Source organism: Youngiibacter multivorans, from assembly GCF_017873395.1.
Taxonomy (GTDB): domain Bacteria; phylum Bacillota; class Clostridia; order Clostridiales; family Clostridiaceae; genus Youngiibacter; species Youngiibacter multivorans.
Genome location: NZ_JAGGKC010000023.1, coordinates 1 through 57,671, shown reverse-complemented (window position 1 = coordinate 57,671; position 57,671 = coordinate 1). Strand labels below are relative to the sequence as shown.

At 45.9% G+C, this 57,671-nt stretch carries 54 protein-coding genes, 1 pseudogene, 1 riboswitch and 1 other annotated feature (1 of these 57 running past the window's edge); of the genes and pseudogenes, 11 read left to right on the top strand and 44 right to left on the bottom strand.

What is annotated here, in order from left to right:
- Positions 1-551, top strand: the 3' portion of a protein-coding gene (ytvI, locus tag J2Z34_RS12770; protein WP_209460258.1) for a sporulation integral membrane protein YtvI. It extends 505 nt beyond the left edge of the window; only the last 551 of its 1,056 coding nucleotides appear in the window; its start codon lies beyond the left edge, outside the window; the stop codon is at positions 549-551.
- A gap of 59 nt (positions 552-610) precedes the next feature.
- Here the strand turns inward: ytvI and J2Z34_RS12765 are convergent, their stop codons facing one another.
- From J2Z34_RS12765 to J2Z34_RS17890, 3 genes are read right to left on the bottom strand one after another with little or no spacing between them, the layout of a single operon-like run.
- Entirely contained in the window at positions 611-961 is a 351-nt protein-coding gene (locus tag J2Z34_RS12765) for a Spx/MgsR family RNA polymerase-binding regulatory protein (protein WP_209460257.1), read from the bottom strand.
- Positions 962-968: 7 nt separating this feature from the next.
- The gene (locus J2Z34_RS12760) at positions 969-3,992 is read right to left on the bottom strand and encodes an AAA family ATPase (RefSeq protein WP_209460256.1); all 3,024 of its coding nucleotides are present in this window, start codon (positions 3,990-3,992) and stop codon (positions 969-971) included.
- Positions 3,973-5,136 (bottom strand): exonuclease SbcCD subunit D, encoded by a 1,164-nt coding sequence (locus J2Z34_RS17890; RefSeq protein ID WP_209460255.1) that lies wholly within the window; start codon positions 5,134-5,136, stop codon positions 3,973-3,975. Before J2Z34_RS17890 ends, J2Z34_RS12760 begins: the two co-directional genes overlap by 20 nt.
- A gap of 102 nt (positions 5,137-5,238) precedes the next feature.
- Here J2Z34_RS17890 and J2Z34_RS12750 point away from each other — a divergent pair, with 102 nt between their 5' ends.
- The 4 genes from J2Z34_RS12750 (at position 5,239) to J2Z34_RS12735 (ending at position 7,566) form a co-directional block, all read left to right on the top strand.
- Positions 5,239-5,742 (top strand): GNAT family N-acetyltransferase, encoded by a 504-nt coding sequence (locus tag J2Z34_RS12750; protein ID WP_209460254.1) that lies wholly within the window; start codon positions 5,239-5,241, stop codon positions 5,740-5,742.
- A 12-nt stretch (positions 5,743-5,754) separates the two neighbouring features.
- On the top strand, positions 5,755-6,201 hold the full coding sequence (locus J2Z34_RS12745) for a hypothetical protein (RefSeq protein ID WP_209460253.1): 447 nt from the start codon (positions 5,755-5,757) through the stop codon (positions 6,199-6,201).
- 74 nt (positions 6,202-6,275) lie between these two features.
- Positions 6,276-6,448: riboswitch (cobalamin riboswitch) on the top strand.
- 144 nt (positions 6,449-6,592) lie between these two features.
- On the top strand, positions 6,593-6,988 hold the full coding sequence (locus tag J2Z34_RS12740; RefSeq protein WP_209460252.1) for a hypothetical protein: 396 nt from the start codon (positions 6,593-6,595) through the stop codon (positions 6,986-6,988).
- 26 nt (positions 6,989-7,014) lie between these two features.
- A complete protein-coding gene (locus tag J2Z34_RS12735) occupies positions 7,015-7,566 on the top strand; it encodes a hypothetical protein (RefSeq protein ID WP_209460251.1) in 552 nt (183 codons plus the stop codon).
- Positions 7,567-7,586: 20 nt separating this feature from the next.
- On the opposite strand, the gene J2Z34_RS12730 is transcribed toward J2Z34_RS12735, so the two are convergent.
- Positions 7,587-8,075, bottom strand: coding sequence for a ferritin-like domain-containing protein (locus tag J2Z34_RS12730; RefSeq protein ID WP_209460250.1), 489 nt, complete (start codon positions 8,073-8,075; stop codon positions 7,587-7,589).
- 181 nt (positions 8,076-8,256) lie between these two features.
- Here J2Z34_RS12730 and J2Z34_RS12725 point away from each other — a divergent pair, with 181 nt between their 5' ends.
- Positions 8,257-8,829: a manganese efflux pump MntP gene (locus J2Z34_RS12725; protein WP_209460249.1), complete on the top strand. Its 573-nt coding sequence runs from the start codon at positions 8,257-8,259 to the stop codon at positions 8,827-8,829.
- Between the two features lie 79 nt (positions 8,830-8,908).
- Here J2Z34_RS12725 and J2Z34_RS12720 read toward each other — a convergent pair whose 3' ends face one another.
- The 18 genes from J2Z34_RS12720 to J2Z34_RS12635 all read right to left on the bottom strand — a co-directional run bounded on the left by J2Z34_RS12720 (position 8,909) and on the right by J2Z34_RS12635 (position 29,219).
- Entirely contained in the window at positions 8,909-9,778 is an 870-nt protein-coding gene (locus J2Z34_RS12720) for a fumarylacetoacetate hydrolase family protein (protein WP_209460248.1), read from the bottom strand.
- A 36-nt stretch (positions 9,779-9,814) separates the two neighbouring features.
- Entirely contained in the window at positions 9,815-10,630 is an 816-nt protein-coding gene (locus J2Z34_RS12715) for a TPM domain-containing protein (RefSeq protein ID WP_209460247.1), read from the bottom strand.
- Positions 10,624-11,667, bottom strand: coding sequence for a TFIIB-type zinc ribbon-containing protein (locus J2Z34_RS12710; protein ID WP_209460246.1), 1,044 nt, complete (start codon positions 11,665-11,667; stop codon positions 10,624-10,626). The genes J2Z34_RS12715 and J2Z34_RS12710 overlap by 7 nt, the downstream gene beginning before the upstream one ends.
- 24 nt (positions 11,668-11,691) lie before the next feature.
- Positions 11,692-12,936: an SPFH domain-containing protein gene (locus J2Z34_RS12705; protein WP_209460245.1), complete on the bottom strand. Its 1,245-nt coding sequence runs from the start codon at positions 12,934-12,936 to the stop codon at positions 11,692-11,694.
- A 181-nt stretch (positions 12,937-13,117) separates the two neighbouring features.
- Positions 13,118-15,049 (bottom strand): aconitate hydratase, encoded by a 1,932-nt coding sequence (locus J2Z34_RS12700; protein WP_209460244.1) that lies wholly within the window; start codon positions 15,047-15,049, stop codon positions 13,118-13,120.
- Between the two features lie 201 nt (positions 15,050-15,250).
- On the bottom strand, positions 15,251-16,531 hold the full coding sequence (locus J2Z34_RS12695; protein ID WP_209460243.1) for a DUF4139 domain-containing protein: 1,281 nt from the start codon (positions 16,529-16,531) through the stop codon (positions 15,251-15,253).
- 3 nt (positions 16,532-16,534) lie between these two features.
- A complete protein-coding gene (locus J2Z34_RS12690; protein ID WP_209460242.1) occupies positions 16,535-16,834 on the bottom strand; it encodes a hypothetical protein in 300 nt (99 codons plus the stop codon).
- Positions 16,831-17,718 carry a radical SAM/SPASM domain-containing protein gene (locus J2Z34_RS12685; RefSeq protein ID WP_209460241.1) on the bottom strand — a complete coding sequence of 296 codons (888 nt, stop codon included), beginning with the start codon at positions 17,716-17,718 and terminating at the stop codon, positions 16,831-16,833. Before J2Z34_RS12685 ends, J2Z34_RS12690 begins: the two co-directional genes overlap by 4 nt.
- 124 nt (positions 17,719-17,842) lie before the next feature.
- Entirely contained in the window at positions 17,843-19,144 is a 1,302-nt protein-coding gene (locus tag J2Z34_RS12680; RefSeq protein ID WP_209460240.1) for an SH3 domain-containing protein, read from the bottom strand.
- Positions 19,145-19,365: 221 nt separating this feature from the next.
- Complete coding sequence (locus J2Z34_RS12675) at positions 19,366-20,349, bottom strand: NAD(P)H-dependent glycerol-3-phosphate dehydrogenase (RefSeq protein WP_209460239.1); 984 nt, start codon at positions 20,347-20,349, stop codon at positions 19,366-19,368.
- Positions 20,349-21,662, bottom strand: coding sequence for a ribosome biogenesis GTPase Der (gene der / locus J2Z34_RS12670; protein WP_209460238.1), 1,314 nt, complete (start codon positions 21,660-21,662; stop codon positions 20,349-20,351). Before der ends, J2Z34_RS12675 begins: the two co-directional genes overlap by 1 nt.
- A 243-nt stretch (positions 21,663-21,905) precedes the next feature.
- Positions 21,906-22,562, bottom strand: coding sequence for a phosphate signaling complex protein PhoU (phoU, locus tag J2Z34_RS12665; RefSeq protein WP_209460237.1), 657 nt, complete (start codon positions 22,560-22,562; stop codon positions 21,906-21,908).
- 239 nt (positions 22,563-22,801) lie between these two features.
- Complete coding sequence (locus J2Z34_RS12660) at positions 22,802-24,481, bottom strand: sensor histidine kinase (RefSeq protein ID WP_209460236.1); 1,680 nt, start codon at positions 24,479-24,481, stop codon at positions 22,802-22,804.
- A complete protein-coding gene (locus J2Z34_RS12655) occupies positions 24,478-25,179 on the bottom strand; it encodes a winged helix-turn-helix domain-containing protein (protein WP_209460235.1) in 702 nt (233 codons plus the stop codon). The genes J2Z34_RS12660 and J2Z34_RS12655 overlap by 4 nt, the downstream gene beginning before the upstream one ends.
- A gap of 139 nt (positions 25,180-25,318) precedes the next feature.
- Positions 25,319-25,819 carry a transcriptional regulator NrdR gene (nrdR, locus tag J2Z34_RS12650; protein WP_209460234.1) on the bottom strand — a complete coding sequence of 167 codons (501 nt, stop codon included), beginning with the start codon at positions 25,817-25,819 and terminating at the stop codon, positions 25,319-25,321.
- Between the two features lie 15 nt (positions 25,820-25,834).
- Positions 25,835-26,923: a cell division protein FtsZ gene (ftsZ, locus tag J2Z34_RS12645; RefSeq protein ID WP_209460233.1), complete on the bottom strand. Its 1,089-nt coding sequence runs from the start codon at positions 26,921-26,923 to the stop codon at positions 25,835-25,837.
- A 15-nt stretch (positions 26,924-26,938) separates the two neighbouring features.
- Complete coding sequence (locus J2Z34_RS12640; protein WP_209460232.1) at positions 26,939-28,246, bottom strand: cell division FtsA domain-containing protein; 1,308 nt, start codon at positions 28,244-28,246, stop codon at positions 26,939-26,941.
- 109 nt (positions 28,247-28,355) lie between these two features.
- Positions 28,356-29,219: a YitT family protein gene (locus J2Z34_RS12635; RefSeq protein WP_209460231.1), complete on the bottom strand. Its 864-nt coding sequence runs from the start codon at positions 29,217-29,219 to the stop codon at positions 28,356-28,358.
- Between the two features lie 345 nt (positions 29,220-29,564).
- Here J2Z34_RS12635 and J2Z34_RS12630 point away from each other — a divergent pair, with 345 nt between their 5' ends.
- From J2Z34_RS12630 to J2Z34_RS12620, 4 genes and pseudogenes are all read left to right on the top strand, one after another.
- Entirely contained in the window at positions 29,565-29,843 is a 279-nt protein-coding gene (locus tag J2Z34_RS12630) for a type II toxin-antitoxin system RelB/DinJ family antitoxin (RefSeq protein ID WP_209460230.1), read from the top strand.
- Entirely contained in the window at positions 29,840-29,941 is a 102-nt protein-coding gene (locus J2Z34_RS17640) for a type II toxin-antitoxin system YafQ family toxin (RefSeq protein ID WP_245250726.1), read from the top strand. Before J2Z34_RS12630 ends, J2Z34_RS17640 begins: the two co-directional genes overlap by 4 nt.
- 390 nt (positions 29,942-30,331) lie before the next feature.
- Positions 30,332-31,480, top strand: coding sequence for an IS200/IS605 family element RNA-guided endonuclease TnpB (gene tnpB / locus J2Z34_RS12625; protein ID WP_209460229.1), 1,149 nt, complete (start codon positions 30,332-30,334; stop codon positions 31,478-31,480).
- A gap of 143 nt (positions 31,481-31,623) precedes the next feature.
- Positions 31,624-31,812 (top strand): annotated as a pseudogene (locus tag J2Z34_RS12620) (type II toxin-antitoxin system YafQ family toxin); the annotation flags it as partial.
- 51 nt (positions 31,813-31,863) lie between these two features.
- On the opposite strand, the gene J2Z34_RS12615 reads toward J2Z34_RS12620, so the two are convergent.
- The 17 genes from J2Z34_RS12615 to J2Z34_RS12535 all read right to left on the bottom strand — a co-directional run bounded on the left by J2Z34_RS12615 (position 31,864) and on the right by J2Z34_RS12535 (position 49,351).
- A complete protein-coding gene (locus tag J2Z34_RS12615) occupies positions 31,864-33,159 on the bottom strand; it encodes a glycosyltransferase family 2 protein (RefSeq protein ID WP_209460228.1) in 1,296 nt (431 codons plus the stop codon).
- An 85-nt stretch (positions 33,160-33,244) separates the two neighbouring features.
- Positions 33,245-34,198 carry a type IV pilus twitching motility protein PilT gene (locus J2Z34_RS12610; RefSeq protein WP_209460227.1) on the bottom strand — a complete coding sequence of 318 codons (954 nt, stop codon included), beginning with the start codon at positions 34,196-34,198 and terminating at the stop codon, positions 33,245-33,247.
- Positions 34,171-34,929 (bottom strand): shikimate dehydrogenase family protein, encoded by a 759-nt coding sequence (locus J2Z34_RS12605; RefSeq protein WP_209460226.1) that lies wholly within the window; start codon positions 34,927-34,929, stop codon positions 34,171-34,173. Before J2Z34_RS12605 ends, J2Z34_RS12610 begins: the two co-directional genes overlap by 28 nt.
- Before the next feature lie 116 nt (positions 34,930-35,045).
- Positions 35,046-35,663: a uridine kinase gene (udk, locus tag J2Z34_RS12600; RefSeq protein ID WP_209460225.1), complete on the bottom strand. Its 618-nt coding sequence runs from the start codon at positions 35,661-35,663 to the stop codon at positions 35,046-35,048.
- 20 nt (positions 35,664-35,683) lie between these two features.
- Positions 35,684-36,904, bottom strand: coding sequence for a peptidase U32 family protein (locus tag J2Z34_RS12595; protein ID WP_209460224.1), 1,221 nt, complete (start codon positions 36,902-36,904; stop codon positions 35,684-35,686).
- Positions 36,897-37,541 (bottom strand): O-methyltransferase, encoded by a 645-nt coding sequence (locus J2Z34_RS12590; protein WP_209460223.1) that lies wholly within the window; start codon positions 37,539-37,541, stop codon positions 36,897-36,899. The genes J2Z34_RS12595 and J2Z34_RS12590 overlap by 8 nt, the downstream gene beginning before the upstream one ends.
- Positions 37,542-37,556: 15 nt before the next feature.
- Positions 37,557-38,576 (bottom strand): endolytic transglycosylase MltG, encoded by a 1,020-nt coding sequence (mltG, locus tag J2Z34_RS12585; protein ID WP_209460222.1) that lies wholly within the window; start codon positions 38,574-38,576, stop codon positions 37,557-37,559.
- A gap of 10 nt (positions 38,577-38,586) precedes the next feature.
- Positions 38,587-40,398, bottom strand: coding sequence for a translational GTPase TypA (gene typA / locus J2Z34_RS12580; protein WP_245250724.1), 1,812 nt, complete (start codon positions 40,396-40,398; stop codon positions 38,587-38,589).
- A gap of 92 nt (positions 40,399-40,490) precedes the next feature.
- A complete protein-coding gene (locus tag J2Z34_RS12575; protein ID WP_209460221.1) occupies positions 40,491-40,841 on the bottom strand; it encodes a YlbF family regulator in 351 nt (116 codons plus the stop codon).
- A gap of 11 nt (positions 40,842-40,852) precedes the next feature.
- The gene (locus J2Z34_RS12570) at positions 40,853-42,520 is read right to left on the bottom strand and encodes a ribonuclease J (RefSeq protein ID WP_209460220.1); all 1,668 of its coding nucleotides are present in this window, start codon (positions 42,518-42,520) and stop codon (positions 40,853-40,855) included.
- Positions 42,520-43,002 carry a Fur family transcriptional regulator gene (locus J2Z34_RS12565; RefSeq protein WP_209460219.1) on the bottom strand — a complete coding sequence of 161 codons (483 nt, stop codon included), beginning with the start codon at positions 43,000-43,002 and terminating at the stop codon, positions 42,520-42,522. Before J2Z34_RS12565 ends, J2Z34_RS12570 begins: the two co-directional genes overlap by 1 nt.
- A 1-nt stretch (position 43,003) precedes the next feature.
- Entirely contained in the window at positions 43,004-43,270 is a 267-nt protein-coding gene (locus tag J2Z34_RS12560) for a DUF1292 domain-containing protein (RefSeq protein WP_209460218.1), read from the bottom strand.
- A 4-nt stretch (positions 43,271-43,274) separates the two neighbouring features.
- Positions 43,275-43,706 carry a Holliday junction resolvase RuvX gene (gene ruvX, locus J2Z34_RS12555; RefSeq protein WP_209460217.1) on the bottom strand — a complete coding sequence of 144 codons (432 nt, stop codon included), beginning with the start codon at positions 43,704-43,706 and terminating at the stop codon, positions 43,275-43,277.
- A 67-nt stretch (positions 43,707-43,773) separates the two neighbouring features.
- Positions 43,774-44,031: an IreB family regulatory phosphoprotein gene (locus J2Z34_RS12550; protein ID WP_023386421.1), complete on the bottom strand. Its 258-nt coding sequence runs from the start codon at positions 44,029-44,031 to the stop codon at positions 43,774-43,776.
- Between the two features lie 96 nt (positions 44,032-44,127).
- The gene (gene alaS, locus J2Z34_RS12545; protein WP_209460216.1) at positions 44,128-46,755 is read right to left on the bottom strand and encodes an alanine--tRNA ligase; all 2,628 of its coding nucleotides are present in this window, start codon (positions 46,753-46,755) and stop codon (positions 44,128-44,130) included.
- A 75-nt stretch (positions 46,756-46,830) separates the two neighbouring features.
- Positions 46,831-47,004: a binding site (T-box leader), on the bottom strand.
- A 59-nt stretch (positions 47,005-47,063) separates the two neighbouring features.
- Positions 47,064-47,423, bottom strand: a complete 360-nt coding sequence (locus tag J2Z34_RS12540; RefSeq protein WP_209460215.1) for a VOC family protein — start codon at positions 47,421-47,423, stop codon at positions 47,064-47,066.
- A gap of 119 nt (positions 47,424-47,542) precedes the next feature.
- Positions 47,543-49,351 (bottom strand): dockerin type I repeat-containing protein, encoded by a 1,809-nt coding sequence (locus J2Z34_RS12535; RefSeq protein ID WP_209460214.1) that lies wholly within the window; start codon positions 49,349-49,351, stop codon positions 47,543-47,545.
- 365 nt (positions 49,352-49,716) lie between these two features.
- On the opposite strand from J2Z34_RS12535, the gene J2Z34_RS12530 reads away from it, so the two are divergent.
- Positions 49,717-51,171 (top strand): ATP-binding protein, encoded by a 1,455-nt coding sequence (locus tag J2Z34_RS12530; protein ID WP_209460213.1) that lies wholly within the window; start codon positions 49,717-49,719, stop codon positions 51,169-51,171.
- Between the two features lie 155 nt (positions 51,172-51,326).
- Here the strand turns inward: J2Z34_RS12530 and mnmA are convergent, their stop codons facing one another.
- The 5 genes from mnmA to J2Z34_RS12505 form a co-directional block, all read right to left on the bottom strand.
- The gene (gene mnmA, locus J2Z34_RS12525; RefSeq protein WP_209460212.1) at positions 51,327-52,400 is read right to left on the bottom strand and encodes a tRNA 2-thiouridine(34) synthase MnmA; all 1,074 of its coding nucleotides are present in this window, start codon (positions 52,398-52,400) and stop codon (positions 51,327-51,329) included.
- A 43-nt stretch (positions 52,401-52,443) separates the two neighbouring features.
- The gene (locus tag J2Z34_RS12520) at positions 52,444-53,607 is read right to left on the bottom strand and encodes a cysteine desulfurase family protein (protein WP_209460211.1); all 1,164 of its coding nucleotides are present in this window, start codon (positions 53,605-53,607) and stop codon (positions 52,444-52,446) included.
- Positions 53,604-54,047 (bottom strand): RrF2 family transcriptional regulator, encoded by a 444-nt coding sequence (locus tag J2Z34_RS12515; protein ID WP_209460210.1) that lies wholly within the window; start codon positions 54,045-54,047, stop codon positions 53,604-53,606. The genes J2Z34_RS12520 and J2Z34_RS12515 overlap by 4 nt, the downstream gene beginning before the upstream one ends.
- Positions 54,048-54,108: 61 nt before the next feature.
- Positions 54,109-55,380: a replication-associated recombination protein A gene (locus J2Z34_RS12510; protein WP_209460209.1), complete on the bottom strand. Its 1,272-nt coding sequence runs from the start codon at positions 55,378-55,380 to the stop codon at positions 54,109-54,111.
- 276 nt (positions 55,381-55,656) lie between these two features.
- The coding region (locus J2Z34_RS12505; protein WP_209460208.1) for a COG1361 family protein at positions 55,657-57,671 on the bottom strand (2,015 nt) is incomplete at its 5' end.

The window sequence follows — 57,671 nt, the reverse complement described above, 5'->3', positions numbered from 1 at the left end:
TTATGATCATATCCAGCTTCTTCTTCATATTCGACAACGAGAAGATCTACTCTTTCATAATGAGGCAGATGTCGGAAAACATGAAGAACATAATCACAAGAGCCAAAGAGAATCTCAAGAAAGTACTTTCAAGCTATACTAAAGCCTACCTTATGCTGATCTCACTTACTTTCGTTGAGCTTTCAATAGGACTTTCGCTTCTAAGGATAAGAAATGCCATACCTCTCGCGTTCGTGATCGCCCTGATAGACATACTGCCTATCCTCGGAACAGGCGGTGTCCTTATCCCATGGGGTCTTATCGCCATAGTAATCGGCAGGACGGGACTTGGACTTGGAATACTTCTCACTTATCTGATAGTCACTGTAGTGAGGCAGTCCCTTGAACCGAAGATCGTAGGCGACCAGATCGGCCTTCACCCGATAGTCATTCTGCTGTGCATATTCATAGGTGGCAGACTGTTCGGAGTGCTTGGAATATTCCTTATCCCCATAACCATGACAATCATCAAGAAGCTCAATGACGAGAAGGTAATTCACGTTTTCAAATAGGTCCTGAACTAAACTAGCAATTGAAAATGCTGTCCTGCAATTAAGCAGGACAGCATTATTCATTTCAGGACCCTATTCCATTCTTCCTCATTGAACCCGACAAGAGTATTGCTGATGTCAGTCCTAAGTATAGGCCTCTTTACAAGCATCGGGGTTTTCGAAAGAAGTAGAAGCACCTCTTCTTGAGACATTCTCCCCAGCATTTCCTTCATGTTCAGCTCCCGATATGCCTGACCGCTGGTGTTGAGAAGCTTCCTAAGCTCCACTCCTGAGGATAGAATGCTTCTCAGCTCTTCAATACCCGGCGGCCTTTCTGTTATTTCTCTCCACTCATATGAAATATCCCTGGAAGAGAGATATTTCCTTGCCTTCTGGCAGGTTCCGCATTTGTTGTATCCTATCAGTTCCATATCCACCTCAATTTATTTCCGCATAGCTACCGGCACCCGGCTTAGACTTCACGGTTATTTTTCTTGGTATCCTTTCCTTAAGCTCAGTGACATGCGATATTATGCCTACTATTCTGCCGGATACATTCAGGTCCATAAGGCACCCGAGGGCATTCTCCAGGGAATCCTGGTCAAGTGAACCGAAGCCTTCGTCTATGAATATTGTCTCAAGGTTTACGCTGCCCCTGCTGCTCTCTATGAAATCTGAGAGTCCAAGTGCAAGTGCCAATGATGCCTTGAAGCTCTCACCGCCCGAAAGTGAAAGAACATCCCTCTCCCTTCCCGTGTAAGCATCGTGTATGTTAAGGTCCAGCCCCACCTTTTCCCTTCTGCTTGCCTGGTCCTCTTTTCGCTTCAGCTGAAATCTGCCTTCAGTCATCTTCCATAGCCTCTTGTTCGCCATGCCCAGTATTCCGTCGAAATAATACGACTGGACGAAGGTTTCGAACGACCTTCCAACTGATGCTGTGCTATGAAGCCTGAATAATGCTCCGAACCTTTCCCTGTTGGCTTTGTACTTTGAAACAGTATCCTTAGCTTTCTCAAGAAGTCCTGCAAGCTTGAAGCATTCCTTGTCCACATTGCTTAATGATCTTCTAACTTCCTCAAGCCTTAGCTTTGCCTGATTCCTTTTATCATGAAGCGGCTCAAGAGAAATCTCGCTCCTTCCGGAACAATCCTCCTCCAGCTGTGAAAATGCACCCTTAGCCTTGTTCAGCTTCTCATAGAATGAGCTTATCTCCTTTTCCATTGCCTGGATCTCAGAAATCCTTCCCTTCAGCAGGTCATACTCAGATACTGCAAGCCCCTCTGAAGCTATGCTGGTTTCAAGATCTGACCTCAGCTTCTCTGTCTCATTTATCAATGATTCCCTGAGCGCGGAAAGGGTTCCTGTCCTCTCGCTGAGTGCTGTAAGCCTCAGGTCGGTATCCCTGAGTGATGATAGTATCCTTTCGTGGTCCCTTATGATAGTTTCAATCCTCGATCCAAGTCTTGCAATTTCATCTGACACTGATTTCGAATCGATATCTGCACCCTGCTCCTCCAAAGTCCTTTCTTCGCCTTTTGCAGCCCCAAGCTCCTCTGAAGCCATCTGCAGATCCTGTCCAATGGAATCAAGCTTTTCCTTGACACCCTTGAGACCTTCAAGCTCGATCCTCAGCTTTAAAAGCTCATTCGAAGCCTTTAGCCCAAGCTCTTCAGCTTCAGATATTTCTCCTTCAATCCTGGTTATCTGTTCCTTTTTTGAAATGCCTGCGCTTGTTATCTCTTCTATCCCAGTTATCCCAAGCTGGCTGCTCAAGTAAAATTCCCTTACCTCTGCCTCAATTTCAGTCAGTGATGCCTTCAGTCCTTCAAGCTTCTGATCTGATTTCGCCAGCTCCCTGCGTGAGCTCTCAAGTGCCTTCTGAGCCATGAGATAGTTATCCTCGTCAAAAGCCTCCTCTTCTTCTCCAGTCAGCTGATGGTGAACCGATCCGCATACCGGACAAGGTTCCCCTTCAATCAGGTCCTTTCTCAGTATCGCCCCCAGGCTCGCCTTCTTAAGCTCCTCAGCTTCCTGGAAGACCTTCATGCAGTCATCTGATTTCCTTGAACATTCCGTCTGTTCATGCTCTGCCTTTACAAGCTTCTCCCTTTCTCCTGCAAGCTTCCTGGAAAGCCTGTGGGCATCAAGCAAAAGCTTCCTTTCACCCTCAAGCCCCAGCCTCTTCAGTTTCAGCTCCGAAACTTCAAGGCTCTGTTTACTCTCCTTTTCTCTTAGCAAAGATTCCTCGGCTGTCAGCGATTCCGCCTTCTTAAGCCTTTCTGTCAGCGCAACCTTTTCACCTTCAAGCCTTATCTTTTCTTTCTGTAGTGATTCTGTCCTCTTCCTGGCGGATGCAAGCCTTGCTGATTTTTCGAGAAGTTCTGCCTTCATGGATTTTTCTGCCTTTAAGGTATCCAGTTTGAAGTACTCCGCATCAGACAATTCCTTTTCCTTTTCAAGGCTTTCCTTTTGCTTCTCATTCCTTTCAGTATCCTTTAGTGCCAACTCAAGGTTTTTCTTTGCACTATCAAGTTCCTTAGCCTTGGAACTCAGCTCCTTCTCCTTCGGCAGTATCAGCCTTGCCTTGAGTATACCGTCTAAAATCCTTGAATTCTGTATGATCTTCGGTTCCTCAACAGAAAGTTCCTTAAGAAGCCTTTCAGCTGTCTTGAATATTGCCAGCCTCTTATTGTTGTCTTCAGCTGCCAGGATCTCCTCTTCAGAAGCTTTAAGCAAAGCCTCTTTTTCAGAGGTTTCAGCCTCCATCCGGACCTTTTCGATTTCCATGACCGCCAGCTTCTCCTGAAGCGGGTGTTCGCCCATATCTATGTCCTGGTCAGTTATTCCTGCCTCTCCCATTGCCTCTTTGAACCTTGATATGAGCTCTGAATCGAGCTTCTTTGATTCATCATACTTGGCCTTTATCCTATCCTGGAAATCCTGATATACCTCAGTTGAAAACAGCTTCTTCAGAATATCTGATTTGTCTTTGGTGCTTGATGCAAGGAACTCCCTGAATTCGCCCTGTGGTATCATGACGATCTTCTTGAACTGTTCAAGTGTCAGTCCAAGTATGCCTTCAATCTCCTGGTTCACTTCCCTGGCCTTGACTAGTGCGTTCTGCCTGTCATTTTCCCGATAAAACAGGACCTTGGAGGTGCCTTTATACGTTTCTGTCCGCATTATGGTGTATTTCTCACCTCTTACTGAAAACTCAAGCTCTACCTCCATGTCATCCTTTACTCCGGAGAGCTGGCTCCTGTAGCAATCGGCCTTATCCCTGTCGCTGCTAGATGCCTTGCCATATAGCGCATAGCATATCCCGTCGAAAATGGAGGTCTTACCTGCACCAGTAGCTCCTGTTATGAGGAAAATCCTGTCATCATACAGCTTCGTGAAATCAATGGTGCATTCATCCTTGAATCCCAGGAACGCATTCATCCTAAGCCTGATAGGTTTCATCTCCGACCACCCCCATTTCCTCTACTGTCTCATCTATGATCCTGACCATTACCTCACTCGGTTCATCACCGTTCTCAAGCAGGTAGAACTCATGGAACAGGCTCTTGATTTCCCTGCTCTCCATCTTTTCAAGGGCAGCGAAGCTGGCACCCTCTGCCTGAAGGTCTCTCTCCCTCTGGAGCTCAACTATGTTTGGATATCTTGACCTTAGCCTGTCAAGCGGATCCTGGATTTCTTCTTCATCCGTAAGTACAGCCCGTATGAAATCTTTCGCATGACTGTCCCCGGGACTGTTCATGAGCTCCGAGAAGCTTCCCCTTAGTATTACAAGGTCTCTTTGTGGTGTTAAGAATCTCTCACTTACCTCTATCTTTCCATCCCTGTCCATTTCTACTATCGATATGCTTTTCCGGTGGTTGGCTTCTGAGAACGAGTATTTCATGAGCGACCCGCTGTACCTTGTTTTTCCCTTTTTTACCCACTGAGGCTTGTGAAGATGGCCAAGGGCTACATAGTCGAAGATGTCGAATATCTCAGCCTTTACGAAATCCGTACCGCCGACAGTAAGGAGCCTTTCAGAGTCGCTTGTCTCCATATCCTCCTTGACTCCCGGTGTAACGAAGCCATGGAATATCAGTACCTTCCTGTTTCCATCATCAATTACCGATCTTTTGATTATCTCATCATAAAGTACGCTGTCATCCTTTGATTCGTTAAGCCCGTATATTTCTCTGAGCGTGAAGCTATCCTTGTATGGAAGAAAATAGAATGAGACCTCTCCTGATTCATCCTTGAGATTTATTCTCTTGAGTGGATCCTCAGGATGCCCCTGTATAAGGAGACCATGCATCTCGAGCAGACTGTTAAGGACCTGTACCCTTTCCGAGGAATCATGGTTTCCTGTGATCAGGAGCACATTTACGCTGAGTTCTGACAGCCTTGTCAGGAATCTGTTATATATCCTTACAGCATCCTCCCTGGGAACTGAACGGTCATAGACATCACCTGCGATGACAAGAGCATCCGGTGACTCCTCCTGTATAATCTGAATCAGCTGATTCAGGGCATCCTCCTGGTCCTCAAGAAGTGATATGTCCTTTAAATATCTGCCTATGTGCAAATCTGCAATGTGTATGAATTTCACTGTATATCACGCTCCCATACAATGAGTTTACAGCAGAAATTTATTCAAGACAATGAAATGTGGTCAGCAATAATGTACAATGGGGATAGGAGGTGTATGGACATGCCAAGAAGGATAAGAATGCGCCTTGACCTTGAGGATAAGATCAGAAACTTTAATGTTGAGATCACCCCTGTGTCCGAGGAAACAATCCCAGAGCTTGCCGGCATAATGCTTGATGCCTACAGAGATACCGTGGACTATGAGGGCGAGGACCTGAAGCAGACCGAGGATGAGCTTGGACGAGTCTTCAGAGGACTCTATGGTCCGGTCATCAGGGAAGCCTCCCATACCATATGGGAAAATGGAGAAGCGGCTGCATCTGTTATTGTCTGCCTCTTCAAGCATGAACCTACAATTACCTACACCTTTACCAGAAAAGCATCCAAGAGGAAGGGCTACGCTACAACACTGATCAACAAAGCGGAAGAAGAGCTTCTAAGGCAAGGCTATAGGACCCTCCACCTGTTCGTAACGCTTGAAAACAGGGATGCTGTGAACCTGTATGAATCACTTGGATTCTACGAGGTTCCGGTTACCACCGTAACAGAAGTAGTCACAAACTGAACGGAGTTATTCATGAGCATCGAAATTCTAAAATCTGCAGTCCGCATCCTTGAAAGGCTCGGAATCCTTGACCGTATGGTACTTGCAGGAGAGCCTGCAGCTTGCCTCTGCAGAACAGATATGGACTTTGAAGGTATCTTCACGGAGATACCTTTCCTGATTGAAAAACCACACTCCATGCCCAAGGCCGATATCCATGAAGCATTCAGGGCTGAAGGCTTCGATTACCTTGAGGATTGCTATGGAAGGCTTTCAACCTTCCACAAGGATGAGACAAGGGTAGCGTTCTATACCGGCTTAAACGGAAGCAGCAGGGCAAGGGTCCTTGAAGTTCCGTCACTTGGACTGAACATCATGGCTGCGAGAAAGTATAACCAGGCATTTGAAAGCACTTTGGAAATATGTCTGGACGGGCTCCGGATAAGGATTACAGGAGCTGTTGCTGCTGAACATCAATAATCTCACCAAACCTTTTCAGTCATTTTCCGGGGTTGTTCCCACAGCCCTGGTTTAATGGTATAATCCTATTGGAAAACTAAATATCACATATGGGTTTGCAGATAACTGCACTAAGAGGGAAACAGGATAAGCCTGTGCGGTCCCGCCGCCGTATGGTACTTGATCGCCGACATAGCCACTGGGAAACCGGGAAGGCTGGCGGTCTTAATGACCAAGCCGGAAGACCTGCCCGTATGAAATCAACTTAACTTCACGGAGAATGGGGTGTTGTCAATATGGCTGATTTTTCGCCATACCAGGCATCCATTGGGATGCCTTTTGATTTGTGCAAAGCTTGCATGATCTTTTCTCCAGACCGACGCACGCGCTTTACGACCAAAGGAGGAAAGAAATGAAGAAAAAGCTTACTGCAATACTAATTACCCTTGTGCTCGCATTCGGGGCGTTCTACCTGTACAAGACATATCTGTCGCCTCAGGCCAATGAAGGCAGCAAGGAAGTAACAATCGAGATCGTCATAGAAAGGGAGAAAATCAGCGAAAAGAAGACCTACAGGACAGATTCAGCGTTCCTGTATGACCTGCTAAATGAAAAACAGGAGGAGCTTGGTTCCGGCTTCACAAAGTTCGACTTCGGCGACATGCTCACGAAGCTTAAATCCGTAGATGCCGGCGCTGACGAATACTACCACATATACGTCAACGGAGCTGATGCGGCAGTCGGTGTCAAGGAAATTCCAGTGACAGATAAGGAAACGTACAAGTTCGAGCTCAAGAAATGGAAGTAGAGGACCTTACAAAAGAGGCGAAAAAAATGGACAGATTCCAATATGACAAGAATAAGCTAAGTGCAAAGGACATAGTCCTCATAGGGATCCTTTCCGCATCCATAACTGGCGGAAAGATGGTCCTTTCCGCAATACCCAATGTAGAGATCGTGACTCTTCTGTTCATGGTATATACTGTGGTTTTCGGAATACGAAGGGCACTGTTCGTATCAGTCATATTCTCAACTACGGAGATACTATTGTGGGGTGTTCATACCTGGCTTCTCACATATTATATAATCTGGCCGCTTCTTATACTTGTGACAGGACTATTTTCACGGTTCCTTACCGGTGATTTTTCAAGGGCATTTCTCGCAGGTGCGTTTGGACTGACATTCGGAATGTACTTTGCACTTGTAGAAGCCATGCTTTATGGTTTGAACTACGGGTTTGTCTACTATATCAGGGGTATCCCATTTGACATCATACATGGGGCGGCTAACTTCATTGTTGTACTTATGTTATTCAAGCCACTTGAGCGGATGCTTGGAAGGCTTGCAAAAAACTACACTGAAAATAGAAATGCCGCAGATTCATGAATCTGCGGCATTCCCATTTGTCAATATTCAGTTTTATCCTTACCAAACTCAGGACTTTCAACATGGTCTCCTGGTCTGTTTATGTGAAGGACAATCTCCTCCACGATGGCCTTGTGGTCTTTTTCCTGATGTACCAGAGATTTGTAGACAAGCTTGGAATTCTCATCCTTTGCATTGTCATGCAGGGCCTGATACACTTCTATGCTCCTCGTCTCAATCTCAATCGCTTCCCTGTAAAGGTCAGGCATACCTGGGATTGACTCCAGGACCTTCCGTCCGATAGCGAACTTCTTGATAAGCTCCTGTGCCTTTTCAAGGCTTGTGCCGTCTTCAACCTTAAGTCCTGCGATGTCGTTCTGATTCTCCAGTATCTTCTTATGGGTCTCCTCATCGTCTGCAAGCATCCTGAACACTTCACCAAGACTGTTGCCCTTGTTCTTCTCAGCCTGCTCAGTATAATATCTGAATCCCTCATCCTCAAGTTTTAGTGCAAGTTCCAAGCTATTCATATTACAATCCCCCATTCTTCTCAAAATTCTAGTTTAATTCTAACACATATAGTTATCCAACAATTTGCGCAATTACAACTATTCTGTTAACTATCCGTGACCAAAAGCACTTTTGGGTGAAGGTTGTCAACGAAATTATTCTGTGCAATAATAATGTCATTGGTTTTTTGGAGGTAGGAGAATGGAGCTATGGGAAATAATGTTCCTTGCTGCGGGCGTCTCGATGGATGCATTCGCTGCAGCAATTTGCAAGGGAATGTCAGCTAGGGATGCGGAAAATAAGCATTCACTTCTTACAGGTATATTCTTCGGCGGATTCCAGGCTTTCATGCCGCTGGCAGGATATTTTCTAGCTAAAAGCTTCAGCGGCTATATTACCACATTCGATCACTGGATTTCATTCGCGCTTCTCTTCATAATCGGAGCAAAGATGATAAAAGAATCCAGGGACAGTAAGGATGAGGAGTCGCACTGCGATGAAGTTTTCAGCCTGAAGAGCCTTACAATCCTTGCCATCGCAACCAGCATAGATGCCCTTGCGGTAGGTGTAACCTTTGCTTTCCTCGAAGTCTCGATCCTTCCTTCAGTAACGATAATAGGAATTACCACATTTCTGTTTTCCTATTTCGGAGTCAGGATAGGAACCGCTTTGGGTTCAAGGATGCAAAAGCTTGCTGAGCTCTTTGGAGGTACTATACTGATATTCATAGGACTCAGGATCCTACTTACCCACCTTAACATAGTGAGCTTATAGGAGATCCTAGGCGAATTGAAATGAAAAAGCACCATAGAAAAGAACATCCTGCGACAATTTTTATCGCAGGATGTTCTTTTTATTCCATCTCGTTCTCTATATATCCAATGCCGTCAACCTCTACCCTTACTACATCGCCTTTCTTAATCGGCTTTGGAGGGTTAAAGCCTGCTCCTACTCCGCTTGGTGTTCCTGTAGCGATTATGTCTCCCGGTTCAAGTGTCAACCCTTGAGTCAGCACATTGATGAGTCTTGGTATTGAATTGATCATTATGCTGGTGTTTCCGTTCTGCCTTGGCTCTCCATTGACAAACGACCTCACTCCAAGGTTTCCGGCAAGACCAAGCTCATCCTTAGTTACAATCCATGGTCCCATAGGACAAAAGCCGTCAAGGCTCTTTCCTCTGAACCACTGTGTTCCATTCTTCTGGACATCTCTTGCAGTCACGTCATTCAGGCATGTGTATCCGAAAATCACATCGAGAGCATCCTCTTCTGATACATCTACGCATCTCTTTCCGATGATAAGGGCAAGTTCAGCCTCATAGTCCACGAAATCAGTTACGCCTTCATGCATCGGTACCTTGCTGTATGGCCCGTTCGCTGAATTGGTGGCCTTCGTGAAAAATACGGGATGCTCCATAACCCTCTTCAGTGAATCATCATCGAGGTTCTTGATCTCCTGGACATGGTCCTCATAGTTTTTGCCAATACAGATTATGTTCCTCTGAGGTTTTGTTATCGGTGATAGAAGCTCAACTGAATCTATCTTAACCGACCCCTCCATATCAAGTACGTTATCATCAATTGTTCCGTTTTCCTGGATGAATGAAAGAAGTGTCTCCGGACCCTCCACAAATATCCTTCCTGACGGTATTATCGATTTCCCCGACCTGTCAATTACTCCCCAGAATTCTTTGCCGTTCTCCCTGTAACTTACAATTCTCATAAAGCTCCTCCATTATATTAAAATTGTTCAAATAACCTAAAATTTTCTACCTCCGCCGCCATGCGACCTGCCGCTTCCTGACCTGTGGGTCGTGCTTCTGCCCAAGGAGCCTCCACCGGAACTCCTCACTGGAGCTACTGGGATTATCCTTGAAGTCGTATACTCGTTTATCAGGTTGTCTGACGCTATTCCCAGTTCAACCAGGCTGCTGTCCCTGAAATTGAATGCAAGCGGTGCAGGATGACCCTTGTACCTTTTCCTTGTGGTGGCAAAGTAACCAAGTCCGGATGCTCCTGATGCAGCAGCTCCTATCAAGCCATCGAAGAGCGAGATGCTGTTGGATCCCTCATCCTCATTGTACTGGCCTTCCGGAATTCCCTGTGCAAGGAACGAAGAGGTTGAAGCAATGAAAGCCTCAGCACCCTCGAAGTATCGGCCGTCACCAAATCCAGCATCAAAAATATCGTCAAGTATCGATTCAATCCTTGCATCAGTCAGGTACCTGATACCCTTGCCTGAGGTTGAAATATAAACTTCTCTGTTGTCAAAGTCCATCAGAAGCAGTATACCATCCCTGTCCGCTCCTATACCATAGCCGTTGTAGTCAAAATAATCGTCGGCATAATCCCTGGAGCTCTTTCCATCTGCATCATTTGTCGTCACAAGAACAATGTCCATGGAGTACTGGTTTGACAGTCCTGCCAGCGTATTCTCGAGGTCAGATTTCTCAGACGACGAAAATATTGCTGCCGAGTCAACGACAAGCAGCTTTTCTGCCTTAGCCTCAAGGGATGTCCATGACATGAAGAGTATGGCTGCTGCAAATGCCGCAAGAATCATCCTCCTTACCATATCAGAGCACCTCCGATCAGCGCAAGTGCCAAAATTCCAAGTCCAATTGCAGCCGATGAAATACCGAGCTTCCTGTTGTCAACAGGAAGTTCTCCATAGGACTTGCCAGTCTGGCCGTTCACAGCGAAAATGTAGGTCCTGCCGCCATAGAAATATGTAAGTATCCATGCCGGAAGCAGTGTATAATCCCAGTCCTTGATTGAGACATCAAGTTCCTTCTGGTCAAGCTGAACGCTCCCGAAGCCTGATATTGATTCCTGTACAAGGCTTTCCGCATACCTTTGTGCCCTCTCCTGGACAGTCGGCTGTATCGCTTCCCTTTCAATGTCATATTTTTCCGCAAGAAATCCACTGAGGTATGAAGGCTCGAATTCAACCGCTTTTTTATCGTCGTACGGAGATATTGAGTCCAGCAACCCCTTGTCGATCTTTTTCAATGCAACTTCCCTGATATTCTGTACATCTACCTTCCCATGTCTTTCAATCCCGAATTCCTTGACCTCTGTATATTCCGTGTTGCCTGCCCTGTATACTCTCCTGTTGATGCCCTTGCCCGAGTAATCCACCCTTGCCTCAGCCTCGGCCGACCAGTATGGAATGTAGACGCCTGAGATCTTTTCAAGCTGAGAGCTTGAGTAGAACTCCCTTGGTACATATCTCCTTGACTTTGCCCATGAAAGGAAGGTTTCCTCTGCCTTCTCCCTGCTGTAGGCAAACGGAATCACCTTGTCAGGCCTGAAGCTCCCTGAAAGCCTGTCTGACAGGATAACCGGATTATGGCAATAGTAACAGAAGGTGGCAGAGGTAGTCTCTTCAGTGACCACCTCTGCACCGCAGCTATCGCAGGTGTATCCCATTAAATGTGCATCCTCATGCTTTTTCTCCCCGGCAGCTTTGCTTGCCATTGCCTCCGTTGCCTTCTCTACTTCAGCGCTTGTGAACTCGCTGAGACAGAATTCGCACTTCAGCTTCTGGATAGCAGGTTCAAATTTCAATCCCCCGCCGCAATTGGGGCATTTGTATGTGGCTGTAGCCATTCTATCACATCCAACCCTTAAGTCTTAATTCGAAGGTGTTCCACATTCTGGACAGAATCTGGGCTTTGCACCCTTAACCTCATGTCCGCAATTTCCGCATTTCCAGCTTTCTATCTTTCTGGCTCCGCATTCTATGCAGAATTTCCCTGTATTTAAAGTACCGCAGTTTCCGCACTTCCAGTCTCCTGTTCCAGCACTCGCCTGCGCACCTGCTCCGGTATTCTGAGCCTGTTGTGCCTGCTGAGCCTGTTGTGCCTGCTGTTCCTTCATCCTCATCTGCTCCACATTTGACTGTGAGGCAGTTCCCATGAATCCTCCACCTGCCTGCATTCCCATACCCATACCCATGAAGGTGGCGGCACTTCCGGCTTCGTTGGATCCGGCTGCCTCAAGTCCTCTTGCAATGGATCCCTGGACATAGCCTTCCCTTACGGAAGGGTCCCCAAGCATTGCTCCCTTGTTCCTCATGTTGATGAGCTCCTTCGACTCGTCGTCGTAGGAAATGGATGCGATACCTACCGCCTGTATTATGAATCCCCTCATGTCATTCCAGCTCTTGTCGAGGACATCAGCCATATACTTCGACAGCTCAGTGCCCTTTGAAGCCACATGGGATATCCTGATGCCGTCAACAGACATCTTGTTCATTGCTGACTGCAGAGCCTCAAGGAATTCCGACAGGTACTGCTCGTTGATGTCGTCTATCTCAACCTTGTCTGCATTCCTTGGGACAGCCTCAGCATAGAACTTCAGGGGATCAGTGATCTTTATGGAGTAGTTGCCGTGGGTCCTCAGGAAAAGCTCAGAGTTGTAGAAATTATCAAAGTAGTTTAGGGGGTTCTTTGTACCGAACTTTATCCCCTTGATTTCCTGAAGATTGATATAGAATACCTTCTGGGCTGTCGGAGTCACTCCGCCGTACTTGACCCTGTTGAAGGTCTCCTTCAGGGTATCACCGAATTTACCTGTAAACAATGAAGGAAGTGAAGAATTGTTAACAGTGTAGTAGCCTTCTTCAGCAGTGAAATCAACAACCTTTCCTCCATCGACCACCATCATGAACTGATTGGGATATACATGGATAACTGAACCGTTTGAAACGGTATTCTCAGTACCCTTGATGTTGCTGTTCCTCTTGTCGTCGCGCCTTACCTTTCTGCCCGATGTAAACACGGTGTTGTCGCCCATATCATCCGGTTCGATTACCTCAAGCCACTGGTCCGCCAGGGATCCGCCGACTGCACTTGCTATTGCCTTTATTATTCCCATTTCAAACCTCCTTGAATCTGGTCTCTGCCTTGATTATACCACAGCTATTCTTAAAGCCGTTTTTTTAACCTGATTTTTATCATTCGTTTACATTTTTCCCTCCATAAGGTTACATCAGCTATTTCAGTCATACAAAAGAAAAAACTGCAGGCTTCAAACGAAGCTCTGCAGTCAATATAGCCTATTTGTTCTTCATGCTCATTAGGTTCAGAAGTCCACCTGCTGCCATGATCTCTGCCTCTCTCTCTGAAAGAGACACGGAGACATCAAAGCTTGTGCCCTTGGTCACATTCTGGACTGTAAGAGTCCCTGTTGAAATGTTCTCAAGGAGTCCGTTGATCTCGAGCACATCATTCTTGTCCACACCGTCGTAGTCCTTCTCATCCTTGAAGGTAACTGGCAGTATGCCGTTGTTGATGAGGTTTGCCTTGTGGATCCTCGCAAAGGACTTTGCAATAACTCCCTTTATACCGAGGTATAGAGGAGCCAGTGCGGCATGCTCCCTGCTTGAACCCTGTCCGTAGTTCTTGCCTGCAACTATGAATCCGCCGCCATTCTCCTTGGCGTTCCTTGGAAAATCCTTGTCCAGTGGAGTGAGGCAGAATTCCGAAAGGTACGGCACATTTGACCTGTATGGAAGAAGGCTTGCATTGGATGGCATTATGTGGTCTGTTGTAACATCATCCATAACCTTGATAAGGGCTTTTCCTGATACCTCATCCTTCATTGCAGTGTTCTTCGGGAAAGGCTTGATGTTCGGTCCTCTCTTGACTTCAACTGAGCTGCCGTCTTCAGCTGGCTTCACGACCATGTTGTCGTTAACCAGGAACAGCTTTGGCATCTCTATGTCAAGATCCACGTTCATGTCGAAGTCCTCAGGTCCTGCTATGAATCCTGCAACAGCGGAATAAGCTGCAACCTCAGGGCTCGCAAGGTAGACGTCCGCAGAATCAGTTCCGCATCTGCCCTTGAAGTTCCTATTGAATGTCCTTAAGGATACTCCGTCGTTGCTTGGAGCCTGTCCCATGCCTATGCACGGTCCGCAGCCGGACTCAAGTATCCTGGCACCAGCCCCTATTATCTTCGCAAGGGCACCATTCTGTGCAAGCATGCTGAGCACCTGCTTGGAGCCTGGTGAAACGACTAGGGAGACATCCTCATGCACGGTCTTGCCGTCAAGGATGCTTGCTACCTTCATGAGGTCTACATATGAGGAGTTTGTGCAGCTCCCTATGGCTACCTGGGTGAGTTTCTTTCCTCTTACAGTACTGACGGGCACTACTGCATCAGGTGAGTGTGGAAGCGCGATGTTTGGCTCCAGAGTATCGAGGTCTATGACGAGCTTTTCAGAATATACAGCATCCTCGTCAGCCTTCAGTTCCCTGTAGTCCTTCTCCCTGCCCTGTGCCTTGAGGAACTCCAGCGTCCTTTCATCCGACGGGAATATGGAGGTAGTTGCCCCGAGTTCAGCACCCATGTTGGTGATTGTTCCTCTTTCAGGCACTGAAAGGTGAGCTACTCCGTCACCGGTATATTCGAATATCTTGTTGACTCCGCCCTTTACTGTGAAGTGCTTCAGCACCTCAAGGATAATATCCTTAGCCGCGGTAAAGCTCTTGAGCTTACCTTTTAGCTCCACGTTCACTATCTTCGGCATCGGTATGTTGTACTCTCCGCCTGCCATGGCCACAGCCACATCAAGTCCGCCTGCACCGATTGCAAGCATTCCCATTCCTCCGCCAGTCGGAGTATGGCTGTCTGAGCCCAGAAGCGTATCTCCCGGAACAGAAAACCTTTCAAGATGAACCTGATGACAGATTCCGTTTCCAGGCTTTGAGAAATATATGCCATGCTTCTTTGCCACGGTCTGGATGTAGAGATGGTCATCCGCATTTTCAGGCCCGGACTGCAGCATGTTGTGGTCGATATAGGCTACGGACCTCTTGGTCCTGACCTTGTCCACTCCCATTGCCTCAAACTGAAGATATGCCATAGTTCCTGTGGAATCCTGCGTAAGTGTCTGGTCTATCCTTATGCCCACCTCTGATCCGGCCTTCATATCACCGGTTACAAGATGCTCCTTGATTATTTTTTCAGCTAGTGTAAGTCCCATTTCGTTCCTCCTTTGTCTTCCAATGCCCGAATAAGATTCTACCGGGCGACGATTAGTCAAATAATAACATGATATAGACGGATGTTCAATATTCAATTGCAGGATTCATTTCTGTTTATTTCATTTTTTATGAAAAAAACACCTAAATGGACATGCAAATCACAGAAATTACAACTCGAAACACGAACAATTGCATCAGGTTCATCTTTCAGCTACATGCACCCTCTTGTCAGATGAGTATTCGCACTTTATCAGCACCTCTTCGTCAGGCTTAGCTTTTATCTTGAAAAGAAGCGTATTCGAATTCTTCATCTCATATGCAGGACTAGAACTTCTTGGCTCGAACTTTTCCCATATATACAATTCATAATGGATAACTGATGTCTCCTTGCTGTGGTTTCTTATCTTCGCCTCCCACCTGACGTAGTCGATTCCGTTCCGCTGATTCCTGGAGGTCTCACTGCCTTCCACTTCAATGTCGAAGGCTTTGCCGGCCTTAAGCTCGACTTCGCTGCCTTCAGGCATATGACCTATGGATGCTTCACCTGTAAACCTCAGCGAATTACCGTCAAGCATATACAGCCTGACCCTTCCTTCCGGAAGTGGCATGCCGAGCCCGCTTTCCTTACTGTTCAAAAAGGTAATTACGGGCTGCGCTCCATCCATGTTATTGCCTGCCAGATAATGCTTGGAAAACGGAACATCGCTTCCAGCAAACAACTGTACCTGCTTTGATTCTCCATCTGGAATATCCGTCCTTGATTGAAGTGAAAACATATGATAATCGGAAACAGACCTCTGCTCAGCTCCGTAACTTGCATCGGCCTGGATTGACTTTGCCATATACATCATCTCAGGACGTTCATTTACTCTCGCTACATTTCCTGCCATAAGTCTGACCAAAGCGTTCCTGTATGTTCTTCCGCTGTTATTTGAAATCCCCGCCCGCCCTGTAAGCTTCAGCCTTTCATCGCCAATCTCAGCTGCATAGTTCATCGTGAAGGACAGACCTCTTGTGATGTACGAGGCCTTGATCTCTCTGCCTGCTTCCTTTACCTTCATCATTATGCCTGGACTGGTCCTGATTCCATCAGGATGCAGAGGAAGTATCAGCTCGTCATGGCTGTCTACAAGGATTTCTCCAGTCTCTATATCCTGAAAGACAAGCATTCCAGAAGCTTCAAGCACCTTAACCAGCTTTACCGAACCAGTGTCCCTGTTCTTAAGGTGCACTGTCCTGTCCTTGTACCTGCTGATAAGCCATTCTCTGCTTATCAGGTCATATTCGAAGCTATATTCCAATACGTCAAGTCCCCTTATAACGAGGGAATCAGGCTCCAGGAGTGCTGGTACATCAAGATACTCAAGCTCTGCTCCTTCCATTCCCTCAAGGCTCCTTGTTTCGCCTACGGTACCGAAGCCATCGCTGTATATAGTCAGTTCAAGTTCTTTCGTATTTGATGAACGGGATATTTTTCTCATATCTTATTTCCTTTCGTCCTCATCGGTTTCAGGGACATAAATATTGAAATGTGACATGACGATTTCAGCTACAGGTACGTATATTATGAACGCAGCAATATTAAGAGCAAACATCCCGGCAGGATACATCAGTATGGTGATTCCGATTATGACAGCAGTTATCTTCCTGAGTATCGAATCAAGTGCTATAATTTCCCTGTATTTTGTTCCGCATTCACTGCAAATTATTCCTCTCCCACGAAGAAGAGGCAGAAGCCTATCTCTGATACTGATTTTCTTCCCGCATTTCAGGCAGTTTCTCATAAATCATTCCTGCCTTTCCTGTCAAATCTCCTGATATATGTGCACCCTTTGCACAAATCCTCAACCAGCCTTCTTCCGTTGAATCCCTCATAGATGGCAACAGCTCTGTCTCCAGAAAGTATCTCCTTAAGCTGAGTGTCAAATACGTTTCCTAAGGGTATGCTTCCCTGGCTGTCGAGGCAGCATGGTACTACCGTGCCGTCGGCAAGTATTCCTATGTGGTCCCTCATGCCATGGCAGAATCCATATTCTGCAGAGGTTCCGGCACCCTCTTCAGGCCAGACGAACCGTTCCTGGAAGCCCAGGTATATCCCTTCCATCAGTTTTATTCCGTTTTTGCCCTTGCCTGAAGTCAGTATCTCCCTCTCAAGCCCAAGGCTTTCAAGAATATATGACACTACCTTCTCATTTTCAGAATTCAGGCCTTCTGCCAGTTCTCCAGACAGGTTCCAAAGCCTTAGCTCATTGATTACCTTTCCTGATGCGGCCGCAGCAAAGTCCATGATGTCCTTCAGATACTCTTCAAGCGAGATCCCCATCTCGTTCGCCTCGTAGCTGTGAAGCGAGAAGCTAACCTTGCGAAGTGCAGGTGATGCAAGTAGGACTTTACTCCTGGAGCCAATCAGAATGCCATTTGTCGCAAGGTTCACCTTAAGGCCAAGTTCAGAGCAGATGGAAAGGAATTCCCCTATGCTTTCATTCATGAGAGGTTCTCCCATAAGGTGAAAGCAAACATGGTCCGTAAATTCTGAGACTTCCTCTGCTATATGCCGGAAAGACCTCGCATCCATCATCAGCTTCTCCCGCTTTGTCTTTATGCAGAAGCTGCAGTCAAGGTTGCAGATGTTAGTTGTCTCTATGTATACCCGTTTAAATCTCTTCAATTGCTTCAGCCTTCCATATCTTACTATTTCAATACCCATTCTATCACAAATGCAATCTAATCAGCCACAGAGCAAAAAGGAAGGGCTGCAGCCTTTTCCAGCTGCAGCCCTAGGGATATTGATATCATGGAAGCATTTCGGCAACTGTCCTGAAGCTGTAGCCTTTGTCCTTCAGACCCTGTATGATCCTCGGAAGAGCTTCAGGCGTCTTGGCATAAGCCACATGCATCAGCACTATTCCGTTATCCGAAGCATTGCTCAGCGCCCTGTTCACGATATAGTCTGTGGTTACAGTGACCCCATTGATGCTTTCTGCCCAGTCATGTGTATCAACCGTCCATAGCACTGTATACGGATAGCCCTGCTCTCCTGCTACCTTAAGCACTGTGCTGTTATATTCTCCGAATGGCGGCCTGAATAGTGTCGGCCTGATTCCAAGGATATTCGAGTAGATTTTTGTGCTTTCGGTGAATTCATACCTTATCTGGGCCTCAGTCATCGTATTCATGTGAGGGTGCGTAAGGCTGTGGTTCTGAATGCTGTGCCCTCTTGCCTTGATCTCCTTCGCAAGGTCCTGATGGTCCTGAACCCAGTATGCCCTCAGGAAGAATGTAGCCTTTATTCCATAGTCGTCAAGCACATCGAGAATCGGAATAGCCTGGTCGAATAGCCATCCTGCATCAAAGGTTAATGCAATGTCCAATCCAGCCCTGTCAACAAGCCCTTTGTTTGTCGCAATCGAGCTTAATCCAGTGGAAAGATAGGCAGTGTGGCACCAGCCCTTTGTTCCGTCATAGGTCACATATGCCCAGTAGCCTGAAATCCTGTGGACTGCAACAGCAGATCCTTTAGGCATTACCCTTAGGATCGGGTATGAGGTTCCTGGTCCGCTTCTCAAATTTAGTTCATCAGTAGTGTATCTGGTATACAGGACAGGGTCCGCAGCCGATACCTTCTGAAGGTAGTATGAGCTTGAATAGCCTGTCTTGCCGGAATATGTGAATCTAGCCCATCCATTTGATTCTGAAATCACATTTACCGTAGTGCCTTTCGGAATTACAACAAGTATCTGATAGGTTGTTCCAGGTCCCGACCTGAAGTTCAGGTTTGCGGTAGTTATCCTGAAGTCATTGACTGATGTTGATACAGGTACAAGGTATGACATCGATGAATATCCAGTCTTACCTGCGTAGGTTACCTTCGCCCAGTTGTTTACAGTGGACTGTACTGTAACTGAAGTACCCTTTGGTATTACTGCGATTACAGCATAGGTAGTTCCGGGGCCGCTTCTTAGGTTCAGGTTTGCAGTTGTGACCCTTATGTCCTCAGCTGCCAAAGCTTTCATCTTAGTAAAGCCGAATCCCGAAAAAACAAGTGCAAATACTACAATCAAAGATAGTATGATGTTTCTCCTTTTAAGTTTCATTTCATTACCCCCTCGTAAGGAGAAAAGTGACTACGCTATATGGAACCGTAAAAATTCCATCTGTCTACGATGCCATGATAACAATAAAATCATAAGGAATTGTTTCAATATGGAGTTAAACAGGTTATTATTCGGTTACAATTTCTGTGAAACACCCCTTAATAATCCAGAATTTCCCATACGAAGCAAAAAACCAGCACTTCGCAGTACTGGTATGATTATTATTCTGATTTCCTGTCTCTAAGCATCAGGGTCTTTATTGCTTCCTTCAGATCTTTTCCCTGGAAAAGCACCTTGTATATCTGGTCCGTAATGGGCATCTCGATGCCCATTATTTCCTTCAGCTCATAGAAGGCCTTTGTAGCCTTTATTCCTTCGACCACCATGCCGACCTTCTCGGCCGCTTCATCCATAGTGCAGCCTTTACCAATCAGTATTCCTGCTCTCCTGTTCCTCGAATGCATTGAGGTGCAGGTAACGATCAGGTCTCCCATTCCGGTTAGCCCGTAGAAGGTCTCCCGGTTAGCTCCGACAGCTTCACCGACCCTGATTATCTCAGTCATTCCTCTGGTCATGAGGGCTGCCTTTGCATTGTCGCCATAGCCCACTCCATCGAGGATTCCTGCTGCGAGCGCAATAATGTTCTTAACCGCTCCGCCAATCTCAACGCCAATGAGGTCTTCATTGGTATATACCCTTATGGTATCTGAAAAGAACAGGTCCTGTACCTTCTCAGCTGCGGCCATGTTCCTGGAGGATGCCACCAGCGTGGTGGGCATTGACTTTGACACTTCTTCCGCATGGCTTGGGCCAGATAGTATAACCACCGGATTATCAAGTATCTCCTCCATCGTGACTGAAAGCCTGCCATGAGTCTGTGGATCAAGTCCCTTGGCGATGCTTATTACAATGGTTTCCTTATCAAGATATCCCCTGACCTTTTCGCACATTTCACGGATTACGTGAGACGGCACGGCAAGCAGGACGAAATCCATTCCAGTAGCTGCAGTCTCCAGATCCGTAGTAGCGCTTACATCACCTTCAAGTATGCATTCCGGAGTATATCTGGTGTTGGTGCGGGAGGTGTTGATCTCATTTACGATCTCTTCCTTCCTATCCCAGAGCACCACCTTGTTGTCTCTCTTCCCAAGGTTGAATCCGAGGGCCGTACCGAAGCTCCCGGCGCCTATGATCCCTATTCTCATTAGCTCTTCCTCTCCCTGTACTCTATCTTTATACCGGTTCCCTTGAAGTCAAAGTTATCCCTTAACTGATTTTCGATATATCTTGCATACGAGAAATGAAGACATTCCGGATCATTGACAAAGAAGACAAATGTAGGAGGCTTTACGCCTGTCTGAGTCCCGTAGTAAATCTTCAGCCTCTTTGTTCCAATTACCGGCGGCTCCTTCATCATCAGAGCCTTTCCTATGACATCATTGAGCACTCCTGTGCCTATCTTCTTCGTGTAATTGCTGTAGCATTCCTGAGCCATTGAAAGGACCTTCTGAGTCCTCTGTCCGGTTAGTGCCGATATGAACAGGAATGGTGCGTACGCGAGGAAGTTCAGCTCTGACTTTAGGTTCTTCAGGTACTTGTCCATGGTCTTGTCATCTTTTTCGATGAGGTCCCACTTGTTGACAATGACCATGATGGCCTTTCTCATCTCATGTGCATATCCTATGATCTTCTCATCCTGGTCGGCTATGCCGTCCACAGCGTCGATCATGAGCACTACGACATCCGCTCTTTCGATTGCTGTAAGTGTCCTTACAACTGAATATCTCTCGATCTCTTCCTTGACCTTGGACTTACGTCTTAGGCCTGCGGTGTCGACAAGAATGAACTTGCCCTCTTTAGTCTCAATGTAGCTGTCAAGGGCATCCCTGGTAGTACCGGGAATCTCTGAGACTATCGCCCTTTCTTCACCAAGCAGCCTGTTGATCAGGGATGATTTTCCTACGTTAGGTCTTCCAACGAAGGCGACCCTTACGACATCCTGATCCTCTTCTACCTCATAGTCAGGGAAATGGCTTACCACTTCATCAAGAAGCTCACCAAGTCCAAGTCCTTGGGAAGCTGATATGGTTATAGGATTCCCGAGACCAAGGTTGTAGAATTCAAAGGCATTGTCCTCATCCTTGAAGCTGTCTATCTTGTTTACGGCGAGCACGATAGGCTTGCCGCTTCTCCTCAGCATTCCTGCCACTTCATGGTCGGAATCTGTAAGACCGGTCTTTCCATCAACAATGAATATTATGACGTCAGCTGTTTCCATAGCCACCTGTGCCTGCCTTCTCATCTGGGCAAGTATGATGTCATCGGATTTAGGCTCTATTCCGCCTGTATCTATCAGTTTGAAGTTATGTCTCAGCCAGTCTGCATCAGCGTATATCCTGTCCCTTGTGACTCCCGGAGTGTCCTCCACGATGGCAATCCTATGCCCGGCAAGTCTGTTGAAAAGTGTCGATTTGCCCACGTTAGGGCGGCCAACTATGGCCACTATCGGTTTTGCCATTTATATCACCTCGAAAAATTGATTGCATTTGTATCCAATTAACTATGATACCCTATGCAGTTTCAAGAGTCAAATGCGATTTCAGGCAGATAGTCACAAAATTAAGTCCAATTTTCCCAGAATCCGGAGCTTTCGGTCTTTTTAGCACCTGCTTTCTGACGAAACGGCAAAAAAAGATCCCTCATGGTATCAGATCGGACAGCATTCCGACAGACATCAGAGGGATCGGCAATAGTCATTTTTTCACAGGTTCAGCTCCACATGTTCTCCAGTTTCGATATAGATAGTCCACTCACAGACGTTTGTCATATGGTCGCCTATACGCTCAAGATACTTCATTGCAAAATTCAGCTGAGCTGCAACAATTGCAAAACCCGGCTCCTGCTTTACATATGCATACAGCTTCCTGACTGATGCCACATAATTGTCATCTATTATGTCATCAAGCTTTGTTACCTCATAAGCCCTTTCGCTGTCATGGCTCACGAAGGAATCGAGACCTTCACGTATCATTCTGATGCAGGTATCCTTCATTGCCCTTATCTCATTACCTAGAAAGGAAATTTCCTCATCTCTTATGTTCGTGGATATCCTCGCAATGTCTACGGCATGGTCTCCTGCCCTTTCAAGGTCTGTAACTACCTTAATAGTGGTAAACAGTTTTCTGAGATCCGAGGCTACCGGCTGCAGCGTTGCTATGATTCTGACAGCTTCATCCTCAACCTGCCTCATGAGGTCATCAACGATCTTATCCCCTGACTTTACAGCTTCGGCCATTTCAATGTCTCTATCAAGCAGTGACCTCACTGCAAGTTCAACCTGACTCTCAACCGCAGCTCCCATCGCCATAAGCTTTTTGTTAATGCTCGCTATCCCTGACTCCAGTGTCTTATATGACAAACTGCATTCCTCCCGGGTTTCGATAAAACGGACCAAACCGGCAAACTCCCATAAAAGGGAAATTATCCCGGTTTTTCCACGCTCGATGTCATTTCAAGGACCTACCGGGCTTTCATTTCCTTTCAGTCACATTTTCAATGATACGGTCCTGATGTTGAATCCATGTTTGACTTGTGTTAGGAATATGTAAATTCAGGAAAAATGCAAAAATGCCTGGTTCTTTGACCAGGCATTGCGGACTAATCCATAGGTATAGATACAGTGAAGGTGGTTCCCCTGCCAATTTCAGATTCAACCTTTATGTCACCCTTCATAGAGAGGACGATATGCTTGACAATCGCAAGTCCGAGACCCGTTCCACCCTTGGCTCTGTCCCTTGACTTGTCAACTCTGTAGAACCTCTCGAAGAGCCTCGGCAGATGCTCCTCGGGTATCCCTACTCCAGTATCCTTCACAGAGAGTATCAGCTTTCCACCCGACTTTTCAATTCGAACTTTCACCTTGCCGTTTGGTTCTGTGTATTTTATGGCGTTATCTACCAGATTTATCACCATCTGGTTATAGTTGTCCCTGTCTCCCATTAGAATCGGGTTACCTGACGCTGTAAGCGTGAGCTCGATGCTCTTTGTTACAGCCATCTGGTGCAGCATGTCACAGATCCTTCTTGTCTCCTCAACAGTATCGATCTCTTCTATCTTAGGTTCCCTGTTCTGCTCCAGAGATGAGAGAGACAAAATGTCATTTATTAGCCTTGTAAGCCTCTCCGCCTCTTCATTTATGATATCGAGGAACTTTATCCGTGTCTTTTCATCATTGACGAACCTGAGAGTCTCGGAAAATCCTTTTATTGATGTCAGAGGCGTCTTCAGCTCATGGGATACGTTCGCAACAAACTGGCTTCTGAGATTCTCAAGCCTCTTGATGTCTGTTATATCCTGTATCACAATGACTACTCCGACCTTATTCATCCTTTCTCCAAGGATATCTGCCTTCTTCATCTTGAGGTCCTTGCCTTCAGGCGTCCTTATCGCAGCCACGTTCTCGTCCGAGCCCAGATATTCGTATACGCTGGAGAGATTCGGGAAGCTTCCGATTTTCATGCCGAGAGTATCGCCCCTGACGCTGAAAAGCTGCTTTGAAAAAGGATTCATCATTATGATGGTTTCGTTGTTGTCCAGGGCAATGACTCCGGAATCCATGCTTTTCAGTATCGCTTCGAGCCTGTTCTGCTTCTCAAGAGATTCCACTATGGTTGTCTCCAGCCTTTCGGCCATGTTGTTGAAGTTCCTTGAGAGCCTTGCAAGCTCTTCATCCTGCTTCAGCTCTACCCTTCTTGACAGCTCTCCCCTCGCGATCCTGTCTGTTGCAAAGGACAGCTCCTCAATCGGTTCAAGAAGGAAGCCTGAGAGCCTCAGTATAATTATCGTCGAAACCAGAACGACAAGAAAAAGCGCAGTAGCGAGGTATTTTATGTAGTTTCCGCTTAAGGCGAAATTGCTGAATGGATACGCAGACCGAATGAAGCTTCCATCATCCAGCATCAGCGCTGAATAGACCATCCTTATCCCTATGCTGGCAGAAACCCTTATATCGGTGCCTGTGGCACCTTTGGTTGCCTCGATTATCTCCTTCCTGTAAAGATGGTTCTCAGAAATATCATCCTTCAGGCTGTCATATAAAATATGGCCAGAGCTGGAAATGTAGGTTATTCTGGTATTCTCAGGAACTGAATCAAATATCCTCCCGATGTCCGTATTACCGGATTCGATGTAATTTGCCAGTATCAGGTTGGTCTCCGCCAGCTTCTCCTTGATATGGTCTGTATTCTGGAGGTCTGCAATAAGAAGGAACGCTGCAGTCATGAACATGACTATGAATGCGATGGCAATGATGAATGAGGTTACAGTCCTCTTTCTCATCCTTCTATATCGTTGAACCTGTAGCCTATTCCTCTGACAGTCTCAATGTAAACCGGATTCTTGTCGTCATTCTCCAGCTTCTGCCTGAGGTGTCTTATATGAACGTCTACAGTCCTTGTTTCTCCTGCATATTCGTATCCCCATATCTTGTCTAGGAGAAGGTCCCTCTTCAGTACCTTGCCCCTGTTCCTGATAAGCGTATCCAGAAGCTCATACTCCTTAAGAGTAAGCTCCACCTTCTCATCGCCCTTGGTCACCATATGCTTGTTGTAGTCGATTGTTACATTAGAGAAGGTAAACGTACTGCTGTTGTCTTCAACAGGCACCACGCGCCTCAGGAGCGCCTTAATCCTTGCCATAAGCTCCCTTACTGAGAACGGCTTGGTCATGTAGTCGTCAGCTCCAAGCTCAAGACCCAGGATCTTGTCGATTTCCTCTGATTTTGCAGTGAGCATTATTATTGGAGTGTTCCTTAGCTCTTCATCACGCCTTATGTTCTTGCAGACTTCAAGTCCATCCATCTGCGGCAGCATGAGGTCAAGCACAATGAGGGAAGGTTTGGTCTCCTTGGCCTTTGCCAGTCCATCCAGACCGTTGAATACGACCTCGGTAACATAGCCTGCAGCATCAAGGTTGTATTTGATCAGTTCAACTATATGTTCTTCATCATCTATTATAAGTATCCTGTCTGGTGCCATCTTATAACCTCCGAAACAAATCTTTACTTCAATTTAACCACAGGCAGAGTTTTTTTACCAATGCAACAAGTCCAGTTAACCTAAAATTTACCTTCAGACTCACTAAAAGAGGCGGCCTGATCAATCAGTCCGCCTCTTCTTACCTGTTATTGCCATTCTTTCCATTTTTCCCGTTCCTGATGCCTTCGCCTGAACCCATCAGACTCTTGATTTCCTCCAGGAAGGTATTGATATCCTTGAACTGTCTGTACACCGAAGCGAACCTTACATAAGCGACTTCATCTATGTCCTTCAGGTGAGACATGACCATTTCTCCGATTTCAGAGCTTGAAATCTCAGAAATCATCCTGTTAGATACGGTCCTCTCAATATCATTGGCTATAGATTCTATCTGAGCCCTTGATACAGGCCTCTTCTGGCAGGCTCTGATCAGTCCGGTGATGATTTTGTTTTTGTCGAAGTTCTCCCTGCTTTCATCCTTCTTGATTACAAGGATAGGGATATCCTCCACCTTTTCATATGTTGTGTATCTCTTGCCGCAGGAGAGGCATTCTCGTCTTCTCCTGATTGCCGAATTGTCTTCGATAGACCTTGAATCGATGACCTTGCTCTCTGAAAAAGCGCAGAAAGGACACTTCAAACTACGTCACCCACTTTACTTGTATCTGTTTCTGAGGAATGGAGGTATCTCAAGCTGGTCCTCGGAAACATCCGCAAGGACTACTTCTTCTGCCTTCTTCTCTTCGACTACCTTTACCTGTGCCTTTTCCTCTTCCTTGCTGTATAACTTGACCTCATCAAAGCCTGTGGCTATGACCGTGATCTTTATCTCATCCTTGAGGCTAGGGTCGATAACAGCTCCGAATATTATGTTAGCTTCAGGATCAGCAGCTTCCTTGACAACCTCGGCAGCCTCGTTTACCTCCATGAGTGACAGATCTTCTCCGCCAGTCACGTTGATGAGTATGCCAGTTGCTCCATCTATCTTTGTCTCAAGAAGCGGCGATGATATTGCTGCTGTAACAGCATCCACTGCCTTCTTCTCACCCTTTCCGTATCCGACTCCCATATGGGCAAGTCCCTTGTTGAGCATTATCGTCCTTACATCATTAAAGTCAAGGTTAACAAGACCATTATCTGTGATAAGGTCTGTAATTCCCTGCACACCCTGTCTGAGGACGTCGTCAGCCTTCTTGAAGGCTTCCTTGAAGGTGGTCCTCTTGTCTACAATCATAAGGAGCCTTTCATTCGGAATTGTGACAAGGCTGTCTACCTTTTCCTTGAGTTTCTCTATACCAATCTCTGCATTCTTCATCCTTGTCTTGCCTTCGAACATGAATGGCTTGGTTACAACTCCTACTGTGAGTATTCCCATGCTCCTTGCTATGTCCGCGACAACTGGAGCAGCACCGGTACCTGTACCGCCGCCCATTCCTGCTGTTATGAACACCATGTCGGCTCCCTTGAGAGCTGATGCTATCTCGTCCTTGGATTCCTCTGCTGCCTTCTCGCCTATTTCAGGATTCGCACCTGCTCCAAGTCCTCTTGTAAGCTTCTCGCCTATCTGGATCTTGTGGGTGGCATTTGATGAAAGCAGTGTCTGCTTGTCGGTATTGATTGATATGAAATCAACGTTACCGAGCCCTTCTATTATCATCCTGTTAACGGCGTTGTTGCCACCGCCTCCGCATCCCACTACTTTTATGTTAGCTGGTCCTGAAACTTCGAAATCAAAGTCTAACACTGATTTTCCCCCTTGCTATCTGCCAAAAATATTTCTTATTTTACTGAAAATAGATACCTTCTCATCTTCATACTCGTCCTGGTCAAATTCCTCATTACCCTTCACAGGTTCCTCTGCATGGGTCTTTACGTATCCTGAGGTCTTCTTGAAGTCATGCTTGTGCCGCTCGAAAAATTCCTCATCGGTCAGGTACTCACCTGAAGTCCTTGAAAGCTGGTTTTCTTCTCCTGCTGTCTCATTATCCAGGAGCTTTCTGTAATGAATCGTGTTCAGTACATTATATGCAATGCCGCTGGCCTGGACTGTTAAAATTCCGTTATTTTTAATTATATCAGATGTAATAAAATTTGTGGACTTCTTTGGTTTTATTTCAGATAAATTTTTGATATCATCGAATCCGCAGAGACCTCCGCCGTAGAATACAGCCTTTTCAACCTGCTCTCCGCCTTCATATGACTCCATTTCCTTTTTGACTAGGGAGATTATCTCATTTATCCTGGCTTTGACAACATCAATCGCCAATGCCCTTCGGTCGTCTGACGGGTCAATCTTTCCCGAACCAAGGGATTTCTTGAACTCCTCAGCCTCAAGCAGTGACATGTTCATTACAATCGAGAGGTCTTTGGTTATGTTCCTGCCACCTAAAGGTATCACCTTCGGTACGAAGAGCCTGTCGCCTTTGTAAAGCACTACCCTTGTAGAATATGCTCCGGTATCCACAAGGAACACTCCGTTCTCCTTGTCGCTTCTGCCAAGCAATAGGCTGGCAGCTGATTCAGATGACAGCCCGGTACCGATTACCCTCGTCCTTGCGTATGCGCATGCTTCGTATGCAGACTCCACATATTCTCTTCCTGCTATGACCACCTGAGCCCTTATTTCAAGCAGGGATCCCTTTACTCCGATAGGATTCCTATAAGGTATTTCGTCAATGTAGTACTTCGGTATTATAATGTCGACTATCTCCTCTTCAGGCTGCAGCGGTATCAGTTGTGCCATGTCAATAGCCCTGTCAATGTCTGATTCGTCGACACTGCCGTTCTTAATCGCGCTTTCACCTCTTGAATCCGCAAGCCTGCAGTATTCAGAAGGGATGTTTATATATACTGAGCTTAGGTCGCTTGAAGCCTTTGTCTCCAGAATCCTTATCGCTTTCTTTATCGATTCGCCGACAACCTTCGTATCAGTTATCCTGTCCCTTGTCACACCACTCGATTCGACAACAGCTCCAAAAAGGGTATTCTCATCATTTGTAGACAAAAGCGAAGCCTTTATATAATGGGTGCCGATATCAATACCTACGACACGATGTTCTCCAGTCATGAAAGGACCTCCTTTCAAAAATCATCATTTAACCTCATTATACATACAGCGGCAGCAGTTTTGTTTATAAATCCAAAATTTCACCAAATTTTGCAAGTATTTAGTCAAATCAGCCTCTTCTGGAGAATCCTTCTCCAGATACCTCAGTCACCGTATTAACAGAAAGGAATGCGTCTTTGTCATTCTGTTCGATGAAGAGTTTGAGCCTTATGAATTCCCTTCTTGTAAGGATGGAATAGATTATTTCATTGTCTAAGCCAGTGTATGCTCCCCGTCCCTTGATCAGGGTAGCTCCCCTGTTAAGGTCCTTCATGATGAAATCCATGATGGATTTCTTTTCAGTTGCTATAACCATTACTTCCTTCCTGGATGAGAATCCGTCAATCACCTTGTTTATGACAGCTCCGCAAAGGTATACGGATAAAAGCTGGTAAAGGCCTATCTCCACACCGAAGGTGAAAAGGGAGAACAGGGTAACCAGACAATCGACTGCCACAATGGAGCCTACCTGTTCAAAGTGCAGATATCTGTTGATCAAGGTCCCGATAAGACTCGTTCCTCCTATTGAAGCTCCCCTGTTGAGTATTATTCCAACACCGACACCCATTAGGGCGCTTCCAAAAATAGAACCAAGCAGCAGGTCATCTGTAAGAGGACCATGATATAGCCTGGTTTCAAGGAAATATACGGTGAAGGACAGTCCGAGCGACGAATACAGGGTCTTCTCACCGAAGCTCTTACCCATCAGCAGGAATGCTGCAAGAAGAAGTATTGCGTTAATTGCTATCATGAGTATACCGGTAGGTATTCCTGTGAGGCTTCCAAGAGCCAGGGCTATTCCCTGGACACCTCCGGCTGCCAGCCTGTTAGGATTGAAGACATAGACTATAGACGCTGCCGTCATAAGAATGCCTATGGTTATCAGAATGTAGTCCTTGATTATTCCCTTGATGCTTCTGTCATTTGCTCCCAATTGCGACCTCCGCGAAATGTATTCATATAGAATATACATCGTTTGAAGGTTAGTTTCCATACTCCAGCAGCGTACATTTAGTTATTTTTGACCACGAGAGGAAAAATCAGAACTAATTCCTTTTACTTAACCTTACACCTTTATTTCTCAGTTCCGAAAAAGAAGCATATCAATACTTCACCAGATTCTCCGCAAATCAGGTAAACTTCTCTTCGCTTAGTCATTTAAGATATTAAGAACAGTTTCTACTTATAATTTTCTTATATTTATTCGTGCAATATATATATTTTTTCGTGCATATTGTTTATATTGGTATTAATAAGTAAGAGCGAAGGAGATGATTAGATGGCAAGTTCCTCAACAAACATAAGCATACGTATGGACTCAAAATTGAAGGCTCAGGCTGATGCCTTGTTTGCTGAATTAGGTATGAATATCTCTACGGCATTCAATATTTTCGTCAGGCAGGCAATCCGTGAAGGTGGTATACCATTTCAAATTTCAATAAATCAGCCAAACAAAGAGACAATTCCTGCCATGCTCGAATCCGAGAAAATTGTGAAAGACCCGACGGTCAAAGGATACAACGATTTGGACGAGCTTTTCAAGGACCTTAAGAAATGAGCAAGACAAGGTACACAGTCAAATTAACGACACAGTTCAAAAGAGACTATAAGCTGGCAATAAAGCGCGGTCTCAACACTGAACTCATTGATGAATAAGCTTGCGCAAACTCGTGACTTCAGTCATGAGTTTGCAAGCGAAGTCAAAAACTAAACAGTACTTTGCATTATACAAATGTTAAACAGACCTGAGGTACTCATATGTCTAAAATACATTATGGACGCGGATAGGTCTATACAATCCAGTATCATATGGTCTGGTACGTAATATAGCGGCACGATAGCTTTATTGGGCAGATGGATAAAGATATGAAGGATTTGTTAATTCTGATTACTAATGACAATGCTTTGTATATTTTGGATGTTGAAACGCATAATGATTATGTGCATCTGCAGATTGAAAACACCGACGAGTAAATCTGCAGGTATAAACAGAGTCAGAAAATAAGTAAGACAGTTCAAGCTTTGACATCTCTGGAGGTGAGTGCAGTGCTGCAGCATAAAGCCTATGAATACCGTATCTATCCAGATAAAAAACAGGAAACACTGATTGCCAAGACGATAGGCAGTTCAAGGTATGTATACAACCATTTCCTGGAACTTTGGAACAAGGAATATGAGGAGACCGGCAAAGGTCTGACTTATTTCGCATGCTCAAAACTTCTGACCAAGATGAAGAGGGACCCGGAAACAGTCTGGCTTTGTGAAGTGGACAAGTTCTCGCTCCAGAATTCCCTTCGTAACCTGTCGGACGCCTTTTCCCGCTTTTTCAAAGGACAGAACGAGCATCCACAGTTCAAGAGCAAGAAGAGCCCTAAGCAAAGCTACACTACACAATATACGAACAACAACATCGCAGTTTCCGGGAATTGTATGAAGCTGCCTAAACTTGGCCTGGTCAAGTTTGCAGAAAGTAGGGAGATGAGAGGGTGTATACTGAATGCCACAGTACGAAGGAAACCGAGCGGGAAATTCTTCGTATCAATCCTTTGTGAAGAGGATATCTGTGAATTTCCTAAGACTGACTCTGCAGTCGGAATTGACCTCGGAATCACTGACTTTGCAATCTTGTCAGACGGCAGCAGGAATGACAACAACCATTTCACCAGGCGAATGGAAGAGAGGCTTCGACGTGAGCAGCGAAAGCTTGCAAAGCGTACACTTGCTGCAGAGAAAAGGGGAATTCCCCTGTCTGAAGCCAGGAACTATCAGAAGCAGAGACGGAAGGTTGCGAGACTCTATGAAAGGGTTGCGAACCAGCGAAATGAATTTCTGAACAAACTCAGTACAGAGATAGTCAAAAACCACGACATCATCTGTATCGAGGACCTTAACGTGAAGGGCATGGTGCGCAACCACAAGCTGGCAAAAAGCATTTCTGATGTATCGTGGGCGAGCCTTGTATCGAAACTGCAGTACAAGGCTGCCTGGTATGGAAAAGAAGTCATCAGGATAAGCAGGTGGTTTCCGTCAAGTCAGATATGCTCGGAGTGCAGCCACAAGGACGGGAAGAAACCACTCCATGTGAGGGAGTGGACCTGTCCAGTTTGCCATGCCCATCATGACCGTGATGTCAATGCAGCAAGAAATATCCTTGCTGAAGGACTCAGGATAAGAGCTCTGACTCCAGTGTATTAGCAATACAGAAGCAACAGGAACCGCAGGAATTGCGGGGATAGCTTGGTCAACAAGAGAAACCTCTGTCGGCAAAGAAATAAACCGGTAAGTATGCTCTGTTCCCAAGAATCTCGTGACTTTAGTCATGAGAGGTTCAAGAGGTAATTACAATATTGTCAATTGGCGAGTCATTGCCTGAAAATAACAAGGACCACCCTCTTTTCGTTGGCTGGGTAGGATTCCGGGAATGCCACATTCAGCCTGATTGGCTGCTGGTCTACAGAGTTTATGAAGATGTCCTGATTTTGACACTGACACGAACAGGTTCTCATAGCGACCTGTTTGGAAAATAAAAGGAATACCGTACTGGAAAAATGTCCAGTACGGTATTCCTTTTAACAATGTTATAGCATCTCTTTTCTCTTTACGATCTTCTCTTCAACCTGCTTCAGGTCGAGGCTCCTTACATGCTTGGTATGCACCCATTCCTTGGAGTCCTTGTGTATGATCCCAAGAATCGCAACAGGTATCCAGGTCAGCGAGTAGAACGGGAATACAATGAAGCTGAGGATCGACTTCAGGTTCAGTTTTCCATCAAGGTACATAAGATACGGGAAGTATGCTGTCTGGATGACAGCGTAAACAATCAGCAGCCACATTATCGGCCCCACTGTTCCAGCCCTGAAGTCCAGGTACATTTCGGCTGCCTTGGCGTATGCAACTCCGATGTTAAGCACATACATGTTTACAAGGTTAAGTCCGATTAGTATCAGGTAGTATGGCTGAGCGGAATAAAGGGCGCAGTCAAAGGCTGCAAGATCCTTATCCTTTATCGCCTTCTTCATGAGCTGAAGGAAATACCTTGAGAATACGTCTGCATATCCCTGCATCCATCTTCTTCTCTGAGCTACGGACTGCTTTAGTGTAAGTGGCTTTTCATCATATATGACTGCATCGTGGGCCCATCCGACCTTATAGCCGTTAAGTATCAGCTTGCAGGTGAATTCAAGGTCTTCAACGAGGCAGTTCGCCTTCCAGCCGTATTTCCTGAGTATCATAGTGTCTACAGCAAAGCCTGTGCCGCTGATCTGTGAGGACAAACCGAGATTGTGCCTTGACAGCTTCAACATCCTGTTGGATATCCAGAATTCAAGGGAGTATGATGCGGTTATCGCAGTATCGAAAGGATTCTTCGAATCAAGATATCCCTGAACAGCATGATAGCCTCTCATCAGATGGTCATTCATTTCAAATAGGAAATTCCTTGAAACAAGGTTGTCAGCATCCAGCACTACGACAGCGTCGTAGTCCCTGTCAAGCTTGAACAGCCTGTCGAAGAACCAGTCAAGGGCAAAGCCCTTTCCCTTTTCCTTCCTGTTCTCACGCACATGGACCTTTGCTCCGGCATCCCTTGCTATTGCTGCCGTATTATCGGTGCAGTTGTCTGCAATCACAAACACATCAAAAAGCTCTTTAGGATAATTCATCTCATTGACGCTTTTCACTACATTTCCGACGACAGCCGCCTCATTATGTGCGGCAATAAGCACTGCGAAAGACTTATTGGGCTCATACCTCTTGCCCCTGTTCTTCCTGTATGTCCCGAAAAGGGATACACTAAGATGATATATGGAAAGAGCGGCAGCAATAAGGCCCACCGCCTTGAATAAAACATATATTAGATTCAGAAGCATAAGCATGCACCTCCATAGTAGCTCTCCATAAATGATAGCCTATAAAGGTCTGCCTCCTGATTAAGAAATGTTTAAATTTGTTTAAAGAATATCAGGTAGAGGATGAAAATCTCTTCATACCAAGCTTTTCACCAAGGAAAATAAGGTTATCCAACTGATTTATTCGTCCTTCCCGTATTGTGTTCTCCACTGACGGCACATTAAGAAGCAGCTCATAGTCAAGGGAAGGTCCGCTTTCACTGTATTCAAGCTGCTGAGACAGCATGAAATTCAGGACACTTGAAATCTGGAACCTGGCAAATTCCTTCTCTGCTTCCGGAATCATGGCGAGCATCCTTGTAAGCGTCCTTGACGCACCCGATGAATGGATCGTTCCAATTATCCCGTGACCGGCTTCCGCGGCAGTCAGTGCCGCCTTGAGAGAGGAAAGGTTCCTAATCTCGCCAATTACTATGAAGTCAGGGCTCTGCCTGAGCGCCTGGTATATGCCATCTTCAAAGGATGAAAAATCCCGGCCGAGCTCCCTTTGCGTTGCAGTACCCCGCTTGCTTTGCAGACGGAACTCGACCGGGTCTTCGAGAGTGACCACATGGGCATCCTCTCTTTTCAAAATCTCCTGCGTAATAGCAGCAAGTGTCGTGGACTTTCCGGAGCCTGTCTTACCTATGACAAGGGACAATCCTTTCCTCCTGGCTATCCTTTCAACCAGCATCTCAGGAAGGCCCAGTTCCTCAAGGCTGCCCACCCTGTCCCTTATCACTCTCAGGACAGCGCATTTCCTTCCTTCAGCTGTGAACAGGTTCGCCCTGTATCTTCCTCTGCACTCGAAGGCCAGGTCAACACTTGGAGGGAGCCCCGGATAAAATGCCGAAGCATTCGCAAGGTTCCTGAACAGCTCATCCATGAAGCTTGAGTCTATCGGGACTCCGCAGGCTTCGAGCCTTCCATTTATCCTGTATGCGGCGATTTCACCCTCCTTGAGGATTATATCCGACGCCTCTCCTGCCCTTGCGGCATTCAGGACTGCTTCAACGCGTCTGTCCATATCTCGATTGATTTCATGGCCTGGTTCCTCAGCATGCTTTCACCGTTGATAACCCTAAGGCCAAGCTCCTTTCCCTTCCTCAGGAATGTGGAGTACTTTGGCTCGTAATTAAGGTCATAGAGTATTGTTTCTGGCGAGTATCCGGTTATTTCTATCGGAGACCTGTCGTCGTTGATGTTCCCGAGCTTTGTGCAGTTTACGACCATTGAATACCCCGATATGTCGCCTGCCTCCTCAAGGGACATGAACGACTTTGACTCAGGGAATTGGACCTTCTTTTCCTCTGACCTGAATGCCATGTGGATTTCGGCTCCCATATGCTTAAATGCTGTGTACACTGCCCTGGCAGCTCCTCCGCTGCCGAGGATAAGTACCTTTTTACCCTTGAAATTAAGACTGCTATCAGCCAGTGATCTCTCGAATCCGTGGACATCGGTACAATATCCGATTCTTCTTCCATTCTTCACGACCACCGTGTTCACAGCCCCGACCTCAAGAGCCTCAGAATGGAGCTCATGAATAAAGCCCATTATATGCTCCTTGTACGGAACCGTTACGTTGAACCCGATGATGCCTTCCCTCTCGAGTGATTCTATGAATGACGGTATGTCATCCCTCTTCACGTCGAATATCGAATAGCTCAGCGGAATATGCCTTTCCTTGTACCAGCTGTTATGGATCTCAGGAGACCTTGAATACGATATGTTTCTTCCCAGAAGCCCAACTTTCATGTTCTTCACCTCCACTTATATTATCCCACAATTCCAAGGTTTTATACATAAGAAAAAGAGGCATGAAAATGCCCCTTTAAGTCATGGTTATGCCTTTTAAGTCATGGTGATGCACCTTATCCCAGATGCTGTCTTATCTTAGCCACTAGCACGTCAATGGCTACCTTGTTCTTTCCACCCTCAGGGATTATAAGGTCCGCATACCTCTTCGTCGGTTCAATGAACTGAAGATGCATGGGCCTTACAACCGTAAGGTACTGCTCTATTACGGACTCCATTGTCCTGCCCCTGTCCCTGATGTCCCTGACGAGCCTTCTAAGGATGCGCAGGTCCGCATCGGTATCTACGTATATCTTTACGTCCATCATGTCCCTCAGTGCCTTGTCATCAAGTATGAGTATACCTTCCAGGATTATTATCTCCCTTGGCTCAACAATCTCGACTTCAGCCTTCCTGTTATGCACAGTAAAGTCGTAAATCGGCTTCTCGATCTTCTTGCCATCAAGAAGGTCCTTGAGGTGCCTTATGAGCAGCTCAGTGTCGAATGCGTTCGGATGGTCGTAATTGGTTCTTATCCTGTCCTCGAAGGACAGGCTTGACTGATCCTTGTAATAGGAATCCTGCATTATGATGCAGATCTTCTCACTAGGAAAGCTCCTGAAGATTTCCCTTGCGACGGTGCTCTTGCCTGAGCCGGTACCGCCTGCTATACCGATAAGGATAGGCTTCTTCATATCAATCACTCCTTGAGATATCAGTCTTTCTTTTCCAGCACCAGCATGTCGCCGTACATCAGCGGACTGGTGGAGGTCGCTGAAAACACCATGGCAGCCTTGTTGGCCACGTTGATCATATTTCCTTCTTCATCCTCAAAATTATCTATTATAGTATCTATTACAGGCCCCTTTGCCCTCAGCACCTTTACGGTGTCTCCGGGATAGACCCTGTTCTTCTGTCCGATAACGTATCTGCCATTCTTCGCATCCTCGGCAACCACACCTACTATGTCATAGTCCCTGACATATGAGCTGCTCTCGTAAACCTGACTGTTGCCCCTCCCGAAGTAGAATCCGGTATAGTACTGCCTGTGGCTTATCATTGACAGCATCTCCATCCAGGCCGGGTCATAGGTATAGTTCGCAGGGTCGGCAACGTAGCTGTCTATGGCTTCCCTGTAAGCCTTTACTATGGCCGCAACATAGAATTCGGATTTCATCCTGCCTTCTATCTTGAAGGACATTATTCCAGACTCCATGAGCTCAGGAATATGCTCGATCATGCAAAGGTCCTTTGAGTTCATTATATAGGTTCCCTTGTCATCCTCCATGATCTCCATGTACTCTCCGGGTCTCGTCTCCTCCACCAGATGGTACTTGTACCTGCATGGCTGAGCGCAAGCGCCCCTGTTTGCATCCCTGCCCGTCATGTAGTTTGACAGCAGGCATCTGCCTGAATAAGCCATGCACATGGATCCATGTACGAAGGCCTCAAGATCCAGTGTCTCAGGTATGTTGTCCCTGATTTCCCTGATTTCCTTCATGCTCAGCTCCCTGGCAAGGACTATCCTCTTGATTCCCATGGAATGCCAGAATATGGCAGATCTCCAGTTCACATTGTTCGCCTGCGTGGAAAGATGGAGCTCAAGCTCAGGTACTACCTGCCTTGCTGTCATTATAATGCCGGGATCGGACACTATGGCAGCATCCACATTCGCGGCATGAAGCTCCCTGAGGTAATCCTCAAGACCGTTCATGTCGCTGTTGTGCGGAAATACGTTAAGAGTCACGTATACCTTCCTGCCCCTGTCATGGGCATACCTGATCCCTTCCTCCAGCTCTTCGTATGTAAAATTATCGGAAAATGCCCTGAGGTTAAGCCTGCTGCCACCCAGGTACACGGCATCCGCTCCGTAGTCCACTGCAGTCTTAAGCTTGCTTAGGTTTCCTGCAGGGGCGAGAAGCTCCGGTTTAAACATTTGGTTTCCTCCTTATGAATGCCACGCCGTCACCAATAGGTATGATGGCGGTTGACAGGTCCTCCCTTTCAGATATGGTCCTTGTGAATTCCCGGAGTGTCGATACCGTCGCACGGTACTTCCTGGGGAATTCTTCCCCATCGGGAACAAGGCCCCTGAAAAGGACGTTATCAACGATTATGAGTCCATCCTCATTGAGCAATGAAAGGCTTAGCTCAAGGTACTCCATGTAGTGGGATTTCCTTGCGTCTATGAAGACAAGGTCAAACTTGCCATGGTCTTCATTAAGGAAGTCCATACAGTCCGAAAGCACTACCTCTATCCTGTCTGAAAGACCTGCAGCCCTTATGTTTTCTTCAGCCTTTTCCTTCATGCCGGCATTCAGGTCCACCGTTGTAATCATTGTCTCAGGCGATTCCAGTGCCATGGCAATGGCAGAATATCCAATGGCTGTTCCCAGCTCAAGGAGCCTTTTCGGCCGTTTCATCCCTACCATGAAGAGAAGGAGGCCAAGAGCGTCCTTTTGTATAATAGGGACGCTGTTTTCCTCCGCATACTTCTCAAGATGTCCAAGTCCGGTCTCACCGACCAGGGATTCTATATATTCAGTTATGTGTGGGTATGTGATGTTGTCCATTGCAATCCTTCTTTTCTAGTTGCCGAACTCAGCCTTCTTCGCAAGGAACTCATTGTAGTTTGCAGTGAAGAAATGGGCATCTGCTTTCGGGTCAAGCACGTAATAGATGAAGTTAGTGTCAGCAGGCTGAAGAGCTGCCCTGATGGCCGCCTCGCCTGGGTTAGCTATCGGTCCGACCGGAAGCTCGCTCACCACATAGGTGTTGTATGGTGAATCAACCTTCAGGTCTTCGAGTGTGACCTTGTCGGTTGATTCCTTTCCGAGGGCATAGACTACCGTAGCGTCAATCTGCAGCCTCATCCTCTTGACTATCCTGTTCTTGATTACAGATGATACGGTGGGCATCTCCCCTGCATTGGCAGCTTCCCTCTCAATCATTGCAGCAATCGTGACTATCCTGTTCCATCTTGTGTTCGGTGAATTGATTCCAAGTTCCTTCAGTATGGCACCCATCTTCTTCACGAATGCCTTATGCATGACATCCAGTGCATATTCAGGCGTGATCCCCTTTTCAAACTTGTAGGTATCCGGCATCAGGAATCCTTCCATTGCATACCTTCTGGACTCCACATTGGTTATCCAGTCAGGATGCTTGTAGGCCTTTGCGGCATCGATGAATTCCTGCTTTGAGAACAGCCCCTTTTCCTCGAAAACATTGCCCATTCTTTCGATGGTATAGCCTTCCGGTATGGTTACTGTGATCTCATTGATGTTCTTGCCTTCCCTGAGCTCTTTGACAAACTCTTCGAGGGTGGCATCAGTCGGCACCTCATATGTACCCGCCTTGATGTTTGTGTTCAGCGGGTGCTGCATCATGTAAAGCTTTGTGAGTACTAGGCTTCTAAGGTTTCCTGCTTTTGCCAGGTCATCGAATATGCCGTTAAGCGTAGCATTCCTCTCAACGGTAACTATGACCTTATCAGAATCAGACTTCAAAGGATTTTCACCTATGCCGTTATAATAATTCCAGCCGAAAAGACCTGCTCCACCAAAAACAACTACGATGATCAAAAGAACAAGCAAAAATTTCTTCAATCCGATCCCCCTACTTCCTGGCCGCCCTCTTCCTCTCGAGGTGGTCCAGATATCTCTTTCTGATCCTGATATTAAGCGGTGTAACTTCCACCAGTTCATCATCTGATATGAATTCAAGGCAGGCTTCGAGAGACATTTCTCTTGGAGGAACCAGCTTCAGAGCTTCGTCAGAACCTGAAGACCTGGTGTTTGACAGATGCTTCTTCTTGCATATGTTGACCTCGATATCGTCTGCCCTGGAGCACTCTCCGCATACCATTCCTGAATATACTGGAACTCCAGCTCCGATAAAGAGATTTCCTCTCTCCTGCGCATTGAACAATCCGTAAGTTATTGCCTCCCCAGATTCGAAGACTACAAGGCTTCCCCTGGATCTTCCGGGTATATCACCCTTATACCTATCGTAACTATGGAACACATGATTCATTATACCATTTCCTTTGGTGTCAGTCATGAGTTCACTTCTAAAACCTATAAGTCCTCTGGAAGGTACCACGAATTCAAGTCTTGTATAGCCGTTTATCGCTGATGTCATGTTCACCATTTCGGCCTTTCTTGGCCCGAGCTTCTCCATGACAGGTCCCATGAACTCCTCAGGAACATCTATTGTGAGGTATTCCATAGGCTCTAAAGTCTTTCCGTCCTCTTCCTTCATTATTACCCTTGGCTTTGAGACCTGCATCTCGTAGCCTTCTCTTCTCATGGTCTCGATGAGTATGGAAAGATGAAGCTCACCTCTTCCTGAAACCTCATAGGAATCTGGGCTGAGCTCAACTACCTTAAGTGAAACGTTAGTCTCAAGCTCCTTGAAGAGCCTGTCGCGAAGGTGCCTGGAAGTCACGTAGGTTCCATCCTGACCAGCAAATGGCGAGTCATTGACCATGAAGTTCATGGATAGTGTAGGCTCGTCTATGTGCGCGAACGGCAGTGCCTCCGGATCCTTTGCATCAGCAACAGTATCTCCAATGGATACATCACCAAGGCCTGAGATCGCTACTATGTCTCCAAGGTAAGCCTCTTCAGTCTCAACCCTCTTCAGGCCGTCATAAAGATACATGCTGGATATGGTTGTCTTCCTGAGATCCCCGTTCTTGCTGATTATTGCTATCTGCTGGTTACGTTTCGCTCTTCCCCTTATTATCTTTCCTATGGCTATCTTTCCCACATATTCGCTTGAATCAAGGGTTGTCACAAGCATCTGAAGAGTACCATCAAGGTCTCCTTCAGGCGGCTTTACGAATTCAATGATCTTCTCGAAGAGAGGTATCATGCTGATCATGTCATCATCAAGGTCAAGCGCGGCATATCCTTCCCTTGCCGAAGCATAGATTATAGGGAAGTCGCACTGCTCGTCTGTTGCTCCAAGCTCCACGAACAGGTCGAATACTTCGTCAATTACTTCAAGCGGCCTTGCATCCTTCCTGTCTATCTTGTTGACAACAACAAGAGGATTGAGTCCGAGTTCAAGAGCCTTCTTAAGGACGAACTTCGTCTGAGGCATTGCACCTTCGTATGCGTCAACAACAAGAAGCACTGAGTCAACCATCATCAGGACTCGCTCAACCTCTCCGCCAAAGTCTGCATGACCAGGTGTATCTACGATGTTTATCCTTGTGCCTTTGTAGTGAACAGCAGTATTCTTGGAAAGGATGGTTATTCCCCTCTCCTTTTCGATGTCGTTAGAGTCCATGACCCTTTCCTCGACCTTCTCATTTATCCTGAATATGTTGGACTGCCTGAGCAGAGCATCAACCAGTGTAGTCTTGCCGTGGTCGACATGGGCGATAATTGCTACGTTTCTTACATCTTCTCTTTTATACATATTTTCCTCCATTGTTTGGGTCATGTGGCACATGGAAACGGTTAGATTTCTCATTGCATAAAAATTGGATACCAAAGGTATCCAATCAGCTGTTATCTTTCGGGGCCAAGCATGTTGACGCCGACTGCATCGGTTATTATCTTCATGATATCCTCGAATAGTATCGAGAACCTCATCTCAGCCTGCAGATACTCATTGATGTCAGGATTCATCTGTATGATTGAAGCGAAATTCTGCATCTTCTCGTTCGTCTCATCAGTTACCTTGCCGGTTTCCACAGATTCCGAGTATGCAGCAATCTGGATCTTCCTGAAATCTTCCAGCATCTTCTGCTTTTCAGGATTAGACTCGATTTTCCTGGCAGCGTTCCTGTACGCTACCACATCATCATGGTCCTTAAGGACTGAGGCGAACTCATTCACCTTGTCAAAAATATTCGTCATAATACCTCCCCTTAAATCTCCATAATGATTGGCAGGATCATTGGCCTCCTCTTGGTCTTCTCATACAGATAAGACTTGAGCGAATCCTTGATCATTGTCTTAAGCACATTCCAGTCGCTGATCCTCTTTTCTTCGCATTCATCAAGGACTTCCCTGACTACAAGCCTTGCGTTCTCCATGAGGACTTCGGCTTCCTTGACATATACGAAGCCTCTCGATATTATGTCAGGACCTGAAACGACCATACCGCTTTCCTTTTCCATGGTAACTACAACAGTTATTATTCCATCTTCAGACAAAAGCTTCCTGTCCCTCAGTACTATCTTTCCTACATCTCCGACTCCAAGGCCATCAATGAACACATGACCTGAAGCCACTGTGCCGTTCTTCCTAATTCCGTCCCTCGATAACTCAATGACATCGCCGTTCTCTGGAATCACGATGCTGTTCCTGTCCTGTCCGAGATTGAACGCAAGGTCCGCATGCTCCCTAAGGTGCCTTGACTCGCCATGTACAGGTATAAAGTGCTTTGGTCTTACTAATGTATGGATGAGCTTAATCTCTTCCTGGCATGCATGTCCTGAAACATGGACCTCTGCCAGTGATTCGTATATCACGTTCGCTCCAAGCTTGTAAAGCTGGTTTATGGTATTGAACACGGATTTCTCATTGCCTGGAATAGGTGATGATGAGAATACCACTGTGTCCCCTGTCTTTATCTGGACCTTCCTGTGGAGTCCTGCAGCCATTCTAGACAGAGCCGCCATGGGTTCACCCTGGCTTCCTGTAGTTATGATCAGCACCTGGTTCTCAGGATACTTGTTGATCTGGTCCACTGTTATCATGGAGCTTTCATCTACGTGCAGGTAGCCAAGCTCGCTTGCAACAGGGATAATGTTTTCCATTGACCTGCCTGATACAGCTATCTTCCTGCCCTGGGCAATTCCAGCTTCCATTATCTGCTGAAGCCTGTGGATATTTGACGCAAAGGTTGCGACGATTATCCTGCCTTCAACTCCCATGAACAGCTTCCTGAAGCTTTCGCCTACAGTGCTCTCTGAGAGAGTGTAGCCTCTTCTTTCAACATTGGTGCTGTCCGCCATAAGCGCCAGAACACCCTTCCTGCCAAGCTCAGAGAACCTCTGCAGGTCTATGACCTCACCGTCAACCGGTGTAAAGTCAACCTTGAAGTCTCCTGTATGGACTATGGCTCCAAGCGGTGTATGGATTGCAATGGCTGATGCATCAGCTATTGAATGGTTGACCTTTATGAACTCAACTGACAGCCTCTGGAACTTTATTACATCAGTTGGCTTTACAGTAATAAGCTCAACCACGTCAAGAAGATTGTGCTCCTTGAGCTTTATCTTGAGTAGTCCGAGTGTCAGCTTCGTTGCATAAACTGGCACGTTGATCTGCTTCAATATATATGGCAGGGCTCCGATATGGTCCTCGTGACCATGTGTTATAAAGAACCCCTTGACCTTGTCCTTGTTCTTCAATAGGTATGTGACGTCAGGTATTACCACGTCAATTCCGAACATCTCATCGTCCGGGAACTTAAGTCCGCAGTCGATTACCACGATCTCGTCCTTATACTCTATTACTGTCATGTTCTTTCCGATTTCATCGATTCCGCCAAGAGGTATTATCTTGATCTTGTCTTTTTCTTTTCTCATTAAACTAATTTTTCCTCCTTGAGTTTTTCCTCTTTAGCGCACTCTTCACAAATACCGTAAAATTTCAGGCTATGATCCTTGATTATGAAGTTGTATTTCTCTTCGATGACATGCTCTATCGGTTCAAGAAGGTCTCCCATGAATTCGGACACACGAGAACACCGGGTACATATTAGGTGATGATGAGTATGATTTTCCTCAATCCTCGTCATCTCGTACCTGGCGCTGCCGTCCTTTAAATCGAGCCTTGAAACAAGTCCCAGCTCGTTCATTAGAATAACCGTCCTGTATACCGTAGCCAGTCCAATCTCAGGCTTCTTAAGTCTCACCAGAGCATAAAGCTCTTCAACAGTGAGGTGGTTTCCCACACTTGAGATTATCGTGTCCACTATCGCCTGTCTCTGCGGGGTTAGCTTATAGCCGCTTTTTCGAAGCAGCTCCGTGACTCTTTTGATGTCCTCTCCGGATAGCTTCCCCTGCATCTCAGTTAAGTTCCTCGTCTTCGAAAATCATGCTGTAGGCTTCCTCGATCATCGCTATCTCCGAATCGTCCTCGACGCTCTGGAAAAATTCATTCCCTTCCTCATCGTAGTCAACTCTGAGCGCTGTGAAAACAGGCTCCTCGTCTTCGCCAACAGGAGATACAATATAGTATTCAGTATCTTCGATCTCAAGTCTCGTTACAACCTCGACCTCGACCTCGTTTCCTTCATCGTCCGTAAGCAGGATGATGTCAGTCATATCTTCCATGGTTTCACCTCTTTGTTTGAATAGTGCTGCTTATTTTATCTAAATATCCTTGAAGTATGAAAGTTGCTGCAATCTTGTCGACAAGCGACTTCCTCTTTTTCCTTGAAAAATCCGCTTCCAGCATTATTCGGTGCGAGGCTCTTGTAGTAAGCCTCTCATCCCAGAATTCTACCTTCATGCCTGTGCGTTCTTCAAGGAAGGCGCCAAAATCAAGACTCATCTGGGCTTGAGGCCCAATGGTCCCGTCCATGTTCTTGGGTAGTCCCACAACGATGCCTGTTACCGAGTACTCTAAGAAAATCTTCGAGAGCCCGGCAAGGTCATCCTCCATGGATTTCCTTTTCACAGTGGTGATGCCCTGGGCTGTATAGCCTAAGGGATCGCTCACTGCAACGCCGATTGTTCTTGTTCCAACATCCAGTCCTGCATACCTCATAAATAATTTGACCTTTCCTAATTCGTGCTTGAATCTCTAAAAAAGGGATACCCGTCAGGTATCCCTCCTATTCTTTGATATTTAAATAGGATTTTAAAACCTCTTCCAGGATTTCATCCCTTTCGAGTTTTCTCACAAGAGCCCTTGCACCGTTGTAGTTTGTGATATACGTGGGGTCTCCGGAGATTATGTATCCGACAAGCTGATTCACTGGGTTATAGCCCTTCTCTTTCAAAGCATTGTAGACCTCTTCCAAGATGCTCTTGGTAAGATCCTTCTTATCTCTTTCAAAGTCGAACTGCATCGTATTATCTTTATTGCTCATATTCACCTGCAAAAAAGCAGATTCACCCCCCACTAATAAACTACTATACATTACATTATAAATTATTTGGGGGTGAATGTACACCTTGAACCGGTATTATTTGATTACCGTTTCAATAAGTTTATGAACTAACTGTAAAGCTTCCGCAGTTTTTTCAGGATTCTTGCCGCCTGCCTGAGCCATATCAGGCCTTCCGCCACCGCCTCCACCAGCTACTGCAGCTATTTCCTTGATCATCTTTCCTGCATGGAGCCCCTTTGCTGTCAGGTCCTTTGATACCATTACGGAGAAATTCACCTTCTGTCCGTCCACCGAAGCCAATGCTACCACGCCTGATTTGAGTTTGTCCAGAACTTTCTCAGTTATCTCCCTGAGAGCCGATGCATCTGCATCCTTTACCTCTCCACGAACAAGGGAAACACCACCTATATCCTCCCTTGAGGATATGAGTGTATCTATGGAGCCCTTCGAAAGGCTTCTCTTAAGCTCCTCGATCTCCTTTGACCTTGCCTTAAGCTCAGCAACATTTGCAGAAGCTTTCTGAAGCAGGTCCTTTTCACTTGATTTCAGGGTCTCTGCCACTGACTCAAGCAGCTCCTCCTTTGCAATGGAAAGCCTGTATGAGTTCATTCCTGTTACTGCCTCTATCCTTCTGACTCCCGATGCTATTCCGGATTCAGACACTATCCTGAAGAGACCAATCTCTCCGCTGTTCCTTACATGTGTTCCACCACAAAGCTCCCTCGAGAAGTCACCTACTGAAAGGACCCTGACCTCGTCGCCGTACTTCTCGTCAAACAGGGCCATGGCTCCGCTCTTCTTAGCCTCCACCATGTCCATGATGTCAGTCTTTACCGGCATTGCCATAAGGATCTCCTCATTGACGATTTCCTCGATCTTCTTAAGCTCTTCAGCCGTCGCTCCCTGGAAATGGTTGAAGTCGAACCTCAGCTTCTCATCAAGGACAATGGATCCTGCCTGGTTGACATGGTCTCCCAGAACTATCTTCAGCGCCTTATGCAGTATATGTGTTGCAGTATGGTTTCTCTGTATTGATGTCCTTCTTGCCTTATCAACTGAAAGGACAGCCTCTCCCAATGAAAGCTCACCTTCGATAACAGTTACAGCATGTACAGTATTGCCGCTCCTGCTCTTTCTGGTATCAGTGACCTCAGCTCTGAAGCCTTTTCCAGTGACAAGTCCTGTATCCCCTACCTGACCACCCATTTCAGCATAGAATGGCGTCTTGTTTGTAACTATATAGCCATTGCTTCCTGCTGAAAGCTTTTCGACCTCGATCGCTCCGTCTGAAACAGCAATTATCTCGACGTCCGCTTCAAGGACATTATAGCCAACGAACTCAGTCTCATAGTGCTCAGAGAAGGTGTCTATGCCCTGAAGGCTTCCGCCCATGTAGTTGCTCTCGCCCCTGGCGCTTCTTGCCCTCTGCCTCTGCAGCTCCATCTCTTCCTTGAAAGCCTTGAAGTCAACCTTCATGCCCTTCTCGGCCAGGATCTCCTCTGTGAGCTCAAGCGGGAATCCGTATGTGTCATAAAGCTTGAATGCATGAGCTCCGCTGAATACGTCGCCTGAAGTCTCTGCGATATATCCGTTAAGAAGCTCAGTTCCCTGGTCTATTGTCTCGAGGAACTTTTCCTCTTCAAGCGCAACGATCTTGTTTATGTATGACTTTCTATCCAAAAGGTCAGGATATGCATCCTTGTAGCTTTCTATGACAGCCTCAATGACATGGTTAAGGAACTTACCCTTGGACCCAAGCACCTTACCGTGCCTTGCAGCACGCCTCAGGAGTCTTCTCATGACATAGCCTCTTCCTTCGTTTGAAGGAAGCACTCCGTCACTTATGAGGAAGGCTACGCTCTTTGCATGGTCTGCTATTATCCTTATGCTTATGTCAGTCTTCTCATCCTCACCGTAGGTCCTGCCGGTTATCTCCACGACGCTCTCGATGATGTTCTTAAGTATGTCTATCTCGAATATGGACTTCACGCCCTGCATGATGGTCGCCATTCTCTCAAGACCCATTCCTGTGTCTATGTTAGGAGCTGCAAGCCTGTTGTAGTTACCTTCCTCATCCTTGTCAAACTGCGTGAAGACAAGGTTCCAGAACTCAACCATCTCATCTCTCTCTCCAGCCTCAATGAATTCCTCAGTAGTCGTAACCACTCCATCAGCCTTGTAGTAATGGATCTCTGAGCATGGTCCGCATGGTCCCACTCCGATCTCCCAGAAGTTATCTTCCTTTCCAAGCCTGAAGATCCTTGCAGGATCTATGTTTGTCTTGTTCTTCCATATCTCGAAGGCTTCGTCATCCTCGAAATATATAGTCACATAAAGCTTGTCAGTAGGTATCTCAAGCTCCTTTGTGACAAACTCCCACGCCCAAGGAATGATCTCTTCCTTGAAGTAATCTCCGAAGGAGAAGTTCCCGAGCATCTCAAAGAACGTGGCATGCCTCTTGGTCCTGCCCACGTTGTCGATGTCTCCAGTCCTTATGCACTTCTGGCATGTCGCGATCCTTGTAGAAGGAGGAGTCTTCACTCCTGTGAAATATGCCTTGAGCGGAGCCATTCCTGCATTGATGAGAAGCAGCGACTTGTCATCCTTCGGAACCAGCGGGTATGAGTCAAGGACAAGATGTCCCTTTCCTTCAAAGAACTTCAGATATCTTTCCCTTATTTCGCTTGTACTTAGCCTGTTCATTTCGTACCTCCAATTTTTCTTTTACATATAACACACATATATAAGACAGATAAACAAAAAAAGCCTTCATCCCAGACAAGGGACGAAAGCTATGCTTCCGCGGTACCACCCTAATTATGGACATATGTCCATCTCTTTCGAAAAATCAGCTCCAAGGCAGCTTCATCATAATTTACATCAGGGTTCTCACCAACCACCCTTTCTCTTAAGGTAAAATTTACGACTACTCATCCTCTTCATTGCCGGAATATTACTATAAAATTATAGATAATGCAGAGCTATCTGTCAATAGGCCAAACTCCCTATCATCAAAGGTTTTCCACAAGCTGGACCTTCACCCCGCTGGGATCCTTCACGAACAGGAATTTTACTCCTGGTCCTGGCTGAAACGGTCCGCTATGCACTGGAATTCCCTTTTTATCAAGCAATTCTATCATCTTGTCCATGGATTCAACAATGAACCCAATCGAAATATCATCTCCATGCGACACCTTGCAGCCTTCCTCTGAGATAAGCTCAACCTGTGTATCACCATCCCCAAGGAAACAAAACTCCATCTTCGGTCCTGCCTTGAACCTTCTGTTAATCGGTAATCCAAGCAGACCGTTGTAGAACTCAACCGACTTTTCCATATCATCCACATGCAGCGTAGTCCAGCAATACTTCATACATTAACCCCCCAAATATTAACCATTTCCTATATCATACACTATCATCCACCAATATTGATAATGGAAAATAAATTAGCAAAAGCAGTACCCGCATATTACAATGCGGGTACTCACGGTCATTTGACTTTGCCCTTTGAAAGGGATTTAAGTATCAAAGTTGCATCTGTCTTGTCAACAATACCATCCAGATTGTAGTCTGCAGCCAGAAGCTCCCTGTCACTAAGGACTAATCTTCCTGCCAGATATCTCAGTATGAGATTTGCATCATTCTTGTCTACGATGTCATTATCGTTCACATCGCCGGGTAGTATAGGCTTCTCAACACTCCACATTACCATGGTAGCATTATTGTTTCCGTCGTATGTCCTGAGGCCACCCACGCTTCCTATAATAATATCAAAAGTGTTTTCATCGCTTGCGTCAGGCACTGAAAAATCAGCAATGAAATAGCCTTCACTGTCTGGAACAGGCTCTCTGAATATCGGAAAACCTTCTTCGCCCGCTATTACCTGGACATATGAACCAGGCTCGATATAGCCATTTACGAGGTCATTCTCAGCATCAGCAGATATGAATCTTAGGGCGCTGAGAATGAAGACCTTGTCTATCATTCCATCAGTCACCATAAGCTTAAGTCCGCCGTGCAGGTCGATTCCCAACGAACCGAAGTCCACTTCGAAAAAGCCTTCAGCATTAGTGTTCACATTAAAGGTTTCATATACTGTCTCACTGGAATATACCCTGATTTCTATATTGCTTGATGGCTTCCACTCAAGCCCATCAAGTATCTCTGTATCAGTGTGGGCCTCGAGCGCTGGATTAGGTGCCCAGAAGCTAACCAGGCACATGTCTCCGTCAGTGTCCACCTGCATGACAGTTCCGGCATCCTGTGAAGTAATATCATATGTCCCTTCGCTACCCTGCACTACAGAAAAATCTGCAGTGAAATTTCCATCAATCACTTCAGAGGTCCTGCTGACCTGACCTCCATCAAAGAAAATGGTTGTTAAGACAGGTGAAACCAGATTGCTGGAACCATGTATCTTATCATTCACGGTATCCACTAAGTCCACCTTAAGGTCAGGAATAATCAGTTCCCTGAACAATCCATTGAACTCAACAGTAATCCTGTCTCCGGGAACAATAGCCACACCTTCTGGAAACCTTAACCATTCATCAGACGGATAATTAAATGTCCCCTCAAATTTGATTTCCGCATCTCTAATCAGCTTTATCATGTAGATGCCTTCTGATGTGCCATCATCGCTGAAGTTCAAAGACCCTTCATATGGAAAGACCATAATCGTGGCAATCTTTGGAGCAATCCACCTCACGCTGGTGTTGTCCCCGTCCGTTTCTATCTGTGATACGAGGCCATTATCGCCTGGTTTTAGTACATATTCTACAGCTGAGAATGTGGCATACCAGTTTCCATCAGAAATAAAACCATCTGCGCCATATGGACCGCCTTCGACGAATACAGTTGCATAAATCGGGTATAGGCTGCTCGTCGTACCGGAAACGGTATTCTCCGAAACATCTACCAATGTGACCGCGATATCCGATACGATCATATCCCTTGTCAGGCCTGCACCTGAAAGAACAGCTCTGTCACCGACCGCAACATCTATATCTCCAGGGATGACATCAATCCATGGATTCCCCGAATCATATGTGAAACTGCCGGAATATTTCAGATTTTCCAGAGAGTCATATAACTCAATGGTGCAGTTCATTCCATCCGTACCATCAGATGAGAAATTCACTACATCCTCCAGTGGCCAGGCATGTATGTGTGGAAGAACTTCACCTTCAGCCAAAGCGGTTTTGAACGGAGTCAGCATAATGAATGTCAGAAACGAAAGCACCAGAAAGCAGAATCTGAGCTGATGCCTTTTAGACAGATGACCGTTCATACTTTCCATGTCAGACCCTCCTCATGAAACAGGTCGCTTGAAGCACCTGTATCTTAATCTGAATTTTCTGATTATATATTAACTTAAATATTGAAATGTGCTATGTAGTATCGGTTAATATATGGCGAATTTTCATTGGGTCAGATAAATCATCTTGATTATTACTTAGTCCATTATGGAATAATAAATATATCAAATATTCAAAATTTTAGTTGATAACAAAGCCTGAATTCAAATCTTGTTCTTAGGCCTTATGCTGCTCAATATTAAATTACACAAATTACTGAATTTACGTATTTAGTTTACGCAAATAATTTACGTAAATTATTGTAATTATTTAAGTAAAATCTTACAATTAACATAGAGGTGATAATATGCTTCCTGAACAACTTATAACACTCGCAAATGAAATAATAAAGAACAAATGCGAAATGCAGAATATTGAACTTAAGAGTTCAGAACATGGAGCATCAGAAAGGCTTTACGATACGTTATCCAGTTTTTCCAACCAATCTGGGGGAGGAATAATAATTTTCGGCATCAGCGAAAAGAACGGATTCTCAGTATCGGGTGTATATGATGTTCAGGACCTCCAGATGAAGGTAACAAACCAGGCTTTGCAGATGCAGCCTAATGTCAGACCAGTATTCACTGTCGCTGAGATTGGTGGAAAGCAAATCGTGAGCGCTGAAATTTCCGAGTGCGAAATCTATGACAAACCATGCTTCTACAAGGGTACCGGCAGATTGCGTGGTTCATACATTAGGGTTGGCGAATCCGACCAGCAAATGACTGAATACGAAATCTACAGCTATGAGGCCTTCAGACGAAAAATCCAGGACGAACTCCGCATTGTCGAGAGAGCCTCGATTGATGATTTTGACAGGACTGCTCTTGAAGAATATCTGCAGAAAATCAGAAAGTCCAAACCTAATCTTGCGATACTTGACGATTTTCGCATTCTCCAGCTTCAAGGCATGGTTGACGGTGGAAAGCCTACAATCGTTGGCGTACTTATGCTTTCAATATTTCCTCAGGCCTATTTCCCTCAACTTTCAATAACTGCCGTTGTTGTGCCTGGAACTGAAATCGGGGACACTGGTCCTAACCATGAACGCTTTATCGACAACCAAAGAATAGACGGCAGAATACCTCAGATGCTTGAAGATGCCATTGCGTTCGTTAGGAGAAACACACGGACCACAACTATTATTGACCAATATGGAAAGAGATCTGACAAACCGGAATACCCTCTTCTTGCAATCAGGGAAATTATCCTCAATGCCCTTATACACAGGGACTATAGCATCCATACCGATGCTTCCCCAATACGGCTGATATTGTACCGTGACAGGATCGAAATTGAAAATCCAGGTGGTCTTTATGGCAGGACACGCTTGTCAGATCTTGGAAAGCTTGCTGCAGACACAAGAAATCCATTCATAGCAGGTGCGCTTGAGGTCCTTATAGATACTGAAAACAGATTTTCCGGGATCCCAACCATTATGAATGAAATGATGAAGGCTGGATTGAAGCCACCCATATTTACCGATAGCCATGGCCGATTCAAGGTTACCCTTTATAACGGGCAGGCAGCAGATATTATTGTCAAAGCAGATTTCGGAAGCTATATGGATATATCGGAGCGAATCCTTGTCTTCTGCAGGACACCGCGTTCAAGGGAAGAGATCGCATCATTCCTTAGAATGGATTCCCCTTATTATGTCATCACAAGGTATGTCAACCCTCTGATTGAAAGCAACAAAATAAGGTTTACCTTACCTGAAAAACCAAAGAGCAAGAATCAAAGATTCGTGACCATATCATGACTATCATCTTTTGATGAAGTCTTCGACCATCAGAATATCTGGTATTCACCCTTTTGTTGAATGGGATTTGAGAGTGGGATAAAGACCGCATAATAAGAACCAAAAAAGAGAACTTCAATCATCGATAGATGCAGGAGGTTCTCTTAATTCTAGTTCTAAATTACTTCAACTATTGTTCCGCCGCCAAGCACCAGGTTGCCGTCATAGAAAACAACCGACTGCCCTAAGGTTATAGCTCTCTGCTTTTCCTTGAAGATGACCCTGACATTGTCTCCTTCAGGGTAAATTGTGCATTCTGCAGGCTTTGAGGAGTATCTTATCTTCGCTCTTACAGCAATCGGGCTTTCAAGCTTTTCTATCGTGATGAAATTCAGGTCTGATGCAACAAGGGTATCCTTGAAAAGGTCCTCCTCGTCACCAAGTATGACTTCATTCTTGTCCCTGTCGATTCCTGATACGAATACTGGTCTTCCTAGCGACAATCCAAGCCCTTTTCTCTGGCCAATTGTATAATAAGCGATTCCCTTATGCTTTCCGAGAACCTTTCCATTCCTGTCAACAAAATTGCCTTCTATCCTGGCTTCAGGCTTCTTTTCGTAGATATACCTGCCATGGTCGTTGTCATCGATGAAGCAGATCTCCTGTGAATCACGCTTGGAATGTACTCCAAGGTCCATCTCCTTGGCAATCTCCCTTATCCTCTTCTTTGTATATTCACCGCATGGCATGAGGGTCTTTCTCAGCTGCTCCTGGGTAAGGTTATAGAGTGCATAAGTCTGGTCCTTAGTGTCGTCATCAGCCTTCTCAAGGACCATCCTTCCATCCTTCTCGTAGATCTTAGCATAGTGTCCGGTGGCAACATAGGATGCCCCCAATGCTTCAGCCCTCTCCAGCAGCTCTTCAAACTTGATGTACCTGTTGCATGCTACGCATGGATTGGGTGTCTTCCCATCAAGGTATTCGTCTATGAAGTAGTCTATTACCTTTTCCTTGAACACTTCCTTGAAGTTCATCACATAGAATGGAATCCCTAAGGTATCTGCCACCATCCTGGCGTCGTCAACCGCGGACAGTGAACAGCATCCGCCTTCCCTTTCCTTGAATCCCTCGTCATCCTGCCAGACCTGCATGGTCACGCCTATGACCTCATAGCCCTGCTGCTTCAGGAGATACGCAGCAACGGAGGAGTCTACTCCTCCGCTCATTCCAAGCACTACCTTGTTGTTCATAAAATTTAATCACCTGTATCCTCTGTCACTTGTTTCATATCAGTTACCTGTTTCTGCCGTTCCTCAGGGCCCTCTGCCTTGATATGGTAGAGTCGATGATCTTTATTGCCTTCTCCACATCTGCCTCTGTATTCTCTCTGCCAAGAGTCAGCCTCAGGCTGCCTCTTGAAAGCTCCTTGTCGTTCCCGATGGCCATAAGGACATGAGATGGGTCAAGGGCACCTGAAGTACATGCGCTGCCGGATGATGCCAATAGACCTGCTATGTCCAGAGATACGAGAAGCTCCTCTCCTTCTATGCCATCGAAGGAGACATTAACATTATTCGGAAGCCTCATTGCTCCAGATGGCCCATTAAGCTTCGCGAAAGGTATCTGGAGAAGCCCGTCTGTAAGCTTGTCTCTAAGCCTGGCTATCCTGAGGTTTTCCTCATCACCGAGCTCCAGAGCTATCTCAAGCGCCCTTGCCATTCCTGCTATACCTGCAACATTCTCCGTTCCTGCTCTACGACCCTTTTCCTGTGAGCCTCCATCAAGCAGGTTATCAATCAATATACCGCCTCTGACATAAAGTGCTCCAGTACCCTTGGGTCCATAGAACTTATGGGCAGACATTGAAAGTGCATCTATGCACATTTCCTCAACATCCAGGCTTATGGCTCCCACAGCCTGTACTGCGTCAGTATGGAAGTAGACTCCCTTTTCCATGCAAATCCTACCTATTTCTCTGATTGGCTGGAGTGTCCCAATCTCATTGTTTGCTGCCATTATGGTAACAAGTACTGTATCAGGCCTTATCTTCTGCATAAGCTCCATTGGAGAAACGAGGCCTTCATTGTCTACGTTAAGAAGAGTAATCTCATATCCTTCCCTGGCAAGGCTGTCAAGCGCGCTTAGAACTGCATGGTGTTCGGTCTTCTGGGATATTATGTGCCTTCCCTTGGACTGGTTTGCCCTTGCAATTCCCTTTATCGCCCAGTTGTTGGCTTCGGTACCGCCTGAAGTAAAATAAACCTCATGGCTTTTCGCATTTATAGCCTTTGCTACGATGTCCCTTGTCTTCCTCAGCATTGACTTGGGATTCCTCGATATGGAATATATGGATGACGGGTTGCCATAATCCTCCGTAAGGAAAGGCACCATTGCTTCGAAAGCCCTGCTATCCAGCTTTGTAGTTGCCGCATGGTCCATATAAACAAGGTTTGTCATTTCTTGATCATCACCTCTTTTATCGGTGTCCCCTTGAAGTTCTCATAATCATCGAGCATGTCCTGAAGAGTAACTGATTCCATGACAGTATCTATGGAATCCTTTATCTTCTTCCAAAGCACCCTTGTAGCACATACATCCATATTGGTACAGCCATCCTCGAGGCAATCCGAGATGTCGACAGGTCCTTCTAGGATGTTCATGATGTCAAGTACGGTAATGTCCTTCGGTTCCTTAGCAAGCACATATCCGCCCTGCGCTCCCCTGATGCTTGTTATGAGCTTTGCTCTCCTGAGCGGGGCGAAAAGCTGCTCCAGATAGTATTCTGAAATACCCTGCCTCTGGGATATGCTCTTTATGGAAACAGGAGTAACACTATTATGGACTGCAAGATCCATCATGGCCTTAACCCCGTATTTTCCCTTTGTTGACAATTTCATGGGAGACACCTCCAAACTTCGTTACCTTGAATTTTACTAAATCCGACTGTTTCTGTCAACTTTACTCCTCACCCTTAACCTTGTCCCAATACACTTTGGCAGCCTGCTCAGACTTGTTATCGCCATACCTGTAGAACTTCTTGCCCTTCAGACTCTCTGGCATGTACTCCTGCTTCACATAATTGTTCGGATGGCCATGGGGATACACATATTTCTGCATCCTTCCCATAGCCTTTGCTCCCTCATAATGCCCATCACGAAGATGAAGAGGCAGTTCCAGAACAGCATTCTTGTCAAGAGCCTCCATGGCAGCATCAATAGCTACTATAGCAGAATTTGACTTAGGAGCGGTTGCAAGAAGTATCACAGCCTGTGCCAGAGGGATTCTTGCCTCAGGGAATCCAAGCGCCAGAGCTGCATCCGTACAGGCCTTTACTATAGTGATTGCCTGCGGGTATGCAAGCCCAATGTCCTCAGCTGATATGACAAGAAGCCTCCTTATTATCGAAATCAGGTCTTCACCCTTGATAAGCATCGCAAGGTATGCTAGTGCAGCATCCGGGTCACTGCCTCGTATTGACTTCTGAAAGGCAGACAACAGGTCATAATGGACATCTCCATCAGAGTCAAAGTTCATTACCTTCCTCTGAAGTACCCTTTCCACATCAGCGACAGTTATGCTGATATCTTCAACTCCTGTCCTGTCCTTTGAAACAAGCACGAGCTCAAGGTTGTTCAGCGCCTTCCTCATATCTCCGTCAGCCATTGAAGCCATGGACTCCAGACAACCCTTATCAAGGACAATGCTGTTCTTACCTGCTTCCTCCTTGTAGAATTCAACCCCTCTCTCAAGTCCATCCAGGACATCCCTGAATGAAAGCGGCTTGAATTCAACTATGATAGCTCGGGACACCAGAGCCTTGAATACTGCAAAATGAGGATTCTCAGTAGTACTTCCAATAAGCACAATCCGGCCCTTTTCCATATAATCAAGGAGGATTTGTTGATTGCGCTTGTTGAACATATGAATCTCATCTATGTATAAGACTATCCCCTTGTATCCTGTAAGCATATTCAGCTCTTCAAGGGCAGCCTTGACATCCTTAAGTGAATCAACTGAAGCATTAAGGCTTATGAACCTCATTTCCGTAAGGTCGGCAAGAAGCCTGGCAACAGTAGTTTTCCCTGTCCCGGGAGGTCCATAGAATATCATGTTCATGAGGGACTTCCCCTCTATCATCGAAGTAAGAAGACGTCCTTCCCCTATTATGTGCTTCTGTCCCAATACATCCTTGAGACTTCTCGGTCTGATTCTACTGGCAAGCGGTTCCATTAACAACACCTCTATGATGATTATACCAAAAACAATGTGCATTAGTTCCATGCCTTGATAAACAAGTTCAAACAATTGAATTACCAACTACGAAATAGTATGCAATAACTAAAATTGAATCAAATCTATAAGTCTGAATTGGAAAAAACTGCATTAACTAAAAATTGGCGGGATCATCTCCCGCCAATTTGATTTATCCTTTGTTGATATCTTTAGTCTGGAGCGGACAACATCACATTATGCGATATCATCCGCTTGTTCCAACCTTTCAAGCCGTTATTGGACAATCGTCGTGCTGCTGTAAGTAAATGTCATTTCAGGTCTGCCGTAGATTGTAGCCCACGCTGTGCCCTTGAGTGATGCACCCTTCGCCAGTACTTTATCAGCAAATGTGCACTCATACTCTATGATAATCTCTTCATCAAAGATATATGGTACATTAGGGATAATCTGTTCTGGTACATCCAGAGCTACTCCTTCCTTTGATACTACCCAGAATGTGCAACCAGTTGCTTCAATATCAGTATATACCTTTGCCTTCTTAGCTTTAGTTGTCCAGTCCAAACCAAAATCCTTCAGTACTATTAAAGCACCATCAGGAACCTTTGCTGCTGTACTCTGGTCTGTAATCCTGAAGCTACCGCTGGCAGTATCGCTAACTGAACTTGCAGAAATCATCAGATACTCTATCTGGATGCTCGGCTGTCCTTTTGATATTCCGTAGTAATTAGCATCATCTGTGTCAGTGTCAGTTTCTACATTTCCTGCCCCATCAGTGAATTCTCCACTTGCTGTAGCCGTATTTGTATGCTGTCCAAGCAGTGCAGTTGTTGATATCGTATATACAAGTGGTACACCCGGAACTAGACTTTCAGGTATTATTAAACCTTCAAGACTATAAACGTTATCTGTAAGTGAGAAGTTATATAACGTTACCGGCGAGTTATTTGTTACTGTAAACCTAAATTCAACCAGGTATCCCTCTACTACTATTGGTCCAGTAGGATCATCTGCATCGGCCCAATCACTCCATGAGTCGCCACCATATGATACTCTGACCTCTTTTTCAACATCGATATCTGCGGTTACATCAGTGAAGTTCACATCCTCTTCATCATCATCCGAATCCTCTGTTTCCTCATTATCTTCAGCTGTTACCGTAACAACATTATGATGTGGTATTCCACCTTCATAATCTCCGTCAATCCACTCAGTGAACAAATAGGTCGCAACTTCACCAACTTTTAGGTACTGCTTGTCGAACAGGCTCACATCGATTGTCCCGAATACCGTGTCGACAGCTCCGATCAATGTTACAGGCTCTGTTCCTATGTTCTTGACCGTAATCGTGAATGTTACATCTCCGCCTGTCTCTGGTACGCTTGTTGGGTTTGCCGTCTTGGTTACTTCAATCACTGGTGCAACGTCGCTAAACGTTACTGTTGCCGTCGCTGTTGCTGTCGCCTCCGAATTATCATCATCAACTGCCGTTACATCTATTGTGTTGATGTGGTCTATCAGCAAATCCGATTCCAGAGTCTTATTTACCGAGAAGGTGAACTCACCTCCTGGTGCAAGCACTATGTCATTTCCACCGTTCTGTAATTTCGCTGCTGCCAGAAGATTTCCGAGTTTATCGTCATACAGGTAGGTTACCGTTTCTTCTTCCACGCCTGTGTTGGTTATAACAAACGTGAAGGTTACCTCTCCGCCTGTCTCTGGTACTTCCAATGGTGACGGTACCTTAGTGATCGCTATAAGTGGCTTAACGTCGTCGAAGGTTACTGTTTCGTCGTCCGTTGCGGTATCTGTTGTTCCGTCATCGTCCGTTCCGACTGCTGTTGTCACATTGTAGTGTGGTGTCAACGAGTCTGATGCCAGGAACGCTGTGAATGTTCCGCTATACGATCCTCCTACTGGTATCAATCCACCAGTTACCAAGGTTCCCTGTCCATTCAGGTCTCCGAATACACTGTCAGTAAGGCTGGTGAGCGTTACGTCCTCCACTCCTATGTTCTCTACAAGGATTGTGAAGGTTACGGTTCCGCCTGTCTCTGGTACGTGTGTCGGATCCGCTGTCTTTGTTACCTGAATATCAGGTGCCACATCATCGAAGGTTACGGTCTCGTCATCAGTTGCGGTATCTGTTGTTCCGTCATCGTCCGTTCCGACTGCTGTTGTCACATTGTAGTGTGGTGTCAACGAGTCTGATGCCAGGAACGCTGTGAATGTTCCGCTATACGATCCTCCTACTGGTATCAATCCACCAGTTACCAAGGTTCCCTGTCCAT

Coding starts and splice junctions, on each gene's coding strand:
- J2Z34_RS12530 (WP_209460213.1), top strand. CDS start 49,717: ATGCTTCCTGAACAACTTATAACACTCGCAAATGAAATAATAAAGAAC.
- J2Z34_RS12575 (WP_209460221.1), bottom strand. CDS start 40,841: ATGACGAATATTTTTGACAAGGTGAATGAGTTCGCCTCAGTCCTTAAG.
- J2Z34_RS12520 (WP_209460211.1), bottom strand. CDS start 53,607: ATGACAAACCTTGTTTATATGGACCATGCGGCAACTACAAAGCTGGAT.
- mnmA (WP_209460212.1), bottom strand. CDS start 52,400: ATGAACAACAAGGTAGTGCTTGGAATGAGCGGAGGAGTAGACTCCTCC.
- J2Z34_RS12570 (WP_209460220.1), bottom strand. CDS start 42,520: ATGAGAAAAGAAAAAGACAAGATCAAGATAATACCTCTTGGCGGAATC.
- J2Z34_RS12605 (WP_209460226.1), bottom strand. CDS start 34,929: ATGAAAGTTGGGCTTCTGGGAAGAAACATATCGTATTCAAGGTCTCCT.
- J2Z34_RS12510 (WP_209460209.1), bottom strand. CDS start 55,380: ATGGAACCGCTTGCCAGTAGAATCAGACCGAGAAGTCTCAAGGATGTA.
- J2Z34_RS12680 (WP_209460240.1), bottom strand. CDS start 19,144: ATGAAACTTAAAAGGAGAAACATCATACTATCTTTGATTGTAGTATTT.
- J2Z34_RS12615 (WP_209460228.1), bottom strand. CDS start 33,159: ATGCTTATGCTTCTGAATCTAATATATGTTTTATTCAAGGCGGTGGGC.
- J2Z34_RS12725 (WP_209460249.1), top strand. CDS start 8,257: ATGGAGCTATGGGAAATAATGTTCCTTGCTGCGGGCGTCTCGATGGAT.
- J2Z34_RS12765 (WP_209460257.1), bottom strand. CDS start 961: ATGGAACTGATAGGATACAACAAATGCGGAACCTGCCAGAAGGCAAGG.
- J2Z34_RS12595 (WP_209460224.1), bottom strand. CDS start 36,904: ATGTTTAAACCGGAGCTTCTCGCCCCTGCAGGAAACCTAAGCAAGCTT.
- der (WP_209460238.1), bottom strand. CDS start 21,662: ATGGCAAAACCGATAGTGGCCATAGTTGGCCGCCCTAACGTGGGCAAA.
- J2Z34_RS12590 (WP_209460223.1), bottom strand. CDS start 37,541: ATGGACAACATCACATACCCACACATAACTGAATATATAGAATCCCTG.
- J2Z34_RS12690 (WP_209460242.1), bottom strand. CDS start 16,834: ATGAGAAACTGCCTGAAATGCGGGAAGAAAATCAGTATCAGAGATAGG.
- J2Z34_RS12750 (WP_209460254.1), top strand. CDS start 5,239: ATGCCAAGAAGGATAAGAATGCGCCTTGACCTTGAGGATAAGATCAGA.
- udk (WP_209460225.1), bottom strand. CDS start 35,663: ATGAAGAAGCCTATCCTTATCGGTATAGCAGGCGGTACCGGCTCAGGC.
- J2Z34_RS12540 (WP_209460215.1), bottom strand. CDS start 47,423: ATGAAGTATTGCTGGACTACGCTGCATGTGGATGATATGGAAAAGTCG.
- J2Z34_RS12745 (WP_209460253.1), top strand. CDS start 5,755: ATGAGCATCGAAATTCTAAAATCTGCAGTCCGCATCCTTGAAAGGCTC.
- J2Z34_RS12560 (WP_209460218.1), bottom strand. CDS start 43,270: ATGGAAGATATGACTGACATCATCCTGCTTACGGACGATGAAGGAAAC.
- J2Z34_RS12630 (WP_209460230.1), top strand. CDS start 29,565: ATGGCAAGTTCCTCAACAAACATAAGCATACGTATGGACTCAAAATTG.
- J2Z34_RS12720 (WP_209460248.1), bottom strand. CDS start 9,778: ATGAGAATTGTAAGTTACAGGGAGAACGGCAAAGAATTCTGGGGAGTA.
- J2Z34_RS12515 (WP_209460210.1), bottom strand. CDS start 54,047: ATGAAATTGTCAACAAAGGGAAAATACGGGGTTAAGGCCATGATGGAT.
- J2Z34_RS12675 (WP_209460239.1), bottom strand. CDS start 20,349: ATGAGAATAGGGATCATAGGCGCCGGGAGCTTCGGTACGGCCCTCGGA.
- J2Z34_RS12535 (WP_209460214.1), bottom strand. CDS start 49,351: ATGGAAAGTATGAACGGTCATCTGTCTAAAAGGCATCAGCTCAGATTC.
- J2Z34_RS12760 (WP_209460256.1), bottom strand. CDS start 3,992: ATGAAACCTATCAGGCTTAGGATGAATGCGTTCCTGGGATTCAAGGAT.
- J2Z34_RS12735 (WP_209460251.1), top strand. CDS start 7,015: ATGGACAGATTCCAATATGACAAGAATAAGCTAAGTGCAAAGGACATA.
- J2Z34_RS12740 (WP_209460252.1), top strand. CDS start 6,593: ATGAAGAAAAAGCTTACTGCAATACTAATTACCCTTGTGCTCGCATTC.
- alaS (WP_209460216.1), bottom strand. CDS start 46,755: ATGAACAGGCTAAGTACAAGCGAAATAAGGGAAAGATATCTGAAGTTC.
- J2Z34_RS12565 (WP_209460219.1), bottom strand. CDS start 43,002: ATGCAGGGGAAGCTATCCGGAGAGGACATCAAAAGAGTCACGGAGCTG.
- J2Z34_RS12715 (WP_209460247.1), bottom strand. CDS start 10,630: ATGGTAAGGAGGATGATTCTTGCGGCATTTGCAGCAGCCATACTCTTC.
- J2Z34_RS12710 (WP_209460246.1), bottom strand. CDS start 11,667: ATGGCTACAGCCACATACAAATGCCCCAATTGCGGCGGGGGATTGAAA.
- J2Z34_RS12550 (WP_023386421.1), bottom strand. CDS start 44,031: ATGAGCAATAAAGATAATACGATGCAGTTCGACTTTGAAAGAGATAAG.
- J2Z34_RS12705 (WP_209460245.1), bottom strand. CDS start 12,936: ATGGGAATAATAAAGGCAATAGCAAGTGCAGTCGGCGGATCCCTGGCG.
- J2Z34_RS12730 (WP_209460250.1), bottom strand. CDS start 8,075: ATGAATAGCTTGGAACTTGCACTAAAACTTGAGGATGAGGGATTCAGA.
- J2Z34_RS12610 (WP_209460227.1), bottom strand. CDS start 34,198: ATGGACAGACGCGTTGAAGCAGTCCTGAATGCCGCAAGGGCAGGAGAG.
- J2Z34_RS12700 (WP_209460244.1), bottom strand. CDS start 15,049: ATGGGACTTACACTAGCTGAAAAAATAATCAAGGAGCATCTTGTAACC.
- typA (WP_245250724.1), bottom strand. CDS start 40,398: ATGTATAAAAGAGAAGATGTAAGAAACGTAGCAATTATCGCCCATGTC.
- J2Z34_RS12655 (WP_209460235.1), bottom strand. CDS start 25,179: ATGGCACCAGACAGGATACTTATAATAGATGATGAAGAACATATAGTT.
- J2Z34_RS12660 (WP_209460236.1), bottom strand. CDS start 24,481: ATGAGAAAGAGGACTGTAACCTCATTCATCATTGCCATCGCATTCATA.
- J2Z34_RS17640 (WP_245250726.1), top strand. CDS start 29,840: ATGAGCAAGACAAGGTACACAGTCAAATTAACGACACAGTTCAAAAGA.
- J2Z34_RS12640 (WP_209460232.1), bottom strand. CDS start 28,246: ATGACTGGAGAACATCGTGTCGTAGGTATTGATATCGGCACCCATTAT.
- J2Z34_RS12695 (WP_209460243.1), bottom strand. CDS start 16,531: ATGAGAAAAATATCCCGTTCATCAAATACGAAAGAACTTGAACTGACT.
- ruvX (WP_209460217.1), bottom strand. CDS start 43,706: ATGAGGTATGCAGGACTGGATGTTGGAACAAGAACAATCGGCGTTGCA.